At 70.9% G+C, this 57,671-nt stretch carries 46 protein-coding genes and 1 pseudogene (2 of these 47 cut by a window edge); 16 read left to right on the forward strand and 31 right to left on the reverse strand.

All coding sequences use genetic code 11. The annotated features are described in order from the left end of the window. The 8 genes from menC to H4W31_RS36235 all read right to left on the reverse strand — a co-directional run. Positions 1 to 112, reverse strand: partial view of an o-succinylbenzoate synthase gene (gene menC, locus H4W31_RS36200; RefSeq protein ID WP_192770716.1) — the 5' portion only. Its footprint begins 995 nt before the window's first position; 112 of the gene's 1,107 nt are visible here — the first part of the coding sequence; it begins with the start codon at positions 110 to 112; the stop codon falls past the left edge of the window. Beyond that, entirely contained in the window at positions 109 to 1,035 is a 927-nt protein-coding gene (locus H4W31_RS36205; protein ID WP_318783612.1) for a GNAT family N-acetyltransferase, read from the reverse strand. Before H4W31_RS36205 ends, menC begins: the two co-directional genes overlap by 4 nt. Positions 1,036 to 1,067: 32 nt before the next feature. Further along, positions 1,068 to 2,270 carry a M20 family metallopeptidase gene (locus H4W31_RS36210; RefSeq protein WP_225945867.1) on the reverse strand — a complete coding sequence of 401 codons (1,203 nt, stop codon included), beginning with the start codon at positions 2,268 to 2,270 and terminating at the stop codon, positions 1,068 to 1,070. A gap of 1 nt (position 2,271) precedes the next feature. Continuing rightward, the gene (locus tag H4W31_RS44015) at positions 2,272 to 5,631 is read right to left on the reverse strand and encodes a serine hydrolase (protein WP_192770717.1); all 3,360 of its coding nucleotides are present in this window, start codon (positions 5,629 to 5,631) and stop codon (positions 2,272 to 2,274) included. Positions 5,632 to 5,839: 208 nt separating this feature from the next. Beyond that, positions 5,840 to 6,745 (reverse strand): NAD-dependent epimerase/dehydratase family protein, encoded by a 906-nt coding sequence (locus tag H4W31_RS36220; RefSeq protein ID WP_192770718.1) that lies wholly within the window; start codon positions 6,743 to 6,745, stop codon positions 5,840 to 5,842. 34 nt (positions 6,746 to 6,779) lie between these two features. Beyond that, complete coding sequence (locus H4W31_RS36225; RefSeq protein WP_192770719.1) at positions 6,780 to 7,682, reverse strand: carbohydrate ABC transporter permease; 903 nt, start codon at positions 7,680 to 7,682, stop codon at positions 6,780 to 6,782. Beyond that, positions 7,682 to 8,656 (reverse strand): carbohydrate ABC transporter permease, encoded by a 975-nt coding sequence (locus H4W31_RS36230; RefSeq protein WP_192770720.1) that lies wholly within the window; start codon positions 8,654 to 8,656, stop codon positions 7,682 to 7,684. The genes H4W31_RS36225 and H4W31_RS36230 overlap by 1 nt, the downstream gene beginning before the upstream one ends. Continuing rightward, positions 8,653 to 10,026, reverse strand: a complete 1,374-nt coding sequence (locus tag H4W31_RS36235) for an ABC transporter substrate-binding protein (protein WP_192770721.1) — start codon at positions 10,024 to 10,026, stop codon at positions 8,653 to 8,655. Before H4W31_RS36235 ends, H4W31_RS36230 begins: the two co-directional genes overlap by 4 nt. 179 nt (positions 10,027 to 10,205) lie before the next feature. Here H4W31_RS36235 and H4W31_RS36240 point away from each other — a divergent pair, with 179 nt between their 5' ends. Beyond that, a complete protein-coding gene (locus H4W31_RS36240; protein WP_318783613.1) occupies positions 10,206 to 11,441 on the forward strand; it encodes an enolase C-terminal domain-like protein in 1,236 nt (411 codons plus the stop codon). A gap of 16 nt (positions 11,442 to 11,457) precedes the next feature. Here H4W31_RS36240 and H4W31_RS36245 read toward each other — a convergent pair whose 3' ends face one another. Further along, positions 11,458 to 12,654, reverse strand: coding sequence for an ROK family transcriptional regulator (locus tag H4W31_RS36245; protein WP_318783614.1), 1,197 nt, complete (start codon positions 12,652 to 12,654; stop codon positions 11,458 to 11,460). Between the two features lie 198 nt (positions 12,655 to 12,852). Continuing rightward, a complete protein-coding gene (locus H4W31_RS44590) occupies positions 12,853 to 13,299 on the reverse strand; it encodes an Lrp/AsnC family transcriptional regulator (protein WP_192770722.1) in 447 nt (148 codons plus the stop codon). Positions 13,300 to 13,393: 94 nt separating this feature from the next. On the opposite strand from H4W31_RS44590, the gene H4W31_RS36255 reads away from it, so the two are divergent. Beyond that, positions 13,394 to 14,266: an LLM class flavin-dependent oxidoreductase gene (locus tag H4W31_RS36255; protein WP_192770723.1), complete on the forward strand. Its 873-nt coding sequence runs from the start codon at positions 13,394 to 13,396 to the stop codon at positions 14,264 to 14,266. Then, entirely contained in the window at positions 14,263 to 14,688 is a 426-nt protein-coding gene (locus tag H4W31_RS36260) for a nucleoside deaminase (RefSeq protein WP_192770724.1), read from the forward strand. The genes H4W31_RS36255 and H4W31_RS36260 overlap by 4 nt, the downstream gene beginning before the upstream one ends. Here the strand turns inward: H4W31_RS36260 and H4W31_RS36265 are convergent. Continuing rightward, complete coding sequence (locus tag H4W31_RS36265; protein WP_192770725.1) at positions 14,679 to 15,389, reverse strand: pentapeptide repeat-containing protein; 711 nt, start codon at positions 15,387 to 15,389, stop codon at positions 14,679 to 14,681. The two genes, H4W31_RS36260 and H4W31_RS36265, sit on opposite strands and share 10 nt — an antisense overlap. A gap of 39 nt (positions 15,390 to 15,428) precedes the next feature. After that, positions 15,429 to 16,418, reverse strand: a complete 990-nt coding sequence (locus H4W31_RS36270; RefSeq protein ID WP_192770726.1) for a LacI family DNA-binding transcriptional regulator — start codon at positions 16,416 to 16,418, stop codon at positions 15,429 to 15,431. Between the two features lie 247 nt (positions 16,419 to 16,665). Between H4W31_RS36270 and H4W31_RS36275 the strand changes: the two genes are divergently transcribed. After that, positions 16,666 to 17,910: an MFS transporter gene (locus tag H4W31_RS36275; RefSeq protein ID WP_192770727.1), complete on the forward strand. Its 1,245-nt coding sequence runs from the start codon at positions 16,666 to 16,668 to the stop codon at positions 17,908 to 17,910. 41 nt (positions 17,911 to 17,951) lie between these two features. Here H4W31_RS36275 and H4W31_RS36280 read toward each other — a convergent pair whose 3' ends face one another. Then, positions 17,952 to 19,250 (reverse strand): glycoside hydrolase domain-containing protein, encoded by a 1,299-nt coding sequence (locus H4W31_RS36280; RefSeq protein ID WP_192770728.1) that lies wholly within the window; start codon positions 19,248 to 19,250, stop codon positions 17,952 to 17,954. A gap of 205 nt (positions 19,251 to 19,455) precedes the next feature. Here H4W31_RS36280 and H4W31_RS36285 point away from each other — a divergent pair, with 205 nt between their 5' ends. Next, positions 19,456 to 19,962: an AAA family ATPase gene (locus tag H4W31_RS36285; RefSeq protein ID WP_192770729.1), complete on the forward strand. Its 507-nt coding sequence runs from the start codon at positions 19,456 to 19,458 to the stop codon at positions 19,960 to 19,962. Here the strand turns inward: H4W31_RS36285 and H4W31_RS36290 are convergent. Continuing rightward, positions 19,959 to 20,246 (reverse strand): hypothetical protein, encoded by a 288-nt coding sequence (locus H4W31_RS36290; protein WP_318783615.1) that lies wholly within the window; start codon positions 20,244 to 20,246, stop codon positions 19,959 to 19,961. The genes H4W31_RS36285 and H4W31_RS36290 overlap by 4 nt on opposite strands. 248 nt (positions 20,247 to 20,494) lie before the next feature. Here H4W31_RS36290 and H4W31_RS36295 point away from each other — a divergent pair, with 248 nt between their 5' ends. Beyond that, entirely contained in the window at positions 20,495 to 20,896 is a 402-nt protein-coding gene (locus H4W31_RS36295) for a GntR family transcriptional regulator (RefSeq protein WP_192770730.1), read from the forward strand. 326 nt (positions 20,897 to 21,222) lie between these two features. Here H4W31_RS36295 and H4W31_RS36300 read toward each other — a convergent pair whose 3' ends face one another. From H4W31_RS36300 to H4W31_RS36330, 7 genes are all read right to left on the reverse strand, one after another. Continuing rightward, the gene (locus tag H4W31_RS36300) at positions 21,223 to 22,404 is read right to left on the reverse strand and encodes a Cmx/CmrA family chloramphenicol efflux MFS transporter (protein ID WP_192770731.1); all 1,182 of its coding nucleotides are present in this window, start codon (positions 22,402 to 22,404) and stop codon (positions 21,223 to 21,225) included. Positions 22,405 to 22,685: 281 nt separating this feature from the next. Then, entirely contained in the window at positions 22,686 to 23,180 is a 495-nt protein-coding gene (locus H4W31_RS36305; protein ID WP_192770732.1) for an anthrone oxygenase family protein, read from the reverse strand. A 151-nt stretch (positions 23,181 to 23,331) separates the two neighbouring features. Next, complete coding sequence (locus H4W31_RS36310) at positions 23,332 to 24,195, reverse strand: carbohydrate ABC transporter permease (protein ID WP_192770733.1); 864 nt, start codon at positions 24,193 to 24,195, stop codon at positions 23,332 to 23,334. A gap of 43 nt (positions 24,196 to 24,238) precedes the next feature. Beyond that, positions 24,239 to 25,171: a carbohydrate ABC transporter permease gene (locus H4W31_RS36315; protein ID WP_318783616.1), complete on the reverse strand. Its 933-nt coding sequence runs from the start codon at positions 25,169 to 25,171 to the stop codon at positions 24,239 to 24,241. Then, positions 25,168 to 26,490, reverse strand: a complete 1,323-nt coding sequence (locus tag H4W31_RS36320; protein ID WP_192770734.1) for an ABC transporter substrate-binding protein — start codon at positions 26,488 to 26,490, stop codon at positions 25,168 to 25,170. The genes H4W31_RS36315 and H4W31_RS36320 overlap by 4 nt, the downstream gene beginning before the upstream one ends. Before the next feature lie 11 nt (positions 26,491 to 26,501). Continuing rightward, the gene (locus H4W31_RS36325) at positions 26,502 to 27,956 is read right to left on the reverse strand and encodes an RICIN domain-containing protein (protein WP_225945869.1); all 1,455 of its coding nucleotides are present in this window, start codon (positions 27,954 to 27,956) and stop codon (positions 26,502 to 26,504) included. 33 nt (positions 27,957 to 27,989) lie between these two features. Beyond that, positions 27,990 to 29,387 (reverse strand): pectinesterase family protein, encoded by a 1,398-nt coding sequence (locus H4W31_RS36330; protein ID WP_192770735.1) that lies wholly within the window; start codon positions 29,385 to 29,387, stop codon positions 27,990 to 27,992. A 345-nt stretch (positions 29,388 to 29,732) separates the two neighbouring features. Between H4W31_RS36330 and H4W31_RS44595 the strand changes: the two genes are divergently transcribed. From H4W31_RS44595 to H4W31_RS36355, 5 genes are all read left to right on the forward strand, one after another. Then, positions 29,733 to 31,361 carry a glycoside hydrolase family 43 protein gene (locus H4W31_RS44595; protein WP_192770736.1) on the forward strand — a complete coding sequence of 543 codons (1,629 nt, stop codon included), beginning with the start codon at positions 29,733 to 29,735 and terminating at the stop codon, positions 31,359 to 31,361. A gap of 5 nt (positions 31,362 to 31,366) precedes the next feature. Then, positions 31,367 to 32,260: a DUF6807 domain-containing protein gene (locus H4W31_RS36340; protein ID WP_318783617.1), complete on the forward strand. Its 894-nt coding sequence runs from the start codon at positions 31,367 to 31,369 to the stop codon at positions 32,258 to 32,260. A 29-nt stretch (positions 32,261 to 32,289) separates the two neighbouring features. After that, positions 32,290 to 33,210, forward strand: a complete 921-nt coding sequence (locus tag H4W31_RS36345; RefSeq protein ID WP_192770737.1) for a DUF6807 domain-containing protein — start codon at positions 32,290 to 32,292, stop codon at positions 33,208 to 33,210. Continuing rightward, complete coding sequence (locus H4W31_RS36350) at positions 33,207 to 34,544, forward strand: ROK family protein (protein ID WP_192770738.1); 1,338 nt, start codon at positions 33,207 to 33,209, stop codon at positions 34,542 to 34,544. Before H4W31_RS36345 ends, H4W31_RS36350 begins: the two co-directional genes overlap by 4 nt. 303 nt (positions 34,545 to 34,847) lie before the next feature. Continuing rightward, a complete protein-coding gene (locus H4W31_RS36355; RefSeq protein WP_318783618.1) occupies positions 34,848 to 36,059 on the forward strand; it encodes a pectate lyase in 1,212 nt (403 codons plus the stop codon). Positions 36,060 to 36,310: 251 nt separating this feature from the next. Here H4W31_RS36355 and H4W31_RS36360 read toward each other — a convergent pair whose 3' ends face one another. Further along, positions 36,311 to 36,805: a winged helix-turn-helix transcriptional regulator gene (locus H4W31_RS36360; protein ID WP_192770739.1), complete on the reverse strand. Its 495-nt coding sequence runs from the start codon at positions 36,803 to 36,805 to the stop codon at positions 36,311 to 36,313. Positions 36,806 to 36,904: 99 nt separating this feature from the next. Between H4W31_RS36360 and H4W31_RS36365 the strand changes: the two genes are divergently transcribed. The 3 genes from H4W31_RS36365 to H4W31_RS36375 all read left to right on the forward strand — a co-directional run bounded on the left by H4W31_RS36365 (position 36,905) and on the right by H4W31_RS36375 (position 42,043). Continuing rightward, positions 36,905 to 38,350, forward strand: a complete 1,446-nt coding sequence (locus H4W31_RS36365; protein WP_225945870.1) for an MFS transporter — start codon at positions 36,905 to 36,907, stop codon at positions 38,348 to 38,350. 230 nt (positions 38,351 to 38,580) lie between these two features. Continuing rightward, positions 38,581 to 39,861 carry an MFS transporter gene (locus H4W31_RS36370; protein WP_192770740.1) on the forward strand — a complete coding sequence of 427 codons (1,281 nt, stop codon included), beginning with the start codon at positions 38,581 to 38,583 and terminating at the stop codon, positions 39,859 to 39,861. Positions 39,862 to 40,153: 292 nt separating this feature from the next. After that, on the forward strand, positions 40,154 to 42,043 hold the full coding sequence (locus H4W31_RS36375) for an adenylyl cyclase (RefSeq protein WP_192770741.1): 1,890 nt from the start codon (positions 40,154 to 40,156) through the stop codon (positions 42,041 to 42,043). 189 nt (positions 42,044 to 42,232) lie between these two features. Here the strand turns inward: H4W31_RS36375 and H4W31_RS36380 are convergent, their stop codons facing one another. The 8 genes and pseudogenes from H4W31_RS36380 to H4W31_RS36410 form a co-directional block, all read right to left on the reverse strand. Continuing rightward, positions 42,233 to 43,636, reverse strand: a complete 1,404-nt coding sequence (locus tag H4W31_RS36380) for an MFS transporter (RefSeq protein WP_192770742.1) — start codon at positions 43,634 to 43,636, stop codon at positions 42,233 to 42,235. Positions 43,637 to 43,739: 103 nt separating this feature from the next. Next, positions 43,740 to 46,181 (reverse strand): hypothetical protein, encoded by a 2,442-nt coding sequence (locus H4W31_RS36385; protein WP_192770743.1) that lies wholly within the window; start codon positions 46,179 to 46,181, stop codon positions 43,740 to 43,742. 266 nt (positions 46,182 to 46,447) lie between these two features. Continuing rightward, the gene (locus H4W31_RS36390; RefSeq protein WP_192770744.1) at positions 46,448 to 51,004 is read right to left on the reverse strand and encodes a glycoside hydrolase family 2 TIM barrel-domain containing protein; all 4,557 of its coding nucleotides are present in this window, start codon (positions 51,002 to 51,004) and stop codon (positions 46,448 to 46,450) included. 121 nt (positions 51,005 to 51,125) lie between these two features. Further along, positions 51,126 to 52,001, reverse strand: a complete 876-nt coding sequence (locus H4W31_RS36395) for an endonuclease/exonuclease/phosphatase family protein (RefSeq protein ID WP_318783619.1) — start codon at positions 51,999 to 52,001, stop codon at positions 51,126 to 51,128. Between the two features lie 104 nt (positions 52,002 to 52,105). Continuing rightward, positions 52,106 to 52,917, reverse strand: a pseudogene (locus H4W31_RS36400) (SAM-dependent methyltransferase). Positions 52,918 to 52,973: 56 nt separating this feature from the next. Beyond that, positions 52,974 to 53,099 (reverse strand): hypothetical protein, encoded by a 126-nt coding sequence (locus tag H4W31_RS44040; RefSeq protein WP_264084111.1) that lies wholly within the window; start codon positions 53,097 to 53,099, stop codon positions 52,974 to 52,976. Beyond that, positions 53,096 to 53,434 carry a DUF952 domain-containing protein gene (locus H4W31_RS36405; RefSeq protein WP_192770745.1) on the reverse strand — a complete coding sequence of 113 codons (339 nt, stop codon included), beginning with the start codon at positions 53,432 to 53,434 and terminating at the stop codon, positions 53,096 to 53,098. The genes H4W31_RS44040 and H4W31_RS36405 overlap by 4 nt, the downstream gene beginning before the upstream one ends. Then, a complete protein-coding gene (locus H4W31_RS36410; protein WP_318783620.1) occupies positions 53,431 to 54,300 on the reverse strand; it encodes an N-formylglutamate amidohydrolase in 870 nt (289 codons plus the stop codon). The genes H4W31_RS36405 and H4W31_RS36410 overlap by 4 nt, the downstream gene beginning before the upstream one ends. Before the next feature lie 100 nt (positions 54,301 to 54,400). Here H4W31_RS36410 and H4W31_RS36415 point away from each other — a divergent pair, with 100 nt between their 5' ends. Next, on the forward strand, positions 54,401 to 56,293 hold the full coding sequence (locus H4W31_RS36415) for a CocE/NonD family hydrolase (RefSeq protein WP_225945871.1): 1,893 nt from the start codon (positions 54,401 to 54,403) through the stop codon (positions 56,291 to 56,293). A gap of 37 nt (positions 56,294 to 56,330) precedes the next feature. Here H4W31_RS36415 and H4W31_RS36420 read toward each other — a convergent pair whose 3' ends face one another. Next, entirely contained in the window at positions 56,331 to 57,239 is a 909-nt protein-coding gene (locus H4W31_RS36420) for a dihydrodipicolinate synthase family protein (protein WP_192770746.1), read from the reverse strand. Between the two features lie 70 nt (positions 57,240 to 57,309). Here H4W31_RS36420 and H4W31_RS36425 point away from each other — a divergent pair, with 70 nt between their 5' ends. Continuing rightward, positions 57,310 to 57,671, forward strand: the 5' portion of a protein-coding gene (locus H4W31_RS36425; RefSeq protein ID WP_192770747.1) for a LysR family transcriptional regulator. It continues 541 nt past the right edge of the window; the window shows 362 of its 903 coding nt (coding positions 1–362); the start codon lies at positions 57,310 to 57,312; its stop codon lies off the right edge, out of view.

Here is a 57,671-nt window from a genome sequence, read left to right on the forward strand (position 1 = left end):
TCACCACCCGGAGCAGCAGGACGTCCCGGGACGTCTCCGTGCCGAAGGAGGTCCGGAACGGTGCCACCAACGGCATCCGGATCCGGCGCAGTTCCACTCCGGTGAGCTTCATCGGTCGTCTCTCCTCGTCTCCCGCGTCACCACGTACCACCCCGAACGATCGAAGCCGGTCACCCGGGCGCCCTCGGCCATCAGCGGCGCCAGCACCTCGCGGACCGCCACCCGCCACTCCTTCGCCACCCCCGGATCGGTCCGGCGCACCGCCGCGATGTCCGCCGGCACCGCCACCAGCAGGACGTTCCCATCGGTCGTACCGGTCACCGGCCGGTTCCGGGCGGACCGCCGCAACGCGACGACGGCCCCGCGCGCCCGCTCCGCCTCGACGTCGCTGGGGGCCAGCGACCGGGCGCACGCCGCCATCACGGCGGCCGTGGTCAGCTCCCAGTGCACCAGCAACCGGTCGGTGTCGTCGCTGCCGTTGATGCCGTCGTTCATCGCTCCGTAGAAGTTCGGCAGGTACTGCGCCGGCAGCGCCGCCAGCTTCGACAGGTTGAAGTACGCGTTGCGGCAGACCAACGGGTCGAACGTCCAGCCGATCGTGGACACCCCGCGATGCAGTGCCCAGGCCCGCTGGTGCAGCTTGAGGGCGAACCCGACACTGCGTCCGAGGGCCGCCCCGGAGACCCCGGCGATGTGGCTGTGCATCGACCGCTCCCCCGGCGGACCGAAGAAGGCCACACAGGCGCCCACCAGCAGCCCACCCTCGTACGCCCCGGCGACGTAGTTGCCCGTCTTCGCCAGCGCCCGCAACAGTTCCGTGGTCACCGGGGGATTCGTCGGATCGGGACGCCAGATCCCCTCGTAGAGCCGGTGCACCGCCCGGAGGTCGGTGAGGTCGTCGAGGTGGCGAACGGTGACCCCGGCCGCCCGGGCCGCCGTGTCGGCCGCACTGTCGGCCGTCGCCGCGAGGACCAGGTCGACGGCCGGACCGGCGAGGGGCGGCGCTGCCGGAGGAGAGGCATCGGGGTCGGTCACGCGCTCCATGCTGCCGCCCGGACCGGGCAACGTCATGCTCGGCGGAGACCGGAGCCGGCCGGCGGTTCAGTCGGGGTCGGCCGGTCTCCATCGCCGGGCCGCTCCCCGCCCCGACCGCGAAGGTGTTCGGTGAGTGCCGCCACCAGCGCCGCCCGGCCGGGCAGCTCCGCCACGAGCACGTGCTCGTGGTCGGCGTGCGCCCCACCACCGACCGCGCCGAGACCGTCCAGCGTCGGCGTGCCGACCCCCGCGGTGAAGTTGCCGTCCGAACCACCACCCACGGCGGCACCGCGCAGCGGCGGTAGCCCGAGTCGCGCGGCGAGCACCTCGGCGATCGCGAACAGCTCCGTCGACGCGCCCGCCGCCAGCGGTGGCCGATTCGGTCCGCCGGTCACCGTCAGCCGGGCCCCGGGCAGTACCGGTGTCAGCGCGCGCATCGCCGCGTCCACCCGGTGCTGCTCGGCGGCGTTCCGGGCCCGTACGTCGACGGCGAAGCCGCCCGCGTCCGGAACGGTGTTCGTGCTGGTGCCGGCCGCGACCAGCGTGGGCGTGACGGTCGTACCCCGGTCCGGGTCGCCGAGGGCGTTCACCGCGAGCACCTGGTGGGCCAGCTCCACCGTGGCGTTGACGCCGCGCTCCGGTTCCAGGCCGGCGTGCGCGGCCAGCCCGGTCACCTCCACCCGGTACCGCGACACGCCCTTGCGCTCGGTCTTGAGCGCGCCTCCGTCGGCCGCCGCCTCCAGCACCAGGGCGCCGGCGCAGCCCGCCGCCTCGGCCTCGACGAGCGTCCGCGAACTCGGCGATCCGAGTTCCTCGTCGCCGGTCACCAGGATCGTCACCCCGGACCGGTCGGTCAGCGCCGCCACCGCGTACAGCCCCAGCACCAGGCCGGCGACCATGTCGACGCAACCCGGTCCGCGCAGCACGCCGTCGGTCACGTCGAACGGATGGGTGGCCAGCGTTCCCAGCGGCCACACCGTGTCGTGGTGGCCGAGCAGCAGCACCCGGGCCGGCCCGTCCCCGAACCGCCAGCGCAGGTGCGGACAGCCGTCGAGGACGATCCGCTCCGGTGCCACCCCGAGCAGCCGGATGCCGATCCGGGTGACCGCGTCGGCGCTGGCCGCCAGCGCGGTGTGGTCCACCGACGGCGACTCGCAGGTCACCAGCGCCTCGATGTCGGCCAGCATCGCCGGCAGCGCCGCCCGGAACCGTTCCAGCAGCGCGTCGTCGGCCATCTCAGCCCACCTTCGGGGTCGCGCGGGCACCGAAGTGCAGATACCGCTCGCCCGTCGCGAGCCGGTAGAAGGTCACCGGCGTCCAGGTACGGGCGCCCGGCTGGCGTACCAGGAACAGGTTCTCGTCCAGCGGCACCATCGGATGGTCCCGGGTCGGCTCGGGCACCAGCGCGGCCAGCGGCCCGGTGACCGTGGTACGCAGCACCGGCCCGTCCTGTCCGGCCAGCACCTCCAGCCGGGCGCCGGCCCGCTCGTACGTCCCCAGGTGCGGGCCCACGTCCGCGGTCACCGGGTCGGCCGGCGGGGCGAGCGGGTGCGGCATCGTCACACCGGCCAGCTCGGCGAAGATCTCCCGGTACAGGTCCTCGTACAGGTCGCGGGTGTTCCCGCCGTTCGTCAGCAGGGTCACCGCCAGCTTGGCCCCGGGCAGGATCCGCAGGAACGCCGACTGCCCGATGGTGTTCCCGTCGTGGCCGATCACCCGGGACCCGTCCCAGGACATCCTGATCCAGCCCAGTCCCCACGAGTCGCCCAGCGTGTACCGGTCCGGCAGGTCGGCGTGCTTCGCCGCCATCGCCGTGACGCTCGCCTCGCTCAGCCACCGGGTGCCGTCCGGGGTCAGCCCGCCGGTCAGGTGCGCCCGGACGAAGCCGAGCACGTCCGCGACGGTCGAGGTGATCAGGCCGGCCGGTCCCAACGACCGGGGCAGTCCCCACACCGGTGCCCTGGTCGGTGCCGCCCCGCCCTCGCCGACGTGTCCGACCGCGGCCCGGTGCAGCAGCGCGTCCTCCGGCAGGGTTCCGGTACGCCGCAGCCCGAGCGGGATGACGATGCGCTCCCGCACGGCGGCGTCCCAGGTGCCGCCGGTCAGCTTCTCGATCACCCGTCCGGCGAGCGAGAATCCGGAGTTGCAGTACGACCAGGTGGCCCCGAGGGCGTGGTTCTGCGCCACCCCGGCCAGGCCGGCGACGTACCTCTCCAGGCAGTCGTCGCCCCGACCGGTGTCGGTGAACACGTCGCCGTCGATGCCGCTGGTGTGGGTCAGCAGGTGCCGCACCGTCACCTGCTTGGTCACCGTCTCCTCGGCCAGCCGCAGCTCCGGGAGCACCTCCACGACCGGGGCGTCCAGGTCGAGCAGCCCCTCGTCGACGAGTTGCAGCAGGACGGTCGCCGTCCACACCTTCGAGATGGAGCCGATCTGGAAAACCGAATCCGTGGTCGCCGGTACTCCGGTGTCCAGGTTCAACACCCCGTACGCCGCCTCGACCAGTTCGTCCTCGCCGTCCGGCCGCAACCGCAGGATGCCCAGCGCGGCACCCGGCACCCCGTGGCGCTCCGCCAGCGCGGTCAGTCGGCGCTGCCAGTGCGCGGTGTCGATCGGGACCGGTCCGGGGCCGGTGACGTCTCCGGCGTACCGCTGGACCCAGTCCACGATCCGCCGGTTGAAGTCGATCCGGTGCGACGGTGGACCGTCCAGGATGAACAGGTGCGCGCCCTCCGGGTAGAGCACCAGTTGGGTGGGCACGCCCCGCTCACGCAGCGCGGTGTGCCACTGCTGGGCCTGCCCGACCGGGCAGCGCAGGTCGGCGGCGCCCTGTAGGACCAGGGTCGGGGTGCGTACCTCGTCGACCCTGGTCAGCGGCGACATCGCGGCGTACCGGTCGCGGTCCGCCCAGGGCGGGCCGCCGAGTTCGTACCCGCTGAGGAAGTGCGCCGCGTCGGAGGTGCCGACCATGCTGGTCAGGTCGCTGACCACGCCGCCGGCCACCGCCGCCGCGAACCGGTCGTCGCGGCTGGTCAGGTAGCAGGTCAGGTAGCCGCCGTAGCTGTACCCGGTGACGGCCAGTCGGCGTGGATCGGCGACGCCCTCGGCGACCAGGGTGTCGACCGGCTCCAGGAAGTCCTTCGCGTCCGACATCCCCCAGGCTTCCTGGGCGGCGGTGAAGAACCGGGCGCCGTAGCCGTCGCTGCCCCGAGGATTGACCAGCAGCACCGCCCAGCCGCGCGCGGCCAGTTCCTGGTGGTAGAGGTGCACCTGGTCGGCCGCGCCGTTCCAGGCGTTGTGCGGTCCACCGTGGATGTCGAGCAGCAGCGGCAGCGGCCCGGCGGCGTCCGGGTCGCGCAGCAGCCAGGCGTGCACCACCGTGCCGTCCGAGACGACGAACTCCCGCTCCTCGTGCGGGAACAACTCGACCTCGCCCCGGTCCGCGCCGTGGTCGGTGCGGACCGACTCGGTGCCGGCCGCGATGTCGACCGTCACGATCTCGCCGAACGAGGTGGGCGTGCCGAGCAGGATCGCGGCGGTGTTCCCGGCGACCGAGAGCCCGGTGACGTTGCGCCCGGCGCCCGTGACGAGCGGACGCGGCGTACCGCCGTCGACCGGTACGGCGTACAGGTGGGTGCAGCCACGGTCGCGGACGCAGAACAGCACGGTGTCGCCGTCGCCGGTGAGCTGCGGTACCGCACCCGGGTACGCCGGACTGCCCGGCATCACGTTCCGGTCCAGCGGTGCGGCGAGGTCCCGTACCGGGCCGCCGTCGAGCGGTACCCGCAGCAGGCGGGCGTGCCCCACCGGGGCGCCGGTGGTGCCGACGACCAGCAGGGCGGACCCGTCGGCGGTCCACCGGACGTGATTGGCGACGCCGTCGCCCAGCCCGGCCGGTCGGGGCCCGGACCGGTCGTCCGCCACCTCGACGACGTGCACCGGCGCCCGGATCGTCAGGTCGGCGTCCGGCCCGGTCGCCGCGGCGAAGGCCAGCCGGCTGCCGTCCGGTGACCAGGCGGGCGTACCGGCGTGCCAGCCGCCCCGGGTCAGCTGGCGACAGTTCCCGGTGGCCAGGTCGAGCACGTGCAGATGCCGGCGGACGCCGCGCAGCAGGCCCGCACCGTCGGCCTGGTAGTCCAGCCGGTCCGCCACGATCGGACGGTTGGCGCGCCGTTTCCGGGCGTCGTCGGACTCGTCGGGCTCGGCGAGCGGGTCCACCCGGGCGGCGAACGCGATCGCCGTGCCGTCCGGGCTCCACATCGGCGCACCGGCGCCCAGCGGCAGCCTCGTCACCTGTTCGGGCTCGCCGCCGTCGGGCGGCAGCAGCCACACCTGTGCGGGGCCGTCCTCGGCACGCAGGAACGCGACCCGGCTGCCGTCCGGCGACCACGCGGGCGACGAGTCGTTCCGGCCCCTGGTCAGTCGCGTCGGCCGCCCGTCCCAGGCGCCGACGTGCCACAGCGACCGCACGGTACGGTCCGCGTCGGCGTCGCTGCCGCGCAGCACGTACACGATGCGGGTGCCGTCCGGCGACAGCGCGGGCTGTTCCGGCACGGTGAACAGGGTCAGGTCCTCGATGCGCTGGCGTCGGGTCACCGGCTTCTCCTCGCGGGGGTGGCGGCCACCCGGCCCATGGCGCGGCGTCGGATCCGGTCGTCGCGACGATGTGGCGGTCGGCCCGGTGGCGGGGTGGGACGGCGGCAGGTCTCCAGGACCAGGTTTAGCACGGTGACCTGAGTGCCGACCTCGGGCGCCGAGGCGGTCCCGTCCGCGAGCGTTACGGAACGCGAGCCCTCCGCGCCGGTCAGGGGGTGGTGGCCTCGTCGCGCCAGCCGTGCCGGGTCTCGAAACCGAACAGCCGACGCGCGGCGGAACTGTCCACCAGCGACTCGACGCCGCGCAGCGGTGCCCGGACCTGCGTGCTCGGGTGGAACCGGGCCAGCAGTTCGGCGGTCGGCACCGTGGTCGAGGTGTCGGGTGCGGCGATGTTCACGACGTGGTGACCGGTGAGACCGGAGGTCAGCACGGCGTGGACGGCACCGGCCGCGTCCCGGGTGTCCAGCCACGCCCACAGCTCCCGGCGGCTGCCGGCCACGTTCCGCCGGATCTGCGCCAGTTGGGCGGCCAGCCGGTCGCCGTCGCCGACGAACGGAAACCGCAGCAGGGTCGTCGGCATCCCCCAACGGCGGGTGGCGAACGCACCGACCTGCTCGGTCACCATCTTCGACAGCCCGTACGAGTCGATCGTCACCGGCGCCTGGTCCTCGTCGATCGGCGCGTACGGCGGGGACAGGTCCCGCCCCGCCCACGCGTACCCGTACGCCGAGACGCTGGACGCCGCGACCGCGCACCGTACGCCCGCCCGGCCGGCGCCGTCGAGGACGAGGTAGGCGCCCTGGACATTCTGCGTGAGGGTCTCGTCCTCGGGTACCTGGCCGGGAGAGGGGATCGCGGCGAGGTGCACGACGGCGTCGACCGGCCGGCCGAACGGACGCAGGCTCTCCTCGACGAACGCCGAATCCCGGACGTCGCCGACGAGCACCAGTTCCGCCTTGGGGCTGGCGAACGGCGACCGGTCGACGGCGACGACCCGCAGCCCCGCGTCGGCCAGGTGTGGCACGACGACCGCCCCGATGAGGCCGGCCGCGCCGGTGACCAGTACGACGTCGTCGGCGCCCAGCGCGGAGCCCCGGGTTTCCTGCTCGGACATGCTCTCTCCCCTACTACCCCGACCACTACCCCGGTCAGCCCTTGATCGCCCCGGTGAGCCCGTTGACGAAGTACCGCTGGGCGGCGAGGAATCCGATGACGACCGGGATGACCACGATCAGCGCGCCGGCCATCAGCGAGTTGTACTGCACCACCTGTGAGGACTTCAGCGCCTGGAGGGCGATCGGCAGGGTGTAGGTGGCGGGGTCGTTGAGCGAGACCCGGGTCAACAAGTACTCGTTCCAGGTCGGGATCGCGGTCAGCAGCGCGATCGTCACCAGGGCGGGACGGGCGAGCGGCAGGTACACCCGGGCGAAGATCCGCAGTTCGCCGGCGCCGTCCACCCGGGCCGAGTCGCGCAGTTCGGCCGGGATGGCCCGGAACGCGTTGGTCAGCAGGAGGATCGCGAACGGTGCGGTGCCGTTGATGAACGGCAGGACCAGCCCGAGGTGGGTACCGAGGATCGCCAGCCGGTTCTCCAGCAGCACGATGGGCAGCAGCGTGACGACACCGGGTACGAAGAGCAGGGCGACGAAGAGCCGGTAGAGCGCGACCCGGCCGGGAAAGTGCAGGACGGCGAAGGCGTACGAGGCGGCCGAGTAGATCACCACGACGCCGAGGGTGGTGGCCACGGTCACCTGGAGGCTGTTGACGAAGTAGTCGAAGAAGTGCAGCCGGTTCCAGGTATCGACCAGGGTGCTCAGGGTCGGGTCGCGCGGGATGAGGTGTCCCCCGGCGACGACCTCCTGCTGGGTCTTGAAGGCCGCCGAGACCATCCAGAGGAACGGGTAGAGGCTCACCACGGCGTACCCGGCGAGCAGCAGCGCGATGATCGTCCGGGCGAGAACGACCCGGGGCGGCCACCGGCGGGCCCGCTTCGGGGCCGGGGTGGGTTCGGTGCCGGGCCGGGTGGCGGCCGGTGCCGCACTGATTGCCATCACCGCTCCCTGGTGACGCGGAAGTTGACGACGGCGACCACGAGTGCGGCGACGAAGAGCATCCAGCCCAAGGCGCTGGCGAGCCCCAGCGTCGGGGCGAGCTCCGACTGGAACGCGAGCCGGTACGTCTGCAGGCCGAGCACGTTGGTGTGGTCGCCGGGACCGCCGTCGGTCATGATGAGGAAGATCTGGAAGCCCTGGAGCGCGTCGCGCAGGTTGAGCAGCACGATGACCGCCGTGATGCCGCGCAGCAGCGGCCAGACCACGCTGAGGTTGACCCGCCACCATCCCGCGCCGTCGATCTGGGCGGCCTCGGTCAGTGCCGGGTCGATGGTCTGCAGACCGGTCAGGTAGAGCAGGGTCGCGACCGGAACCGCGGACCAGACCATGATCATGATCAGCGTGGGCAGCGCGGTGTCGGGGTTGCCGAGCCAGCCCTGCGGCTGGGCCAGCGAGCCGAGTCCGAGCGCGCCGAGCAGGGTGTTGATCGCGCCGTTGGGCTCCAGGACGTACTGCCAGGCCAGGTAGACCGCGATGCCGGTGGTGATGTACGGGACGAAGTAGACCGAGCGGAGCAGCCCGACGAACCGGCGGGTCCGGTTCAGGGCCAGCGCCAGCGGAAAGGAGATCACGACGGTGAGCAGCGGCGCCGCGATCATCACCCAGACCGTGTTCGTCGCCGCCGCCCGCACCGGCGGGGAGAAGACCGGACTGGCCCAGAGCAGGTCGAGGTAGTTCTGCACGCCGACCCAGATCCAGGTCGGGGTCAGCCCGTTCCAGCGTACGAAGGAGAGTTGCAGGCCCCAGAACAGCGTGTAGACGCCCATGACGGCGAAGAGGATGATCGCCGGAGCCACGAAGGCGTACGCCCAGGCCACCTCCCGGCCCTGGTAACGCCGGCGTCCGGAGCCCCGCCCGGTGCGGCCACGGGTGACCGTGACCGCACCGAGCGACGAAGGAACGTCCGTGGTCATTTCCCTGCCCAGTAGCCGTCGATGATCTTTTGTAGTCCGGCTCCGGCGGTCGGCACGTCCGCCTTCTTCAGCGGGGTGAGTTCCATCAGCGACCGGGCCACCACCGCCGCGTCGTACGAGGGCGGCTGGTGGGTGGTGTCACCGGGGTTGTACGCCTGAGCACCCGACCCGAACGAGCCGATCATGGCCCCGAGCACCGGACCGAGCGTCGCCGTCGGATCACCGCCGAGGTCGACCGGGGGTACGTCCAGCGCGTCCTTGGCGAACTGGGCCGCGACCTCGGGCTGGGCCAGGTGGTCGAGCCACTTGACCGCACCGTCCTTGTTGCCGGTCGTGGCCGAGACCGACAGCCCGGTGAGGGCGAACGGGGCGAGGCTCAGGTCGGGCACCGCACCGCCGCTGGGCGACGGGACCGGGAAGGTGACGATGTTCTCGGCCTTCATTCCGTTCTGCACCAGAAACGCCAGGGTGAACGTGCCGCCGATGGCGAACGAGGACTTGCCCTGGGCGAACGCGATGTCGGCGTCGTCGATCGTCAGGGTCTGGGTCCCCGGCATCCAGTACGGCGTCACCTGGTCGTACGTCTCCAGCACGGCCCGGCCGCTCGGCGAGGTCCAGTTCTTCGCCGGATCCTTGGAGAAGAGCCCGGTGAAGCCCTCCTTGCCCAGCTTGCCGTAGGCCATCGGCTGCATCAGCCACTCCATGCCGGTGGTCGGCGCCTGGAAGCCGATGCTCATTCCGCCGTCGTCGGGCCGGACCTTGCGGACCGCCGCCAGCGCGGCGACGAACTCTTCCCAGGTCTTCGGCGACCCGGTGACGCCCGCCGCCGTCAGCCGTTCCTTGTTCGCGTAGACGATGCCGAAGGTCCCGATGGTCAGCGGCACGCTGAACCGCTGATTGAGTTTGATCCCGGCGGACTTGGCGCCCTTCTCCTGGGACTGCTTGTAGTACCGCTCGGTGACGGTCCCCTCGGCGGCGACCGAGGGCAGGTAGCGGCTGGTCCAGGTGGCCTCCTCGGTGAGGTCCTCCAGCAGTCCGGCCGCACCGAAGGTGAAGTCGTCGCCGTTGGTGTGCACCTCGAACACGTCGGGCAGGCTGCGGGTCTGGGCGGCGGCCTGGACCCGGGCCAGGAACGCGTCGTCCGGGGTGATCGCCTCGACGGTCACCCCGATCCCGGTCTTCTGCTTGAAGGTTTCGGCGGCCTTCTGTAGCGCCGCGACGTGGGACTGCTTGAACGTCCACATCGTCAGGTTGTCGCCGTTCGCCTGGTCGTCCCCGCCGGGACTACAGGCGGTGGCCGCGCTGGCGAGCGCGAGGATCGTGGCGATCGAGAGACAGGTACGGGCCGTTCGACGTAAGTATCGGTTCACGCTGCGCCTCTTCCATCCCTGCGGGCGGCTCCTGGTCAGGCCAAGGAAACAGAACGTAAATCAATTTGATATATAGTGTCAACAACGTCGACGAGTCCAGGAAGGGCACCGCGATGGCGCCGTCCCCCTCAGTGGAATCCCCCGGCCACACAGCGGTCCTGGCGCCCGCACCGTGGAGTGTGCCCGGCGTCGACGACACCCGGGTCACCCGGGTCCGGACGTTCCTGTGTGCCCCGCAGGGCTGCCCGTACGTCATCACCCGGGTCGAGACGAACCAGCCCGGCCTGTACGGGCTGGGCTGTGCCAGCGATCCGCAGCGGACCCTCGCGATCCGGTCCGTCGTGGACGACTATCTCGGGCCGATGCTGCTCGGCCGGGACCCGGCGGACATCGAGGACCTGCACCGGCTGCTGCTTCACAGCGGTTACTGGCGCGGTGGTTCGATCGCCAACAACGCCCTCGCCTCGATCGACGTCGCGCTCTGGGACATCAAGGGCAAGGTCGCCGGCCTTCCCCTGTACCAACTGCTCGGCGGCCGGGCCCGGGAGTACGCCGAGGCGTACACCCATGTGGACGGGGTGGACGTCGACGAGGTGGCGGACCTCGTCCTCGCCGCCCGGCAGCGGGGATACCGGCACGTCCGGGTCCAGTTGGCCGTACCCGGAACGGACACCTACGGCACGGCGCCGACCGACGAGCGGCAGGCCGAGCGCAGGCGTACCCGCCGGGAGTCCTGGGACAGCCTGGCCTACCTGCGGCACGTGCCCCGGGCCCTCGTCGAGGTACGCGACCGCGTCGGCCCCGACGTCGAGTTGCTGCACGACGCGCACGAGCGGCTGACGCCCGCCCAGGCCCGCCAGTTCGTCCGGGCGGTCGAGGACGCCGGACTGTACTTCCTCGAGGACGCCCTCGCACCGGAGGACGCCGCCCACTTCCCCGGGCTGCGTACGGCCGGCAGCACCCCGATCGCCGTCGGCGAACTCTACGCGGACGTCGCCCAGTACCTGCCGCTGCTGGAGCAGCGCGTGATCGACTACGCCCGGATCCGCATCCCCACGCTCGGCGGGCTGACCCCGACCCGCAAGCTGGTGGCCGCCTGTGAACTCTTCGGGGTGCGGACCGCTCCGCACGGCCCCGGCGACGTGAGCCCGGTCGGGCAGGCGGCCAACGTGGCGCTCGACATCTCCTCGCCCGCCTTCGGGGTGCAGGAGGCGGCGACCTTCCGGGACGCGACGCTGGAGGTCTTCCCGGGCGCGCCGGTGCCGGTCGCGGGCCGGTTCCGGCCGAGCCCGGCGCCGGGCCTGGGCGTCGACTTCGACGAGACGGCGGCCCGGCGGCACCCGGTCACCGCACCGCTGGACCACGACCGCTGGGCGCTGCTGCGGGCGACCGACGGCAGCGCGCACCGGCCGTGACCCGACCGGCGGCTTCCTAGGCGAGCAGCAGGGACTGCGGCCGGGCCGACAGGACCTGGTCCAGTACGAGGCAGGCGGCACCCAGGGCGCCGACGTCGTCGCCGAGGGCCGTTCCGGTCACGGTCGTCTCGTGCATCTTCCCGACGAACGGCGACGACGCGACGATCGAGTTGATCACCGGTAGGAACAGCCGGGACAGGTGCGGCCAGATCGGACCGCCGAAGACGATCAGCTCGGAGTCGACCAGGGTGGCCGCGGCGCTGACGCCGAGCCCCACCCGCCGGGCCCAGCCGTGGATGATGTTCTGCGCGGTGCTGTCCCCGGCCTCGGCGAGCGCCATCAGGGCGAGCAGGCTCCGCTCCGCCTCGCCGGGCCCGGCCGGGGTCTTCTCCGGCCCCAGGACCCGTCGCTCGATGGCCTCGTTGACCAGCGCGTACGTCGTGCAGTTCGCGTCCAGCCCACCGATCTCGCCCGCGTTGCCGGAGACACCGCGCAGGACGACGTCGTTGACCACCACGCCCATTCCCGAGCCGGTGCCGAGGTAGAAGAAGAGGAAGTTGCCGGAGTGCACGGCCGCGCCCGCCCACCGCTCGGCGATCGCCGCCGCGATGACGTCCTTGTCCATCACCACCGGCCACCCGGTGACCCGGGACAACTGGTCGCGCAGCGGCACCCGTTCCCAGCCCGCCAGTTGGGGTGGTTCGACGACCGCGCCGGCCACCGCGTCGATCGGCCCCGGAACCGCGACGCCCAGGCCCAGGATGCGGTCGCGGGGAATGCCCGAGTCCTCGACGAGCTGTTCGACGGCGGCGCTCATGTCGGCCAGCGTCTGTGCCTGGTCGACGACCTGCGGCGTCGGTTGCCGCATCCGGCGTACGACCGCACCGACCAGGTCGAGCACCACATAGGTCACCACGGCCGGATCGAGGTGTACGCCGATCGCGAAGCTCCCACCGGGGCTGACCTGGAGAACGGTCCGGGGCTTGCCGACCCGCCCGCCCTTCTTGCCCGCCTCGACGACGAGTCCCCGGTCGAGCAGGCGACGGCAGATGTTCGACACGGTCTGGGCCGACAGACCCGTCGCGGCGGCGAGTTCGACCCGGCTCAGCCCGTCGGGCGCTCGCCGGATCGCGTCGAGCACGACCGACTCGTTGAAGTCACCCATCCGGGGAAGGTTCGTCCCGCGCCGAACGGTCGGTTGGTCGATCGTCACGCCCGTACTCCCTGTTTCGGGTGCCCTGAGCGTAACCGCCCGGCCACCGGCCCGGATCAGACGCCGATCCGCGCCCGGAGTGCCGCCGGTCCGCCGCTGCCGCACGCCCCCGTGCGACCGGTCGCACCGCTGCGGATACAGAGGACGGTACCTTAAATCAATCCGATGTACTTATCACCATCCCCCGCGCCGCTCGTCCTATCCTCGGCTCGGCCCCCGGTACGGCAACGTCTGCCGGTACACGACGTTGGTGGTGGTGCTGCCCAGCGCGGCCAGTTCGTCGACGAGTTGTTCGAGGTGGGCCATGCTGTCGGCGGTCACCTTCAGCAGATAGCAGTCCTCCCCGGTGGTCCGCAGGCACTCCAGGATCTCCGGACGCTCGTCGAGGAGCCGGTGCAGCGGCTGGTGCCGGCTGCCCGGGTACTTCAGCCGGACCACGGCGAGCACCGGATAACCGACCTTCGTCAGGTCGACCTCGGCGCGGTAGCCGGTGATGACCCCGATCTGCTCCAGCCGCCGGACCCGCTCCGTGGCGGCGGAGGCGCTGAGGTTGACCCGGCGGCCGAGCTCGGTGAGCGGGACCCGACCGTCCCGTTGCAGCTCGGCCAGGATGGCCCAGTCGGTCGAATCAAGATCCTCGGCCACCGGGCCAGACTACCGGCAGATCCACGGCCCATTCCCGGGTACGCCGGCAGGACTCCCTTCCGACTCGGGAGCCCCGCTGACTAGCCTTCTCTGCGTGCAGATAGGCGTGAACGTACCGAACTTCGGGCCCGGAACCGATCCCGGCGTACTGCGGCAGTGGGCGCAGACCCTGGAGGGACTCGGCTTCGACCTGCTGATGGTCTCCGACCACGTGGCGGTGACCCCGGACGTCGCCGAGCAGTACCCGGCCCCGTTCTACGAACCGTTCACCACGCTCGCCTGGCTGGCAGGGATCACCTCCCGGGTCCGGCTCGGCACGACCGTGCTGATCGTGCCGTACCGGCATCCGCTGCTCGTCGCCCGGATGGCCGCCAACCTCAACCAGCTCAGCGGTGGACGACTGGTCCTCGGCGTCGGCGTCGGCTGGGCGCGACAGGAGTTCGCCGCCCTCGGCGTACCGTTCGCGCAGCGCGGCCGGCTCACCGACGAGCATCTCCAGGCGATCCGGGCTGCCTGGGCCGACGACGGCGACTACCAGGCCGGCGACATCCCGATCTGGGTCGGCGGCAACAGCGACGCCGGCCAGCGCCGGGCGGTACGCCTCGGCGACGCGTGGCATCCGCTGCGGTTCACCCTCGACTGGTACTCCGGCGCCCTGGACCGGTTGACGGAGGCGGCCGACGCGCAGGGCCGACCGGTGCCCGCGCTGGCGCCACGGATCATCCTGCGGATCACCGACGCACCACTTCCCGAGCCCGGCCGGCTGGCCGGCGAGGGCAGCCTCGACCAGGTGCTCGACGACATCGAGACGTTGCGCCGGCTCGGCGCCGACACCGTCGTGCTGGACCCGTTCGGCGGGGACCCGGCCGAGACCCGACATCCGCAGGTGGCGTGGCAGGCACTCGCCGCCATCGCGGCCAACCGGGGCCGGAACGCCGGACCCGGAACACGAACGGAGCGACCATGACATCCGACGACGAACGCCTGCTGCGCCGGGCCATCGCACTCGCCGCCGAGGCGCGGGCGGCCGGCAACCCGCCCTTCGGCTCACTGCTGGTCGGACCCGACGGTGCCGTACTGGCCGAGGAGCGCAACACCACCATCACCGACGCCGACATCTCGGCGCACCCCGAACAGAAGCTGGCCCGGTGGGCGGCCCGGGAACTCGACCCCGACACCGCGGCCGGCACCGTCATGTACACCAGTTGCCAGCCCTGCAACATGTGCACCGGGGCGATCGAGCGCTCCGGGCTCGGTCGGGTCGTGTTCGCGCTCTCCGGCGAGCAGTTGGCGACCCTGAAGCCCTCCGGCGGCTTTCCCCCGGTACCGCAGAGCGGTCCCGCGCTCTTCGACGAGGCCCGCGTACCGGTGGACGGCTACTACGACTGATCCTCGGCACCTTCGAGCTGGATTCCCAGTGCCCCGGCAAGGGTGTAGGAGAGGGCGACCAGGTCCTGCTCCGCGACCACCGCCCCGGCCATGCTCGTCACCCCGCCGATTCCGGCGAGTACGCAGTTGGCGAACCGGGTGCCGGCCATCTCCGCCTGCGAGAACTGTGCCCCGGTGAGGTCGCAGTTCGTGAACCGGACCCCGCTCAGGTCCGCGTTCTGAAAGTCCGCCCGGGCCAGGTTGCAGTCCTCGAACACGACGCGGTGGAAATCGGTGAACCGGAACGACGACAGGTCGAGCCGGCACTGCGAGATCGTCGTGTCCCGCACCGCCCCGTTGATCCAGTGCACGCCCGTCATCCGCACCGTCGCCAGCCGAGCCCGGATCAGGGACGACTTCTCCACCCGCAGGTTCGCCAGGTTCGTGCTCTCGAACAGGCAGTCGCTGAAGGTGGCCCCGTCCAGCCGCGTACCGCTCAGGTCGGCGCCCCGGAATCGGCACTGCGCGAACTCGACGCCGTCCGCGGCGCGTCCCGACAGATCGAGATCGAAGAACCCCAGTTGCCGGAACGTCGCCTCGTGGTCGAGGTCGTGATCCTCGGCGGTGGCCAGTTCCAACGACGACGGCGGCCGGGGCGGTACGGGGGCCCGCCACCGCACACCATCCCGACCCGCGGCACGACGCGACGAACGCACAGACATCCCGGCAGGTTAGCCCAGACCAGCGCCGGGCCGGCGCGGTCAGGCGCTCTCCCGGAGGATCAGTTCGGAGGGGTAGGCGGTGGCCGGTGGCACCCGGGCCCGGTCGAGCACGGCCGTCACGGCCGCCGTGGCGATCCGCTCGACCGGATGGCTCGCGGTGGTCAGGGCCGGCACGCTCAGCGCGGCGAACGGCACGTCGTCGAAGCCGGCGACGGCGATGTCGTCCGGCACCTCCACCCCGCGCCGACGCAGCGCCGCGAGCGCACCGAGGGCCATCGCGTCGCTGTTCGCGAAGACCGCGTCGGTGTCCGGCCAGCGGTCCAGGATCGCCAGCGTGCCGGCCTGGCCGCCGGCAGCGGTGAAATCGCCCGGTACCAGCCGGATCGGCAGCCCGGCCGTCCGCATCACCTGCTCGTACGCCGTGACGAGCCGCCGGGTGCAGGGCATCCACTCCGGGCCACTGATCATCGCGATCCGGCGCCGGCCGGACTCGTACAGGTGACCGACGATCGTCCTCGCCGCGCCACCGTTGTCGACGTCGAACGACGGCACGGCGGGGGAACCGATACCGATCGACACGGTCCGGCCGTCGAGGGCGGCCGGCATCGCCGCCAGGATCCGCTCGGTGGTGTTGAGGATGAGCACCCCCCGGACGCTGCGATCCTCGGCCAACCGGCGCAGTCGCTCCGGCGCGTGCAGCGGCAGCCACTCCAGGGACACCCCGACCTCCCGTAGCGCACAGACCTCGGCGGCGGCCCGCACCACCCGGTCGACGTACGGGTCGTGCAGCACGTCCGGTGCCGGGCCGGCGACCGCCACGACGAGCCGTACCCCGGCACCGGTCGCGAGCGCGCGGGCCGCCGGGTTCGGCGCGTAGCCCAGTTGCGCGGCGGCGGTGGCGACCCGGTCCCGGGCCGAAGGGGAGGCGGCCCCGTACCCGGCGAGGACCCGGGACGCCGTCGACCGGGAGACCCCGGCGGCGCGGGCGACGTCCTCGAGGGTGGTCTGCTGCGGAAGCGGCCTAGCCATGCCGGCCTCCGCGTGGGAACTGGTCCGGCCGCGGTGGCGGCGCAGTGGCACGATCACGGTGGCACATGGGGAAATGATGCACCCGTGGCCCGGGTCGCGGCGAGCCGGATCGCACAGGCCGGCGAACGGCGCCTTTCGCCGGTATCGCTTGCGTTGAGAGCGTTCTCAGGTGTGTGATCTTGTCACCGGCCTCCCGCCCGGGGAGAGTCGGAGAACGTCCAGCGAATCGGAAGCGGAGGCTGCACCGGTGACCCCTCCTCCCGGCGCCGCCGGCACGCTCCGGCCGCCGACCGTACCGGCGCGGGTTCTCGCGGCCCGGAACGGCGTCGCGGTCGTGTTCGGACTCAACGGGCTCGCACTCGCCTCGTGGTTCTCCCGGGTTCCGGCCGCCCGGGACGCGCTGGAACTCTCGCCGGGACGGCTGGGACTGCTGCTCCTGGCCATCTCCGCGGGCTCCCTGCTGGCGTTCCCGACCGCCGGGTCGGTGGCACACCGGCTGGGCCCGGCCCGGACGGTGGCCGGCGCGAGCGCGCTGGCCGCAGCGGGGGTGGCGCTGGCCGGCGTCGCCGCCGGCAGTTGGCACGCGGTACCGGTCGTCGCGGTCGGCCTCCTCGCTCTCGGCTACGGCTCGGGCACCTGCGAGGTCGCCATGAACGTCGAGGCGGCGGCGGTCGAGCGGCGGCTCGGGCGTACCGTCATGCCCCGGTTCCACGCGGCCTGGAGCCTGGGCACGGTGGTCGGGGCGATCGCCGGCGCCGGCAGCGCCCGGGTCGGGCTGTCGGTCGGGGTCCACCTCTGCCTGGCCGCCGCCGCGATGCTCGCCGGCACACTCGTCGCGGTCCGGTCGTTCCTGCCGGCCCCCACCGTCCCGCCGACGGGCGCCGGGTCCACCCCGGCCCGGGGCGGCGGCGCACTGGCCGCCTGGCGCGAGCCGCGCACCCTGCTGATCGGGCTGCTGGTCCTGGTGCTGGCCTTCACCGAGGGAACCGCGAACGACTGGCTGGCGCTGGCCTTCGTCGACGGGCACCAATTGACCGAGGCGCTGGGAGCGCTGGCCTTCGGCGTGTTCGTCGCGGCGATGACGGTGGGCCGAACCGTCGGCACCGTCGCGCTGGACCGCTGGGGCCGGGTGCCGGTACTGCTCGGCACCATGCTGCTGGCCGTGATCGGTGCGGCGACGGCGGTGCTGGCCAGCCCGTGGCCGGTGGCGATGGCCGGGGTGGTCCTCTGGGGACTCGGTGCCTCCCTCGGCTTCCCGGTGGGGATGAGCGCCGCGGCCGACCAGGAGGACCGGGCGGCGGCCCGGGTCAGTGTGGTGGCCGCGATCGGCTACACCTCGTTCCTGGCCGGGCCGCCCCTGGTCGGGCTGCTCGGTGACCGGGTCGGCATCCTCCGGGGCCTGCTGATCGTGCCGCTCCTGCTGCTACCGGCCCTGCTCCTGGTGCCGGCCGTCCGCCGGCCCACCGACCGGTCGGCCGGCCCCACGGGCTGACCGGGGCCGGCACCTGCCCCGGCCGCCCGCCTGACCGGAGATCAGACCCGGGTGACCCGTACCGCGTCGGCGATGACGTAGCCGGTGCCGGACGTCCACCGGCTCACCCCCACCTTGTCCCCGTCCCCGGCGGCCAGCGGAAAGACCCCGAGCGACACCCATTGGCCGCCGTTGGCGCGCTGGTTGACGCGTACGGTCTGATTGCCGGTGGTGGTGGCCACGATGTACGGGGCCGCGTCGTTGTAGCCCGCGTCGGTCGGGTACCAGACCGAGACCTCGTAGCTGGCGGTCGCCGGGATGTTCACCTTCCACCAGGCGACGTCGCTGGTCGAGACCGGTTCGGCGAACCGGTAGTCGGTGCCGTACCGCTGGCTGGAGTAGGTCGACGTACCCCAGTTCGCGCTCGCGGTGAACCGGCCGGCGGTGGTGTTGTCGACGGTGCTGCTCCACTCCGGCGGCTGCGGCTGGTCGCCGGCCGCGACGTCGAGGTAGTTGCGGTCGATGCGCATCTGCACACCGCCCCAGGTCTCGTAGACGTCGCCGGCGTACTGGTGCAGCCGCTGATGGTTGGCGTAGTACTCCGCCGGGCAGTACGGACCGGCGTCGGTGTCCGCCATGTTGTTCCACCAGGCGAACCAGAGGTGGTCGACCCGGGTGTAGGCAGGGTCGTTGTACGCGCTGCACAGGTCCCGGACCCCGGACGATCCGCTGGAGTACATGCCGGAGAGGTAGCCGAGCGTGTGCAGCCGCTCCGTCCAGCCGGACAGGTACGACAGCACGGCGGCCTTGCACGACGCGTTCGACGGGTACTGCTCGATGTCGTTGTAGATCGTGCTGCCGGCGGGGATGCCCAGCGCCCGCGCGGCGTTCACCGAGCTCGTCGCCCGGCTCGCGCCCTGGGAGCGCGCGGTGGTCGGATCGGCGGACATCTTGGGCTGCCTGGTCCCGCAGGGGGCCTGGTTGTCGAGTTCGATGGGGATCAGGCGCCAGCCGTTGTTGGTCTGGTTCGTCACCCAGGTCGCGGTCAGGTTCGGTTGGGCGCACGAGCGGCTGGCGCCGCTGATGTAGATGCCGACCGCCCGGTACGGCGAACTGGCCCGCCAGGTGTTCATGACCGACTGGGACGGGGCCGTGCAGGTGTCGAAGCCCCGTCCGGTGAAGGTGCCCGGCTGCGGGCCGGCCGCCGCCAGCGGCGCCGCCCCGGCCGTAAGCCGCGATGTCGAGCCGGCGCCGGTTGGCGCCGACGGCCCGGCGTCGACCGCCTGGGCCGGCGTGACGCCCACCGCCGCTCCGGCGACCGCGACCATGAGGCCGGCCAGACCCGCCATGATCCTTCTCATCCAGGTCTCCTTTGTAGGAATCTTTACATGTGGCATTGATGCTTGGAAAATTCCTACCACGTATCGACGCCTGCCGCTAGGAGAATCCGGGACAAGTCGGCGTGAATCTCCGGCGGTCGACCGACGATCCCGCCCTGCGGCGATCGAGAACGTCGTTCAGCGATCCTGGTGACCGCGAGTACACGCACAGATCGCGGAGGTACGGATGGACAAGCGGGCGCCGTTGGTCTTCCTGCTGGTGGGACTGACCGGCTCGGGCAAGACCACGTACGCGAAACGCGTTCTGGAGCCGGCCGGGGCCGTCCGGTTGTCGGTCGACGAGGAGGTCTTCGCCCGGCACGGCCGGTACGGGGTGGACTATCCGGAGCACGAGTACTTCGCGCGCGAGGCGCCGGTCGTGGCCGAGATCCGTGAGCGGCTGGTGGGGTTGATGGCCGAGGGCCGTGACGTGGTGCTCGACTACGGACTCTGGCGACGGCCGGAGCGCGACGCCTGGAAGACGCTGGTGGAGACGGCCGGCGGTCGGTGGCGGTTGCTCTACTTTCCCGTTCCCCGTACGGAACTGATGCGCCGCCTGGGACTCCGCAACCAGTTGACGGACGCGAACGCCCTTCGGGTGACGGAGCGGGAACTCGACGAGTTCTACGGCCGGTTCGACGTGCCGGTCGACGAGGGCGAAGAGACCATCCCGGCCACCTCGGTCCCGGACTAGCGTCGTGTCGGTCGACGCGCGTCCCGCAACAACACCAGCCCGGCGACCTGGACGTAGATCTCCCGCTTGTCGGTGGCCATGCCCTCCCGGTCGACCGTGTACCCGGTGATCCAGGCGAACCCGTAGTAGGTCGATCTGGCGTCCACCGCCACCACCCGCAGCATCAGCTTCCGACCGCCGCCGAACTGAACGCTCGCCGCAGTCCCGACGCTGATCACGTCGCCTGGTCGCGGAACCCGGTTCACCAGTGCCGCCCCTGGTTCCGCCTCTTGACCTGCCGACACGTCTCCCCGCACCGGCAGACCGTTCGGTGATGAAGGGTTGACCACACCAGCCCGTGGCGGGTTAGAAACCGTCGCCGGATCTCGTGTCGATACCACCTGATCAGGAACACGCCGCACCTCCCGTCGGTCGGAGCACGGTGGCCGGGCCTTCGGGTTGGTCATCCGACCACCGCACCCATAGCCAACATACCAACGTAGGAACGTAGATACAATGAAACGTAGATCGCTACTCACCTAGCGTAGTTTTCGTGATCGATCCGAACGCGGACCGCGCGGTGTTCCGGCAGCTTGCCGACCTGCTGCGCGATCGGATCTTGTCCGGAAAGCTGGCTCCAGGTGAGAAACTACCCAGCGAGCTACGACTTACCCAGGAGCACGGCCTCAGCCGGACCACGGTGCGTCAGGCAATGGCCATTCTTCGATCAGAAGGCTTGGTCGTCGTTGATCGTCCGCGCGGCACCAAGGTACGCACGACCGAACCAACCGAGACAGTGACGCTACGCAAGGGCGACACCGCCAGCACCCGGATGCCGAGCCCGGCCGAGCGCCGCGACCTGGATCTGGCCGAGGGCGTTCCGGTCGTGGTCATCACCCGGGCCGACGGCTCGACGGAGCTGTACCCGGGTGACCGAACCCGCGTGGGCCGATAGACGTTCGACCCTGCGGCTTGGCGCGCGTTCGTCGCTCTCGTCCCCCGCTGAGAACTCATCTCCGGCGCCTCCGGCCCAGGCTGAGCGGCAGCGACACGGAAGGTCTGTCGTCCGGTTCCGGATCGTCGCGTGTCGAGGCACTGGACGGACGGAAGCGCGCAAGACCGTCAAGGATTTCCCGACGTTGATCCGGCTGGGCGTCCCGCAACGCCAACTCGGCAAGGGACTGATCACGATTGGCACCCGGCCCGCGCAGGGCGGAGAACCCAGGGTGCCGATCGCCCCGATGACGGCGCTCAATGGAATCAACGGAGCATTCGCGTGGGTCATCGAATCGCCTGGCCGACGCGGGGTGCGATGAATCGCCGGAGGGGCAGGGCGATGAGCAGTGCGACCGTAACCAGGAGGCCGCTGACCCACACCGGGCCGAGGTCGTCGGCATTCGTCCCGAGGGTCGCTGCCGCAACGACGGGGCCACTAGCAGCACCGATGTTGAGCGCCGCGGTCGCATACGACCCTCCCATGGTGGGAGCGCCTGCTGCCTCGTAGAGCACCCTGGCGATCAGGGTGCTGCCCAACGCGAAGGAGAGCGTGCCCTGCACGAACACGAGGAGCAGAAGCGCCACCGGTTGGGCAGCCAGGGTCGCCAACGCGACCCAGCCGAGCAACAGCAAGGGGCCACCAACCGCGATCACGGTGCCGGGACGCTGATCGGAGAGCCGTCCCGCGAGGGTGACGCCGACGAAGGACCCGGCACCAAAGAGCACCAGCACGACCGAGACCCACAGCTCGCCCAGGCCGGCGGTGTCGGTCACGATCGGTGCCAGGAAGGTGAACGTGGCGAAGGTGGCAGCGTTGACCAGGGCACCGAGCAGCATGACCAGGACCAGCCTGGGCATCGCGAGCTGGGCGATCTCGTCCCGAAGAGACGAGTGGGCTGGAGTGTCCCGAGGGGTCTTTCCGACACGGGCCGGGATGCCCTTCACGACGCCGAAGGCAGCGGGAAGGCAGAGCAGTGCGATCGCCCAGAAGGTTGCCCGCCAGCCAAGCACCGTGCCGAGCACCGCACCGCCGGGAACTCCCGCGATGGTGGCCACCGTCGTACCCGAGAGCAGCACCGCCAGCGCGCGCCCTTTCTGATCAGATGCGACGAGCGTGGCCGCCGTGCTCAGTGCCACGGCCAGGAAGCCCGCGTTGGCCCCGGCGGCGACCACCCGGGTGACAAGCAGAACCGCGAAACTCGTCGTGAGGGCGCCCACGACGTGGACCACGGCGAAAACCAGCACGAAGCCCAGCAGGCTGGCCCGGGCGGGCCACCGGCGCGCGAGCGCCGCCATCAGCGGTGCGCCGACGATCATCCCGACAGCGAACGCCGAGGTCAGAAGCCCGGCGGCCCCGACCGACACATCGAGGCTTGCGGCGATGTCCGGTACCAGGCCGGCGAGCATGAACTCCGAGGTGCCCATGGCGAAGACCGCCACGGCAAGCAGGTAGAGCGGCAGAGGCATCAAGAGCTCCGAGGTGAGAGAGAACAAGGAGACGTCTCGTCACCGCGGCCAGCGCCCAAGGGTGCGCGCAACTGCCCATGCAGCGAAGGCTGCTGGGGAGCGGACTATGAACTCAGTGGTTCAGGGGGCTGACGGCGTGACCGAAAGCCCCCACCTTGGATGCCTCAGGGCTCGACATGGCGCAAACACTACTCACACCCACCGGTCATTACGCACCCAGGTACCGCCGGAGAACCGGCCGAGGGCAGCCCGGGAGTTCGATGGGCTGGCGGTAGCGGCACTCAGGCCGGCAGGCGTCCGGTCAGCAGCAGCGCCCAGGTGAGGCAGCCGAAGGCGGCGGTGGAGACCACGGCCCGGACCAGGTTCCAACCGACCCAGGTCGCCTCGAAGCGCTGTCGTACCGCCGCGAGGTCGGCGATGTGCTCGACATTCCCGGCCGCCGCGAGCTTGTCGTTGAGTGGCACGTTGACGGCGATGGTGATGACCAGCACCGCCGCGTACAACACCAGCGCCGCGACGAGCCACGGCGTTGCGGGACGACGCAGGTGCAGCAGCACCGCCACGGCGGTCAGCACCAGCGCGCCGAAGAAGCAGGTGAAGAACCAGCCGTTCAGGATCGCCTCGTTGATCCGCTGCATGGCGCTGACGAACGTACGGTCGTCCGTGCTGCCCAGGCCCGGCATGATCGAGTAGGAGAAGGCGGCGAACAGGCCGGCCATCAGGCCCGTGCTCAGGGTCGCACCGGTCAGGACCAGGCTGCGCAGTGGGCTGCTCATCGGGTCCCGCCCGCACCGGCCGACGCCATCTGCCTCGGGTACGCGTTCTCTGTCATGCCTCGATTCAAGCCGGCAGCGCCTGGACCTCCCATAGCTGAAACTCGCAGCCTCATGTCTCAGCGTCCAGGACGCCCGGACCGAGCCAGGTCGACTACTTCAGGCCGGTGGTGGCGATCCCCCGGACCAGGTACTTCTGACCGGCGATGAAGAAGCCGATCACCGGCGCCAGCGACACCGCCGACATGGCGAACATCTGACTCCACTGGCTCTGCCCCTCGGAGTCGACGAACTGCCGCAGCGCGAGCGGCACCGTGTACAGCTCCGAGTCGGTGAGGTAGAGCAGGGGGCCGAAGAACTCGTTCCAGACCGAGATGAAGGTGAAGATCGCCGTGGTGGCGAACGCCGGCATGCTCAACGGCATGATGACCTTCCAGAAGACCCGGAACGGCCCGCAGCCGTCGATCCGGGCGGCGTCGTCCAGCTCGGTCGGCAGGGCCCGCATGAACTGCACCATCAGGAAGATGTAGAACGCGTTGGTCGCCAGGAAGTTCGGCACCAGCAACGGATAGTACGTGTTGATCCAGTCGAGCTTGGCGAAGACGACGTACTGCGGGACCAGCAGCACGTGGCCGGGCAGCATCATCGTGCCGAGCATCAGTACGAAGAAGAGCCGGCGGCCGGTGAAGCGCAACCGGGCGAACCCGTACGCCGCGAGCGAGCAGGAGAGCAGGTTGCCCACGATGCTCAGTACGACGATCACCAGCGAGTTGACCAGGTAGAGGCTGAACGGGTGCTCCAGCGCCGACCAGCCCTCCGGATAGTTGGTCAGGTCCCACTCGGTCGGCCACAGCCCGAGGTCGGTGAAGACGATCCGGCTCGGCTTGAACGAGCTGGAGACCAGCCACGCCAGCGGGTACATCATGACCGCGCCGATCAGGCAGAGCGTCACGTGCCGGATGAACCGAGACCGGCGGGTGCTGCCGATCCGCTCGACGCGGCTGTCGGTGTCCGACATGCTGACGCGATCCTCTCCGTCCGGGGCGTTCCCGAAGCAGGGCTCAGTTGTCGTAGAAGACCCAGTAGCGGGCGGCCAGGAAGTTGATCGCGGTGAGGACCGCGATGAGCACGAGCAGCACCCAGGCCATCGCCGAGGCGTAGCCCATGTCGAACTGGGTGAATCCGCGCAGGTACAGGTACACGTTGTAGAACAGGGTCGACTCCGCCGGGCCACCCGTACCGCCGCTGAGCACGAAGCCCTGGGTGAAGGTCTGGAACGAGGCGATCAGCGACTGGACCAGGTTGAAGAAGATGATCGGGCTGAGCAGCGGGATCGTGATCGAGCGGAACTGGCGGAACCGGGAGGCGCCGTCGACGGCGGCGGCCTCGTAGTAGGCGACCGGGATCTGCCGCAACCCGGCCAGGAAGATCACCATGGGCGAACCGAAGGTCCAGACGTGCAGGATGATCAACGTGGTGAGGGCGTGGTCGGGATCGGTCGTCCAGGCCGGCCCCCGCACCCCGAACCAGCCGAGGAAGTCGTTGACGATGCCCTCGGCGCCGAAGATGTAGCGCCAGAGCAGCACGACCGCGACGCTGCCGCCCAGCAGCGACGGCAGGTAGAAGACCGCCCGGTAGACCGGCAGGCCCCGGATGCCCCGGTGCAGCACCATCGCCACCAGCAGGGCCGCCGCCAGCGACAGCGGCACCGAGACGAACGTGTAGACGAAGGTCACCTGGAGCGACTGGCGCAGCCGGGCGTCGCCGAGCATCTCCCGGAAGTTCTCCAGGCCGATCCACCGGGGCGCGGTGAGCAGGTCGTAGTCGGTGAAGGCCAGGTAGAGCGAGGCGAAGAACGGGATGACCGTGAAGAGCATCCCGACGAACCAGGGCAGCAGGAACAGGTAGCCGGCCCGGTCCCGGCGGCCCCGGCTGCGACGTGGTGGTGCCGGGGCCGCCGCCGTTGCGGCGGCGACCCCGGTGGGTACGGTCACTTCGTGAGCGCCTTGCGGGCCTCGGCGACGAACGCGCGGGCACCCTCGGCCGCGCTCCGCCGCTTGAACTCGACCTCGGTGGCGATGGTCTCCAGGCTCGCCGCGATCGCGCTGCCACCCGGTGGATAGGTGTACGACCTCGGCAGTTGCTCCCCCTGGAGTCCGATCAGATACTCGGTGGCGGTCTGGTCGTCGGGTTCCAGGGTCGGCTTGACCGTCTCGGCGATCCGCTGGTTCGCCGGTACGCCCCGGGTGGTACCGGTGGCCTTGGCCGCCTCGGCGTCGTTGACGAGGAAGTCGAGCAGCTTGAGCGCCTCGTCCCGATGCTTGGACGCCGACGCGATCGACCACAGCGCCGGGGTGTCGATCGACTGCCCACGCCGCCGGCCCTGGACCTCGCCGGGTATCCGCAACAGTGCGAGGTTGCCGCCGGCCGCCTCGTTGTAGGAGAGGAAGTTGTTCGTCGGGATGATCTGGGACGCCAGCGTGCCCTTCGCCAGGTACGACTGCGCGGCCGAGGCCCCGCTCTCCTCGAAGAAACCGGCCGGTGGAAAGCCGCCCTCGTCCCGCATCCGCTGCACCATCTCGAACCAGGCCGTGACGGTGCCCTCGCTGACCCCGAGCGCCCCGTCAACGGTGAAGAAGTCCTCCCCGCGCTGCCGGCTGAAGACGAGGAGGTTCGCCATGGTCTGCGGCTCGAATCCGGTGCCGTACACCTTCCGGCCGCTCTTCGCGGTGACCTGCCGGGCGAACCCGGCCAGGTCCTCCCAGCTCCAGGTGTCGCCGTTCGGCACCTGGACGCCGTACCGGTCGGTGAGGGTTCGGTTGACGACGAACCCGATGCTGTTCAGTCCGGACGGCACGCCGAAGGTCTTGTCGCCCACGGTCGCCAGCGTGCGGGCGCTCTCGCTCAACCCGGTCAGGTCGAGCGCGCCCGAGTGCGCGCCGAGGTCGAGCAGGCTGCCCCGGTCGGCGTACTCGCGCAGGCTGTCCACCCGCATCGCCATCAGGTCCGGCGGGTCGCCGGCGGCGAACCGGGTGGCCAGTTTGTCCTTGTAGGGGGCGCTGTCCTGGTACTCGACCCGGACGGTGACGCCCGGATGCTTGCGCTGGAAGAGGTCGAGCGCGGCCTGGGTCTTCTGGGCGCGCTTCGCGTCGCCCCACCAGACCATGTTCAGGGTGACGCTGCCCTGGTCGGCATCGTCGCCGCCGCCGAAGCCCCGGCCGCAGGCGGAAAGACCGAGGGCCAGACCGGCCAGGCCGGTGGCCTTCAGCGCCGCGCGGCGGCCGAGCACGGCAGTGTGGGTGTCGGGCGGCATGCGTGCTCCCCTCAGTTTCCGATGCTGGCCTGCGGGCCGGTGTGGGTCCGCAGCATGGCCGGGATGTCCGCGGCCGGGTGCAGGGTGTACGGGTAGAAGCTGCTGGGGTTGAACGCCGACCCCTTCGAGGTGACCTTCCCGGAGTCCCAGGGGCTGTTGACGGTGATGTTGCCCCGGTTCACCAGCTCGCCGGCCTCGACGTAGTACGGGTTACGGACGTTCTCGAAGTAGCTGTTCTCGATGACTGCCTTGGTCAGCCCGCGTACGTAGTTGCCGTACGAGGTCGAGTTCTGCAGGTAGTTGTTGTACATGTGGCAGTAGGCGATGTTGTCCGCGCTCGGGTTACGGGTCCGGGTGTTCTGGAACCAGTTGTGGTGGATCGTGATCCGGGCGGTGACGTTCTCGGTCCAGCCGATCCCGAACGTCTTGTTGTTGTCGACGAGGTGGTTCCAGGAGACGGTCAGGTTGGTGGTGTCCTTGCGACTGTCGATCAGACCGTCGTTCATCCGGGACAGCCGGTTGTGGTCGATCCAGATCCGGTTGGCGGTGTCGAGCTGGATCGCGTCGTAGTCGTAGGCGTCGTCGTCCGGGTCGTCGTCGGCCATCGTGGTGTCGCGGATGGTCAGGTTCCGGATGATGACGTTGCTGACCCCGGTGTTGAGGAAGAACCCGCCGCCGACGATCTGCCCACTGGTCCCCACCCCGATGATCGTCTTGTTCGACGCCACCCGCAGCTCGGTGCCCTTCGGACTGATGTTGATCGTTCCGGCGACCCGGATGACGTACGGGGTGCTGGCCGTGACGTACTGGTTGAGTTGGGCCTGGGTGGTGACCGTGACCGTCTGGCCACCCGCACCACCGGTGGTGCCCTGGGCGAACCCGTCCGGCACCGACGAGTACGGCACCTGCGGCCCCGACGACCCACCGATCCTGACCATCTGCCACTGCTGGTTGGTGCCGCCGAGGTCGGCGAACTGGGAGATCCGGCCGCCGTCGGTGCTGGACCACTCCCACACGTCGAGGGCCTTGCCGCTGAGCCGGTTGACCAACCGCACGTACCCGTCCGGGGAGTCGACGACCCGGAAGTGCTGCCGGGTGTCACCGCTGGGCGCCTGCTGGGTCAACTCGGCGCCGTCGGCGGCCGACGCGATCTGGAGTGCCTTGCCACTGAGCCGGGACCTGAGCTGGTAGTAGCCGCTGCCGACGTCGAGGAACTGCCACTGCTGCTGGTTGCCGTCGTTACGGGCCCACTGCACGATCGGCGCGCCGTCGGTCGTGGCGAGGTTGTACACGTCGATCGCCTTGCCACTGTGCCGCGACGCGAGCACGTAGTAGGCGCCGGTGTCGACGTTGGCGGCCTGGGACGGCGTCGGGGAGACGACCAACGCGACCGGTACGGCCAGCGCCGCCACCATCATCGCGGCGATGGTCGGTGGGCGCCGACGTCTGAGAATCCTGGGAAGCATCTGGATGTCCTTCTGTGTGGTGGTGTCGAGGAGTCAGGAGACGGGGTTCCAGCCGTCCGAGCCGGCCAGATAGCGCTGCGGGGTGTAGGTCGGGGCCTGTGCGTCGCTGAGCTGCGGACGGTTGCCGTTCACACCGGCACCGGCGCCGTTGTTCCGGTACTCGGAGAAGCGGGCGTTCTGCCAGGTGTTGCTGGACATGTTGGTCCACGGCTGTGCGGTGTTGATGTGCGCGCCGAGGGTCGACTCGCGGTAGAGCACCTGGGCGTCGGGCCCCCACGGTCGGCCGAGGCTGCTGGAGCCCGCCGCCGCCGAACTGGTCAGGTTGCAGCGGTAGAACAGGAAGCCGTACGCCCGGCTGGCCGGGGTGCGGGCTGCGGTGACCGGGCCGCCGGTGGACCGCTTCTCGTGGACCTGGGTGCTGTGCAGCACCGCGATGCCGTCGCCGAAGATGAAGTCGACGGTCCCCTCGACGTACGAGTTCCGCAGGTAGGAACGGGCGGTGGCACCGATCAGGAAGGTGTCCTGGTCGCCGAGGAGCCGTACGTTGGTCAGCACCGAGCGGTCGGAGTTGAGGTACAGCGCCACGGCCTGGTGCCCGGCCTGGCCGGCGTTGGCCACCTCGTCGAAGTCGTTCGAGATGGTCAGGTTCGTGGCGCTGAAGCCCCGGCCGGTCACCGTGGCCGTCGCGCTGCCGTTCGTCCCGTAGGTGCTGCCGTCGGGCCGCTGTGTTCCGGCGGAGTGGTTCTCGACGATGACCACGTTGCCCGGAGCGGTGCCGAGGCCGAGCAGGTGCAGGTTCGTCTTGTTCGAAGGCACCGAGACCACCCCACGGTAGGTGCCCGGCCGGATCGCGATCGTCACCACGCTGGCACTGTTGGCCGGCGCCGCGTCGATCGCCGACTGCACCGTACGGTGCTGACCGCTGCCGTCGGCGGCCACCACGATCGAGCCGGCGGGCGGACCGCCGGTGTTCCCGATCTGGACCAGTTGCCACTGCTGGTTCGTGCCACCGAGGTCGGCGAACTGGGAGATCCGGCCGCCGTCGGTGGTGGACCACTCCCAGACGTCCAGCGCCTTGCCACTGAGCCGGTTCACCAGTCGGACGTAGCCGTCCGGCGAGTCCGCCAGCGCGAAGTGCTGCCGGGTGTCCGAACTCGACGCCTGCTGGGTCAGTTCCGCGCCGTCCGCCGCCGAGGCGATCTGGAGGACCTTCCCCGAGTGCCGGGACCGTACCTGGTAGTAGCCGCTTCCGACGGCGACGAACTGCCACTGCTGCTGGTTGCCGTCGTTACGGGCCCACTGCACGATCGGCGCGCCGTCGGTCGTGGCGAGGTTGTACACGTCGACGGCCTTTCCGCTGTGCCGCGACGTCAACACGTAGTACGCGGCGGGGTCGACCGTCGCCGCCTGCGCGGGTCCGGTCGGCACCATCACTCCGGTCGACAGGCCGTCGCCGCCACCGTGGCGGCGAGGACCGTCCGACGCCGGAACCGCTTGCGGATGGGAATGGGCATGACGAGGTTGTCCCTTCGCGGGGGTGGCACGACTCGGGTGGGACGGTCCGCGCCAGGGATGTGCGCACGCTGCCCGGCGGCGCACCCGACTCCGCTGACGAGGTCCGCGGCTCCCTTGTGAACCCCGGCAGGGATAGTCAGGCGACAATAAGTTTCTCCGTGAAACTTTGTCAAGACTGTGGTCATCATCGATGCCGAGGTCGCCTGGATCGATTAGTTACAGAAGTTGACGTAATCAAAACAGTCGATTTAAGGTGGCGACGTGACGCAGCGCCTCTACCAGAACCCGGTGCTGGCGGCCGACTGGTCCGATCCGGACGCGATCCGGGTGGGCGATGACTTCTACCTGGTGGCATCGAGCTTCCACCGGGTTCCGGGCCTACCGATCCTGCACTCCCGGAACCTGGTCGACTGGACGGTCGTGGGGCACGCGCTGGACCGGCTGGAGCCGGCCGCCGAGTTCGCCACGCCCCAGCACGGCCGGGGGATCTGGGCCCCCGCCATCCGGCACCACGCCGGCCTGTTCTGGATCTTCTATCCCGACCCCGACCGGGGCATCTTCGTCACCACCGCTCCGGCGGTCACCGGTCCCTGGCGCCGGCCCCGTCCGCTCAAGACCGGCCGAGGGCTGATCGACCCGTGTCCGCTCTGGGACACCGACGGTACGGCGTACCTGGTGCACGCCTGGGCCCGCAGCCGGGCCGGGTTCAACAACCGGATCACCTGTCACCGGATGAGCCCGGACGCGACCCGACTGCTCGACGACGGACGGACCATCATCGACGGCGACCTGATCCCCGGCTGCCGGACCCTGGAAGGACCGAAGGCCTACCGCCGGGGCGACTGGTACTGGATCTTCGCCCCGGCCGGTGGCGTCGCCGACGGCTGGCAGACCGCCTTCCGGGCCCGACACATCGCCGGCCCGTACGCGCACCGGATCGTGCTGGCCCGGGGCGACACCGAGGTCAACGGGCCCCATCAGGGCGCCTGGCTGGACACCCCCGCCGGGCAGCACTGGTTCCTGCACTTCCAGGACCGGGGCGCGCACGGTCGGGTGGTGCACCTCCAGCCGATGCGCTGGGCCGACGACGGCTGGCCCCGGATCGGCGACAACGCCGGGACCGGGCCGGGGACACCGGTTCGCAGTCATCCCGTACCGGTGGTCGGGTCCGGCGGCAGCGCGGCCGACGTACCGGCGAATGGGCCGGCACCGGCGGATGTGCCGGCACCGCCGTCGCCCGCGACCGGCGACGACCTCGCGACCGGGCAGCCCGGCCCGCACTGGTACTGGCCGGCCAATCCCCGGTCGTCCTGGTGGAGTCCGGGCCGGCCGGAGGGGCTGCGGTTGACCTGCGTCCGCTCAACGGCAATGGCCGACCTGCGCGAACTGCCGAACGTCCTCGGGCAGCGGCTGCCGGCCGCTCCCGCCACGGTCAGCACGACGATGACCCTGCACAGCGACCTGCCCGGGGCCCGGGCCGGCCTGACCATTCTCGGTCGCGGCTACGCCTGGCTCGGCCAGGAACGGACCGCGACGGGCATCGCCCTGGTCCACCGCACCGCCGTCGCCCCCGGCGCGGGCGGCAGTGCGGGTGTCGGCGGATTCGAACCCTCGGCTGGGCCCGCCCCGGCCGAGACCGACCTGGCCCGACCGGTGCCGCTGCCGGCCGGCCAACGGACCGCCGTCCTGCGGGTCCACCTCGGACCCGGCGCGGTGTGCCGGTTCGCCGCCGCACCGGGCCAGGACCCACCGGTCCCGCTCGGCATCCCGTTCGTGGCATCGCCCGGGCACTGGGTCGGGGCCACCCTCGGGCTGTTCGCGACCGCCCCACCCGGCGAGGGCCCGGCCGGCCACGCCGAGATCACCCGGTTCACCGTGGTCGGGGGCTGAGGTCCGTGTCGCAGGAGCAGACCCGTCCCGTCGGCGCCGTCGGGCTCCGGCACGTCGACCTGGACGTCGCCGAGTACGTCTGGCAGCCCGTCGACCTGCCCCGGCACGTCTCCCCCCGCCCCTTCCTGCATCCCGTACGCACCCTCGACGGGGTGGCGGTGACGGACTTGATGCCCGGCGACCACCCGCACCACCTCGGGGTCAGCATCGCCGTACCGGACCTCGCCGGGCACAACTTCTGGGGTGGCCGCACGTTCGTCCGCGCCCACGGACCGACCCGACTGGACAACCACGGCACGCAGCGGCACGAGGGCTGGGTCAGCCGCACGCCGGAGTCGATAGTCGCCGCGCTGGCCTGGGCCGCGCCGGACGGGACGGTGCTGCTGCGGGAACGGCGCGGGATGGCCGCCGTACCGCTCGACCCGGAGTGCTGGGCACTGGACCTGAGCTTCGAGTTGACCAACGTCACCGCCGAGCCGCTGTCGTTCGCCAGCCCGGCGACCAACGGCCGGCCGGATGCCGGATACGGCGGCTTCTTCTGGCGCGCTCCCCTCGGCACGGCCACCACGGCGGCGTTCGGCCCGCGCCGACGGGGCGTACGACACCTGCACGGGCGCCGGGGCGACTGGCTCGCCCTCACCGGCGCCAGCAGCCCGGCCGCCCGCTGGACCCTGGTGTTCGTACCGGTGGACGAGCAGGCGCGGGCCGATCCCTGGTTCGTCCGCACCGGCGACTACCCCGGCGTCGGCTCCTGCCTGGCCTGGGAACGCCCGCTGGTCGTCCAGACCGGGGACACGCTGCGGCGCCGTATCATCACCATCGTCGCCGACGGCACCCTGACCGCCGGCCGGGCCGCCCGGCTCGCGGCGGCCGCCACCGCACACGCCACGGACCGATGAGGACATCGACGGACGAGAGGGGCGATGGCATGGGAGGCCGATCGCCCGACCGGCACCGGCGGCATCCCGCCCCCACCGGGAAGTCCACTCCGGAGACGGCCACCCTCGCGCTCTTCCCGGACCAGCCGCCCGTCGCGCACTACGGCACCGGCACCGGCCTCGCGGTCGCGCTGGCACCCCGGCCGTACCTGCATCCGGTACGCACCATCGGCGGTACCCCGGTCACCGAACTGATGCCCGCCTCCCACCGGCACCACCTGGGCGCCGGACTGGCCGTACCCGACGTCGGCGGCGCGAACTTCTGGGGCGGCCGTACCTTCGTGCCCGGGCACGGGCCGATGTGGCTGGACAACCACGGCACCCAACGGCACCGGGAGTGGCTGCGACGCGAGCCGGCGACGCTCTCCCACGCGCTGCACTGGGCCGCCATCGGCGGAGAGGTCCTGCTCGCCGAGCGACGTACCCTGGCCTGCCGTCCGGTGAGCGACGACGCCTGGGCCCTCGACGTCGACTTCACCCTCACCAACCTGACCGGCCGGCCGCTCGCCATCCGCAGTCCGGCGACGCAGGGCCGGGTCGGAGCCGGGTACGGCGGCTTCTTCTGGCGTGCCCCGACCGGAGCCCATCCGGCCCGGGCGATCGGTCCGGGCGGTGCCGACCTGGCGGACCTGCACGGTGCCACCGCCGACTGGCTGGCCCTGACCGGCAGTACCGGCGACCGCGACTGGACGCTGATCTTCGCGGGTGCCACCGAGCGGACCCGACGGGACCGGTGGTTCGTCCGGATCCGCGACTACATCGGAGTGGGATCCTCGCTGGCCTGGGACCGGCCGTTGGTACTGGCCCCGGCCGAGGTGACGACGCGGCGGATAGTCACGGTCATCGCGGACGGCATCCTCCGTCCGGCGCAGATCCGCGACCTCGCGACCGGCTTGGGATCCGGTCCGTGACCCGGCACGTACGCCGTACCGGGCCGGCACCGACCACCGACGCGCCCGTCCGGCAGGGCAGCCTCCGGGCGCACAACCTGGCGCTGGTGTTCCGGCAGATCGTCGCCGCCGACGGCCGTCCCATCTCCCGGATCGAGCTGGCCCACCAGACCGGGCTGACCCGGCCGACCATCTCCCGGATCGTCGACGAGCTGCTGGCCGGCCGACTGGTCACCGAGGCCGGCCCGGCGCCGTACGGCGGAGCCGGCCGACCCCGGGTCGGCCTGGTGCTCTCCCGGCAGGGCCCGGCGGGGCTGGGCCTCGACATCCGGGCCGACTGCCTGGCGGCCTGCGTGGTCGACCTCACCGGCACGGTCCGGCACCTCGCGTTCGTACCGAATCCGGGGCTGGACCGGCCGGCCGACGACGTACTGGCCGACCTGGCCGCGATGGCCTGGTCGGCGATCCGGGCGGCGACCATCGAGAATCTCACCGTCGTCGGCGCCACCCTCGCGGTCCCCGGCGCGGTGCAGGCCAACACCCTGGTCCGGTTCGCGCCGCCGCTCGGCTGGCGGGACGTCGACGTCGGGGCGCTGCTCGGCCACGGCATCGGCGCGACCGCCAGCGCGCGACCGGTACGGACACCACCGGGGGCAGCAGCGTCGACAGCGGTACTGCCGGTCACGGTCGAGAACGAGGCGAACCTCGCGGCGCTCGGCGAGCTGTACGCGGGCGGCGAGGAACTCACCGACTTCGCGTACGTCTCCGGCGCGCTCGGGCTCGGCGCCGGCATCGTGCTGGACGGTCGGCTGCTGCGCGGCGCCCGGGGCTGGAGCGGCGAACTCGGGCACGTCACCGTCTTCCCCGACGGCGCCCCGTGCCCGTGCGGGGCGCGCGGTTGCCTCCAGGCGTACGCCGGAATCGAGGCGATTCTCGCGACCGCCGGAGGACCTCCGGGCGGCTCGCCGGTCGCGGACGCCCTGGCTCTCGCCGACGCCGGCTCGCCCGAGACCCTGGCGGCGCTGGACCGGGCCGGCACCGCCCTCGGTATCGCGCTGGCCGGCCTGGTGAACCTCGTCGACGTCGGCACCATCCTCCTCGGTGGCAGTTACTCGGTGCTGGCGTCCTGGCTGACCGACCGGATCCGGACCGAACTGTCGCAGCGGGCGCTGAGCACCCGGTGGGCGCCGGTCGAGGTGCGTCCGGCGCTGCTCGGACCGGACGCGGCGGTGATCGGCGGCGCGCTCACCTCGATCGACCGGGTACGGCACAACCCCTCGTCCTGGCTGCTGCACCGGGCCGCGGCGGATGACCGGAACGCCGGGCGCCCCCGGACCGGCGTGGTCGCCGGCTGAACTGGGCGCCACTGGTTTGTCGTGCTTGTAAACGAAGTATCCCCACTTCCTGGATTGATAGATCGTTCCTGTCGCGCGACTTCCCGAAACATTCCATTGACGATCGCCACAGTCTGAACCTACCCTGAGATCGGAAAGCGCTTTCCGGGCGCTGGCCGGGTGACGCGCGCATCGGCGGGTCATCCGTGGTTTTCGGCCGGTCTGCCGTCGCGGACCAGCCCGATCGGGAGGTTCGATCACATGGCGGTTCTCGGTAGGACGCTACGCGGCCCCACTGCTCGCCGAGCCAGATGGCGGGCAGCCGTGGTGGTCGCCAGTTCGATGGTGCTGATCGGCGCGGCGGCGGTCGTCACGCTGCCCGCCGCCCAGGCGGCCACCATCACCCCTGGCGCCTGGTACAACATCATCAACGTGCACAGCGGCAAGGCCATCGAGGTGTCCGGCGGCTCGACCGCCGACGCCGCCACCGTCGTGCAGCAGACGGTGGGCAGCGGGCAGAACCAGCAGTTCCGGTTCGAGTCCGCCGGCACCGGCTGGTGGCGGATCGTCGCCCGGCACAGCGGCAAGGCGATCGACCTGTGGGAGTGGAACACCGCCGGCGGCGCCGAGTTCCGGCAGTGGCCGATCACCAGCGGAGTCAACCAGCAGTTCTCGGTGCAGAACATCGGCGACAACATCCAGCTGATCAACCGGCACAGTGGGCTGGCCCTGGAGGTCTGGGAGTGGTCGACCGCCAACGGCGCCCGGATCTCCCAGTTCGACGACCTCGACGGCGCCAACCAGCAGTGGCGGATCGTCCAGGTCGGCAGCGGAGGCGGCCCCACGACACCGCCGCCCACCGGCAACCCGCCGAGCACCAGCTTCCCGACGCCGACCGGCAACTCCCCGGTCAACAACGGCACCATCCAGGTGTCCGGCACGTTCGACGGCGGCATGCGTCGCTACTGCTGCATCGGCGACGGTGGGCAGGGCGAGAGCCAGGATCCGGTCTTCGAGATCGCGGCCGGCGGAACGCTGCAGAATGTCATCCTCGGCGCGCCCGCCGGTGACGGCGTCCACTGCGAGGGCAACTGCACCCTGCGCAACGTGTGGTGGGAGGACGTGGGCGAGGACGCGGCCACCTTCCGGGGCGGCAGCAACTACTACGTCATCGGTGGCGGCGCCCGGTCCGCGTCCGACAAGGTGTTCCAGCACAACGGCTCGGGCACCGTACACATCAACGGGTTCTACGCCGAGAACGTGGGCAAGCTGTACCGGGCCTGCGGCAACTGCAGCAGCTCGTACCAGCGTCACGTGGTGATGGACAACGTGACCGTACGCTCCACCAAGGTCCTCGCCGGGATCAACACGAACTGGGGCGACACGGCCCGGTTCACCCGGATCACCGTGTACGGCTCGGCGGTCATCTGCGAGAAGTACCGGGGTGTCTCCAGCGGCAACGAGCCGGAGAAGATCGGTGAGGGTGCCGACGGCGTCAACTGTTTCTACAGTTCGTCCGACATCACGATCCGCTGACCGGTACGAGCGGCTGAGGTAGCGGGGTCGGCACACACCAGTGCCGGCCCCGTCGCCGTACCCGGGTGGGCATTCCAGATGTCGCTGGCCGGCTCTCAACCGGGACGGACGCGCTTGCGGCCGAGCCCGATCTTCCGACCGTTCCGGGTGCTCACCTTGGGGCGCTCCGCACAGATGGCTTCATCTCGGCAGGAACGGAATGGACCGCCCATTGCTCGGTAATCGCAGCCGCGGGCTTCCCAACAGCCGTTTCACCCTCTGCTGGCCGACACCCTCCGGCCCATGGTTTCGCGGCGTTCGGCCTCCCGCTCGGCCTGCCGCTGTTCGTCCGCTATCCGGACGTCGTACGCGGAACGCGCGGTGGCGATCTCGTTCTGGTGCGTCTCGGTCCAGCTGACCAGGGCGCGGATCGTCTCGTGCAGGGTCGCGCCCAGCGGGGTGAGTTCGTAGTCGACCCGGGGCGGCACCGTCGGATACACGGTGCGGGTGACCAGCCCGTCGCGTTCGAGGTGCCGCAGCGTACGGGCGAGCATCCGCTGGCTGATCCCGTCGACCTCGCGGCGCAACTCCGTGAAGCGGAGGCTCCGGCGGTCGAGCAGGGCGATGACGAGCAGGGACCACTTGTCCGCGATGCGGTCGAGGATCTGCCGGACCTCGCAGTCCTCCCGGGTGTCCCACTGGCGCGCGTCGTAGTCGGCGTCGGTATCCACGCAGTAACCGAGGGACCGCGAAGTTCCGTCTTCCATGGCTACCGATGGTGCCTGACGATGCTGCTGGTTACAAGAAGGAACCGGCATGCACTGGAGGAACCATGCCATCGCCGGTTCCCCCGAGAGGAGTCGATCATGACTGCGTCGAGCGGCCGCATGGACGGACGGGCGTGGGGTGTGTTGTTCGTACTGTGCGGAGCGATCTTCCTGGAGGGGATCGACGTGGCGATGCTGAACGTGGCACTGCCCGCGATCCGGGCCGATCTCGGCCTCTCCACCGGGACCCTCAGCGGCGTGGTGAGTGCGTACGTCCTCGGCTACGGCGGCTTCATGCTGCTGGGTGGTCGGGTCGCCGATCTGCTCGGTCGCCGCCGGATGTTCCTGTTCTGGCTCACCGTCTTCCTGGTCTTCTCCGGCCTGGGCGGCTTCGCCACCGAGGGCTGGATGTTGCTGGTGGCCAGGTTCGTCACCGGCGTCGCCGCCGCCTTCATGGCGCCGGCCGGGCTGGCGCTGCTCACCAGCACCTTCCCGGAGGGCCCGCAGCGGACGAGGGCGCTCGGCGTCTACGCCGGGACCGCGGCGGGCGGCTTCTCGCTCGGCCTCGTCGCCGGCGGCCTGCTGGCGGCGATCGGTTGGCGGTGGGTGTTCTTCGCTCCGGTGGTCCTCTCCGCGCTCATCCTGCTGGCGGCCATCCCCCTGCTCACCGAGCGGGACGAGCCGACGCCACGGTCCGGCGGCTTCGATCTGGCCGGTGCGTTCAGCATCACCGGTGCGATGCTGCTGCTCGCCTACGGGGTGGTCCGGCTGGAGCACGCCGGCGACGGCCTGGCCGCCACGATCGGGGTGTTCGGCGCGGGTGCGACGCTGGTGGCCGTCTTCGTCGTGATCGAGCGGCGGTCGGCCAACCCGCTGGTGCGGTTGGGCATCCTCCGCTCCGGGTCCCTGGTCCGGGCCAACCTGGGCGCGCTGCTGTTCCTGGGTTCGTTCGCCGGTTTCCAACTCCTGGCCACCCTGTACCTCCAGGAGCTACGGGGTTGGAGCGCCCTGCAGACCGGCCTGGCGATGCTGATCATCGGCATCGACACGGTGCTGGCCCCGACCCTGACGACACGGCTGGTGAACCGCTTCGGCAACGTCCGGGTCCTGTTCGGTGGGTTGGCGTCGGCGGCACTGGGCTACGCGCTGTTCCTGCCGGTCGCGTCGGACTGGACGTACGCCGCCATGCTGCCGACCATGCTGCTGCTGGGCCTGGCCTTCTCCCTGACCTACGGCCCGCTGACCATGGCCGCCACCGACGGCATCGACGAGCGGGAGCACGGCCTGGCCGCCGGTCTGCTGTACACGTCGATGCAGTTCGGCACGGCCCTCGGCATCTCCGCGGTGACCGCCGTCAGCGTCGCCGCGATCCCGGACGGAAACCCGGCCGGGGTCGAACTGGAGGCGATCAGGACCGCGCTGCTCGTCCCGGTCGTCGCCGCCGCCCTGGCCGCCGTCATCACCGCCTTCGGCCTCGGTCGCCGGAGGTCGGTCGGCGATGCCGACGCCGTACCCGTGCGGGCGCCCGCCGAGATCTCGGCCTGACCGGTACGGAGGAGGCCACGCCGTCCGGGGACGATCGTCGATCGGCCCCGGACGGTGCGTCCGGGTCGACGAGTCGGCGGGGAATCGCCGGCACGACCGCGATGACCGCACTCCCCACGTATGTAGGAGAGCTTAACGCCGCGTGCAGATCTTTTCGCTTGTCTTACGACAGCTCTCGGGACACCGTAAGGGTCCGGCCCGATGCTCTCCACCCACCAAGTGAACGGATCATGGCACCTGACTCCCCGTGGCGGATCTCCGACTTCCGCATCCTGTTCACCGCGAGCATCCTCAGCCAACTCGGCACGAACATCGGCTACGTCGCCGTACCGCTGATCGCGGTGTCCGTGCTCGACGCGGGTCCCGGACAGGTCGGCGCGCTCGCCACGCTGAGCACGGTCGCCTTCCTCCTCATCGGTCTGCCCGCCGGGGCGTGGCTGGACCGGATGCGCCATCGGCAGGTGCTGATCGCCGCGGATCTGGCCCGAGCGGCCCTGTTCGCCGCCATCCCGCTGGCCTGGTGGCTCGACGTCCTCACCCTCGGCCAGCTCTACGTCGTCGTCCTGCTGCACGGCTGCGCCACCGTCTTCTTCGACGTCGGCTCGCAGAGCGTGCTGCCACGACTGGTCGGCCGGGACGGCCTGGTCCCGGCGAACGCCGCGATCGTGAGCCTGATCGCCGCAAGCAACGTCGCCGGCCGGGGCGCGGGCGGGGGACTGGTCCAGTTGCTCACGGCACCGCTGGCCATCGCGTGCGCGGCCGTGGGCTATCTCGGCTCGGCCCTTCGGCTCACCGCCATCCGCCGTACGCCCGCACCGGCCCGAACCGACGTCACCACGCGACTGACAACGCAGATCGGGGAGGGGCTGCGGCACGTCTTCGGCAACCCGGAACTACGGCCCCTCGCGCTCACCGCGGCCCTGAACAACGTCGGGTCGCAGATCGTCAACACAATGCTTCCGGTGGTCTTCATCCGCGAACTCGGCTTCCCGGCCGGCGCGCTCGGGCTGTTCTGGGCGGCGGGCGGCGCCGGCCTCCTCCTCGGAGCCCGCTGCGCGCGCCCCGTCGCCGGCCGGCTCGGCTATGGCCGGACGCTCGGTCTCGCCGGCCTGTGCCTGGCGCCAGCGGGACTGCTGGTACCACTTCTCGACCGGGGCCCGTGGATGTGGCTGGCCGGTACGGGCTGGATGCTGGCCATGTTCAAGACGGGCATGGACAACGTCCTCGGCGTGAGCCTGCGACAGCGGATGACCTCCGACTCCATGCTCGGCCGGATGAACGCCACCTTCCGGTTCCTGCTCACCGGCGCGCTCGCGGTCGGCGCCGCGATCGCGGGCCTGGTCGGCGAGCTGACCAGCGTGCGGAACACGCTCTGGCTGGGTGCGGCCTTTCTCGCGACGGCCTTCCTGCCGGTCTTTTTCTCTCCGCTCCGCAGCCGACGCGGGCTGCCCCGAGAGCAGGACGGACCTCGGGCCGCCCCGGCGGTCGCCGTCCTACCCCGACGGTCGTGAAGCCGCCCGGAACGTAGTCCGGCCGGACCGGATCTTCCGGGCCCATGGCGTACCGCCGACTTACAGGGTAGAAACATCTGACCCCTTCTTTCCTGGCGTGGCACTGGCCCGGCGGACGAGAGAGCGCTCTCAGCGGCCTTCGGTGTTCCGCCACCGTCCGAAGAGGCAGATCGACGACGATCGCGAACACCCCCGACGCACGGGCCCGCTCGTGCGCGCAGTCGGAGCATTCCGTACATCCCCACGTCGCTGCGTCCGGAGCATGTTCCGGCCAGCGGAGAGGACGGACCGTATGACGACCCACTCCCCTGGCCTACGGCGGCACCCCGTTCGCCGAGGACTCGGCCGGGCGCTCGCGCTCGGTCTCGTGCTGACGACCGCCGCCACCGCGACGGGCACGCCCGTCGTCGCGAGTCCGCCCCGGCACGGTACGCCGGACCTCGGACGCAACGTCACGATCTTCGACCCGAGCATGCCGGTCGGCGAGATCCAGGCGACGCTCGACGCGACCCACGCCAGGCAGGTCGGCAACGAGATGGGCACCGACCGGTACGCCTACCTGTTCAAGCCGGGCACCTACGGCACCGCCGAGCAGCCGCTACAGATCAAGGTCGGCTACTACACCGAGATCTCCGGTCTGGGCGCTTCCCCCACCGACGTCGTGATCAACGGCAAGGTCGAGGCCTACAACCGCTGCCTCGAAGGCGGCGGCACGAGCAACTGCCTCGCACTGGTCAACTTCTGGCGTACCCTCTCCAACCTGTCGATCAACATCAACGCGGCGGGCCAGGACAGTTGCCGGGCGTCGGCGAACTTCTGGGCCGTCTCCCAGGCGGTGTCGTTGCGTCGCCTCGACATCAGCGGCGGCGGACTGTCCCTGATGGACTACTGCACCGCCGGCCCCCAGTACGCCAGCGGAGGATTCATCGCCGATTCGCGGCTGCCCGCCACCACCAACGGCTCGCAGCAGCAGTGGCTGACCCGGAACAGCGAGGTCGAGAGCTGGTCCAACGCGGTGTGGAACCAGGTCTTCACCGGCGTGGTCGGCGCTCCGGACGACGCCGGCTTCCCCGACCCGCCGTACACCACGCTCGACACCACGCCGCTGAGCCGGGAGAAGCCGTACCTGTTCCTCGACGGGCAGGGCAGGTACAACGTCCGGGTACCCGCCGTACAGCGAGGGAGCCGGGGCATCTCCTGGGGCGAGGGCATGACACCGGGCCGGACCATCCCGATCCGGGACTTCTTCGTCGCGAAGCCGTCCGATCCGGTGCACGTCATCAACGGCCAGCTCGCCCGCGGCAAGCACCTGCTGCTCACCCCCGGCGTCTACGACATCGCCCGCAGCATCGAGATCAGGCGCGCCAACACGGTGGTCCTCGGTATCGGGCACGCCACCCTCACCGCGGTGAACGGGTCCATCCCGCTCGACGTCGCCGGCGTCCCCGGTGTCGTGGTGGCCGGCGTGACGATCGACGCCGGTCTCAGGGAGTCGCCGGTGCTGCTCCGGGTGGGCAGCCGGCACGGCCGGAACGTCGGCACTCCGGCCAACCCGACGACGTTGTCCGACGTCTACTTCCGGGTCGGTGGCCCGCACATCGGCAGGACCAACATCGCGCTCGAGGTCAACAGCGACCACGTCCTCGTCGACCACACCTGGGTCTGGCGCGGCGACCACGGGGTCGAGGGCTTCACCAACGGCGTCAACGGCGACACCGATCGCTGGAACACCAACACCGGCCGGTACGGCGCCGTCATCAACGGCGACCACGTGACGGCGACCGGCCTGTTCGTCGAGCACTTCCAGCGGTACAACACGGTCTGGAACGGTGAGCACGGCACGACGATCCTGTACCAGAACGAGCTGCCGTACGACCCGCCGACCCAGGCGGACTGGATGAACGGCGACGTCGAGGGCTGGGCCGGCTACAAGGTCGGCGAGCGGGTGAAGCACCACACGCTGTACGGCGGTGGCGTCTACGTCTTCAACCAGAACAACCCGTCGATCCACACCGAGAACGGCTTCGAGGTGCCGGTGACCCCGGGCGTCCGACTGCACCACATCATGACCGTGAACCTCAGCGCGGGCACCATCGACCACGTGGTCAACGGCCTCGGTGAACCGGCGGACATGACCCGGGTCGGTGCGCCGGTCTACGTCGTACAGTATCCGGCCCCGTAATCGGCGGGCCCACACCATCGTGCCGGGCCGGAGCTTCGCGCAAGCTCCGGCCCGGCGCGGTCGTTCCCGGCCGGCGGCGGCGACGCTGCGCCTGTCGACCGGGCTCAGCCGTCGACCGGACTCAGCCGTCGACCGGACTCAGCCGTCGACCGGACTCAGCTGTCGACCGGACTCAGCCGTCGACCGGACTCAGCCGTCGACTGGACTCAGTTCCGGCTGGCTCGGCTCGGGCGGGGCGGTGGCGGGGCCGGCCGTGTACCGGTGACTCAACCGCCGGTACGGCCGGCTGCGCAGCGCCAGGATCGTGGCGATCAGGCCGAGGATGCCGGTCAGCACGAACACGAGCGCGAGGCCACGGTCGGGGCCGGTGCCGAACCAGCCGCCGATCGTCCGGGCGCCCGCACCGTCGGTCATGAACGGGATGAACACGAACTGGGCGATCGGCGAGATCAGGAACGCGGTCAGCGGTGAGGCGGCCTGCTCGACGCTCTGCGCGAAGCCGAAGACCCGGCCCTGCCGCTCGTACGGCACGACCTTCTGCAGGATCGTCTGCTCGGCCGCCTCCGCGTACGGCACGAGCAGCATGTACGCGTACATGCCCACGGCGAGCAGGATGATCGAGGCTCGCAGCGGGAACAGCATGGTGACCGTCCACAGCACGACGTTGATCAGCAACAGCAGCCGGACCGGGTTCCTGCTCAGGCCGGTCCGGGCGATAAGCAGTCCACCGACGATGAAGCCGGTGCTCAGCAGCCCCCAGAGCAGTCCCCACGTCTGGACCGACACCAGCGACAGCCCGTACGCGTCCATCAGGGCCATGAACGCGCCGCCCAGGAAGTTGTTGAACGCGGAGAAGAGGATCAGTGCGCTCAGCCCCGGCACCTCGCCGATAACCCGGAGGGTGCCGCGCAGGTCCACCCGGCGCTTCGAGTCCACCGCCGTCGTGCCGTCCTGCGGGTCCAGCACTCCGTCCGCCGGAGCCGCCGCGCGGTGCGGCACCGGGACGACCGCCAGGTGCAGCACGGCGGCGACGAGTACCACCAGCGCCAGGACCAGCACCCAGAACATGCCGTCGATCGCCACGAGCACGCCGCTGATCACCGACGTCACCAGGAACGACACGCCCGACGTGGTGCCGACCAGCCCGTTGGCCCGGTCCCTGGTCTCCTCCGCGATCAGCGCGGTCACCAGCGTGGGCAGTGCGATGGTCCGGACGTTGCCCGCGATGACGCCGAACATCAGCAGCACGATGAGCGTCCAGAGTGTGCCGCTCGTCGGATCGGTGAACGAACCCGCCGGGGCGGCCTGGTAGACGACGAAGGCCACGGCGTACAGCGCGAACGACGTCGCCGCCGACACCTGCATGACCGTCTTTTTCGGATAGTGGTCGACCAGACTGCCGAACCAGATGCCGGTCAGCGCCGTCATCACCAGGAAGATCCCGGCGACGACACCGGTGGCGAAGACCGAACGGGTCTCGACGTACACGTAGAAGGTGATCGCGAACCAGACGGTGTAGTTGATGACCGACACCAGCAGGGTGTTGACCAACAGTTGGTAGAAAGTTTTTCGATCTCCCTGGATGACGGCCATGGAGCAGAGAGTAGAACCTCAGGCACGGTTGACGTCCAGACGGGTACGGCCGGAAGGTGCGTGCCGCCGCGTCGCTGCGACACGCACCGGACCGCCGCAGCGGTCAGGAGTCCCAGTTGACGAGGAAGGTGTACTCGCGCCAGCCGGACAGGGTGCCGTCGGCACTCCGACTCCGGATCTTCAGGGTGTGGTATCCGGACTGGGTCGGGGTGTAGCGCAACGAGAGCGTTCCGTCGGCCCCGGCCGCGACCGTCGTCTCGGGCGTCTCGTCGAACGACACCCGAAACTGGTACACGTACTCGGTGACGTTCGGCATCTCCGGCTCCACTCCGAAGGTGCCCTCGACACCGACTCCGCCGCCGTACGTCCACGGGGGGTAGACCGCCGAGTACACCTGCGGCGCGCTGGAAACCTGGAAACTGAGCCCCGACCCGCCGGACAGCGCACCGGTGGCGTTGCGGGCCTGCACGCCGAGGTAGTGGTAACCGTCCTCGGTCGGGGTCCAGGTGAGCCGACCGACCCCGTCCGGTCCGGCCGGCAGGACGTGCTCCTCCTCACCCGGGGAGAGTGACCAGACGTACTCGGTCACCCCCGGCATCCGGGAGGTGAAGGTGAAGGTCATCGGCTGTCCGGGCTTGCCGAGCTCGGGCCCGGTGATCTCCGGACTCACCGCGTCGACCGAGATGTACGGATCCGCGACCGCCGATACCGCGCCGCCGGTGGTACGACTACGGATCTTGAGATCCAGCGGCCACTTCGCCATCGACGGCACCCAGGTGAAGCTCGCCGTGCCGTCGGTGGCCGCCGGCACCGTCGTCTTCTCCGACTCGTCGTCGTTCAGCCAGTACTCGTACTCGGCTACCTCCGGCATGCCCGGGCTCAGGAGGACGGTGCTGACCTTGCCCATCACCAGATCCCCGTCGAACTCCACCTTCGGCGCGGTGTCGACGACGAAGGTGTAGACCCGCCAGGCGCCGAGCGCACCGCTCGAGTCACGGGTGCGTACCCGCAGGGTGTTGAGGCCACCCACGGTCGGTGTGATGGTCACCGTGGTCGGACCCTCCGGGGCGACCCGGGCGGTCTGGTTCGACCCCTCGTTGACCTGGTAGACGAACGTGGTTGCCCCCTCCTGGCTGCTGGTGAAGCGGAACTCCCCCGGTACCCCGATGCCGCCACCCGGGCCCCACGGGGTGTAGAGCGAGGACTCGACCGTGGGCCGGCTCTCCCGTACCCAGTAGTTGTGGTACTTGACCTCGGAGGTGTTGCCCGCCCGGTCGACGCCCTGCACCGTCAGGTACTGCTGGCCGGCTTCCTCCGGCCTGATGGTGATCGTCGCCGTTCCACCCGGCTGGTCGGCCTTGACGTCGGTGCCCGGCCAGCGCGGACCCCAGCGGAAGGCCACCACGTCGGCGTCGCCGTCGGCGGAGAAGGTGAACTTCCCGGGGGTGCCGACGTCGCCGGTCGGCTGGTCGGCGTTCGGGTATTCCGGCGAGGTCACCGTGGGCATGCCCGGCGGCGCGGTGTCGACGGTGAAGTAACACGTCCTCGACCATGGGGACCGGGCATCGCCGTCGTCGGCCTGGAGTTGCCAGGCGTACGTCCGACCGTGCTCGAAGTGCAGGTCGAGGTAGTAGGTGGAGAAGCTGACGTTGGACCAGTGCGAGTACGTCCGGTTGACCCGCTCCTGGCGCTGGCTCTCGTCGTCGACCGGCCAGACCGCCAGCCGTCCGAGCTTGTCCTCCTGCGGGCCGTCGGCGTCCTCCGGCAGGGTGGCGTAGATGTCGGTGCTGGTCGTCGGCATCCAGGTACCGGGCGCCGATGTCGCGCAGGGGCGGCCGTAGAGGAACATGTCGGTCGGTCGGGGCGGCGGAGTGTTGTAGTGGACGGTCAGAGTGGGGGCGCTGGCGTACCGCCGACCGTACCGCTCGTCGGTCTCCTTGTTCCCGGCCACCCGTAGGGCCAGGGTGAGGGTCTCCTGGTCGTTGTTCGCCGCCCAGGTGAGCGCCCGCGCGACGTCGAACCGGGCGTCGGTCACCGCGCAACCCGACTCGGGTACGCCGGCGGCGGCCACCCGGAACTTCTGGGCGGGTTGGTAGTCCCAGCGCGAGCCCTCGGTGTAGCGATCGGTGACCCACACCTCGACCGCGCGGTGCGCGCAGTCGTTCGCCTGCGTCTCCACGGCGGCGAGCGCGGCGCTGACGATCTTCTTGCCGTGCACTGCGGCGACGTCGAAGGTGAAGTAGGCGCGGGTCACGTGCTTCCCGGCGGGATCGACGCTCGTGCCGACCGGAAGGTCACCGGACGGATTCGCGTACGCCTCGTCCGGGGTGGCCCGGTCGACGTAGCCCCGCAACTGCGCTTCGAGAATGGCCGTGGGCTGATAGGTGTTCTCCTCGGCCGCCCAGGCCGGCTGGGCCGGAAGCAGCAGCCCTGCGGCAAGGCTGCCGGCGACCGCGACGCTGAGCGTGGCCCGCCAGGCCCGGATGGCATTCCGGCTCCCCGTGACCGGTGTGTCGTACCACCGGCGCCGGTGATGCTGAGTCAAGGTGTCCTCCTCTTCGGTGTCACCCCGCGCGGGGCGGCTGTCAGATCATCGCCAGGGTTGGATGTGCACACCTCGCATTAAAGCGAGTGGAGGGAGCACTCCGATCGGGCGCAATCAGCACAATGGACACGATGGACGGCACGACAAAGGGCTGAAGGGACGGGCTGAACAAGCCGCCTGGGCAGTGGAGGGTGCCCGATCGACGCCGGAGTAAGGGACAGGCTGGGCTCAGGGACAGGCGCCGGCGTCAGGGACGGGCGCCGGGGTCAGGGGCAGGTCAGCCGGGCGCCGGCCCAGTCGCCGTGGTCGGCGCCGTTGCCGTTGCCGGCGTCGGTGATCCGCAGCTCCAACCGCTGGCCGCCGGTGACGTCGGCGGAGATCCGCTCGGGGCCGGCGGCGCCGGTCAGCACGCCGCTCGCACCGCGCCGCTCGCCGTCGACCCAGACCTCGAAGCCGACCGAACCGCTCGCACCCGTCTCGTCGTCAACGCCGACATCGGCCCGGAACGAGGTGCACCGACCGGCCAGGTCGACCACGATCCGCGACGCGGCGTGCGCGCCGATCCCCTTGTCGTACGTCGTGCCGCCGATGCTGAGCCGCCGCCCGTCCCCGGCCGCCTGCTCGCCGTTGCTGAGATCCCGTTCGACCGGCCCCCAGCCGTTCTCGGCGACGAGGAACGGCAGGTCGCTCACCCAGCGGTCGGCCGGGGGCAGCGGGGCCCGTACCGTCGTGGTCGCCTCGACGGTCGTCGGGAACCCGTTGCCCACCGCGCTCACCGTCGCGGTCAGGTCGTAGCCGCCGTAGTCCGTCCCCGGCGGCGCGGTGACGGTGAAGACCGCCTCCTCGGGGGCGCCGAACCGCACCGTGTCCAGTGCGGCCGTGGCCGGGGTGACCGTCCAGCCCTCCGGCGCGGCCAGCCCGGCGACGGCGTTCCGGAGCCCGTCGGCACAGCGGGACGTCACCGTGACCGTGACGGGCTGCGGTTCGCCGGGGCGGATCTCCGCGCCGGTGGTGACCGCGACGTCCGCCGGGCAGGGCGCCGGCGCGCGGGAGTCGGGCACCCCACCGGCCCGGATCTCCCGCCCGGTCAGCGGCCGCAGGGTCAGGGTGTACTCGTGCGAACGGTTCGCCGGCACCCGGTACTCGTCCAGCACGGAGTTGGGCGTCTCGCCCATTCCGGTCTCGCCGGCCGCCGCGTGCAGGGTGACCCAGCCCCGGTTGCGGACCAGCGGTAGCTGGAAGTCGTACTCGGCGCGGGCCAGTTCGTCGTACGGGGTGACGCTGACGTCGAGGTCGGCGTTGGTGGAACTGCCGACCAGCAGGCCCTGCCGGCCGTCGCTCAGAGTCGCCCACCGGGTGCTGGTGTGGTTCCCGTACGCCTGCGGACGCGAGTAACGCACGTACTCCTCGTCGACGCTGCTCCGCCACACGTCGGTGAACGCGCCACTGTTCCGGTCGTTGTACGTCTCGTGCGGCCCCCGGCCGTACCAGGCGAACCGTCGCATCTCCTCGGGCACCTTGACCTGCACGCCCACCCGGGGCAGGTACGGCAGTTGGCTGACGCCGGAGCCGCGCGGGGTGACCCGGTGGTCCAGGGTGATGGTGCCGCCCCCGTCGACCCGGTAGCGCATGGTCTGGTCGATCTCGAAGGACGCCGAGCCCCGGGCGACGCTGCGTACCTCGACGACCGCCGAATTCTGCTCCACACTGGACGACACGCCCGTCACCTCGGTACGCAGCCGGTCCAGGCCCAGGGCGTGCCAGATCTCCCGGTCGGCGGTACCCCAGCCGTAGGTCTCGTTGCTGGTCGGCGGACGGTAGACGTCGAGTTCGGGACCGGTGCGCAGCAGTTCCCGACCGCTGGCGGACATCGAGCGGAGCGTGCCGGTGGTGGTGTCGAACCGGTACCGCCAGCCGGGGCCGGAGACCACGATGGCCTCGCCGTCGCGGGTCAGCGCGGGAGCGGTGCCGCCCGGGACCGCCGGCAGCACGCCGGGCACCACCCGACCTCCGGCGGCGAACTCGTCCCAGCCGTACCGGGAGCCGTCGGCGCCCACCGCCTCCAGCCGGAGCCGGCGCTGCCGGTCCTGCGGGTTCGCCGGCCCGGCCCCGAGGTCGACGTCGACGGTCTGCCCCGGACCGAGTCGCAGCGGACGGGTACCGGACCGGAGCGTGCGGTCCAGTTCGAGCAGCGACCAGCGCAACCGGACGTCGAGGGCACCGGCCGGCTGCTCGTTCCGGATCCGGACCCGGCCGGTCGCCGCGTCGTCGGTGCTGAACCGGACCGGTGCGTGCGCCCAGGCCACCTCCGTGGTCTCCGGTTGGAGGTACCGGTCGGTGCCGACCAGACCGTCGGTGCCGGAGAGACTGATGCCGAGGCTGTCGAACTCGCCGCGCCGCTGGGTACGGTCGAAGTCCAGGGCCAGCGCGGCCCGTTGGACCGGGTCGGCGGCCAACTCCTCGCCGGACAGGGCCGCGCCGTAGACCCGGACGTCGTCGACCAGGCCCCGGGCCAACCGGGTACGCAGGTCGTCCTGCTGGGTGGCGGCGTTGCGGCCGACGTTCACCTCGTACAGGCCCGGGTCGAGGGCGCCGGAGCGGGCGGCGGTGGCAACCTCGACGCCGTCGATCTGGAGCCGGAGCGCGGTGCCGTCGTAGATCCCGGTGACCCGGTGCCAGGCGTCGTACCAGTCGGCCGGTACGGCGGCGGCCACGGCGGCCCAGCCGGAACCGGTGGTGACGCCGAACTCCAGCGTCGTACGGTCCCGCATCTGGAGCGCGTACGCCCGGCCCTTGGTGACCACCGGGAAGCTGCCGGCCCACTCGCCGGGGCGTACCCAGGCGTCCAGGGTCACCGCCGCACCGGTGAAGTCGAGTCGGGGATCGCGGAACACGTCGACGAAGTCGTCCAGGCTGGACAGGGCGACCGCCTGGCCTCGACGGCCGGCGACCAGGCTCGGCTTGCCGACGAAGAAGGCCTGGATCCGGTGCGGCGACGAGTCCGGCGTCAACACCAGCGGCTGGCGCAGGTTCGCCTCGGCCCAGTCCCAGATGAAGCCGCCCTGCAACGACGGGTACCGGCGGACGAGGTCCCAGAACCGGTCGAAGTTGCCGACGCTGTTGCCCATGGCGTGGGCGTACTCGCCGAAGACCACCGGCCGGGTGGTGGTGCGGGCGATGGACTCGACGTAGCCGGGCGTCGGATAACGCGGCCCCCACACGTCGGCGTACGGCGCGTCGCCGTTCGGGCTGTTCGACTGGTGGTACAGCAGCCGGGTGGGTTCGTTCGCGTCCGCCCACTCCGCCATCGCGTAGTGCGCCGTGCCCAGCCCGGCCTCGTTGCCGGTGTCCCAGATGATCACGCTGGGATGGTTCTTGTCGCGGTGCACCATCGCCTGGAACCGGTCCGCGAACGCCGCCTGCCACTCCGGCCGGGAGGCGAGGCAGTTGGTGGGACAGTTCTCGTGGGAGTGCGTCTCGATGTCCACCTCGTCGGCGATCCAGAGGCCGTGCCGGTTCGCCAGGTCGTAGAGGTACGGATCCGAGGGGTAGTGCGAGGTGCGGACCGCGTTGATGTGCAGGCTCTTCATCAGCTCGACGTCTCGGCGCTGCGCCGTCCGGCTGACGTGCCGGCCGGTCTCCGGGTCGGTCTCCGCGCGGTTCGTGCCCTTGATCAGTATCCGCTCGCCGTTGACCAGCAGTTGCGCGTTCCGCACCTCGACCTCGCGGAAGCCGACCGCCTGCGCGCTGGTGTGCACGACCCGCCCGTCCGGATCGAGCAGTTCCAGCACCAGCGCGTAGAGCCGGGGCGCGTCCGCGCTCCACTTGGCCGGGTTCCGCACCGTGGCGGTGAGCGTGCTCTGGCCGGTCGGCGTGCTCTGGCCGGTCATCGTGGCGACCCGCCGGCCGTCGGCGCCCAGCAGGGTGCCCCGGACGGTGTGCCCGTCGGCCGCGCCGCCCAGCCCGATCCGGGCGGTGAGGGTGGCGTCGGTGTACCGGTCGTCCAGGTCGGTCGTGATGTACGCGTCGCGCAGGTAGGTTCGCGGTGTCGCGTACAGCCAGACGTCGCGGAAGATTCCGCTGTAGCGCCACTGGTCGACGTCCTCCAGGTACGCCCCCGAACCCCACCGGTGCACCTGCACCGCGACCCGGTTGGTCCCCGGGCGCAGTGAATCGGTGACGTCGAACTCGGCCGGCGTGTACCCACCCTGGTCGTAGCCGACGTAGCGGCCGTTGACCCAGACGAAGTAGCCGCTGGTGACGCCCTCGAAGCGGAGCACCGTACGCCGGTCGGACCAGGCCGTCGAGACCTCGAACGAGCGCACGTACGCCCCGGTGGGGTTGACGTCCCGGGGCACCCGGGGCGGGTCGTCGGGCCAGATCTCCTCGGGGATGTTCCGGAACATCGGGTGGTCGACGAAGTCGGACTGCCAGGTGTGCGGCACGGTGGCGGTCGGCCAGCCCGAGACATCGAAGTCCTCGGCGTGGAAGCCGGCCGGCACCAGGTCGGGCCGGGCGGCGATGGCCAGTCGCCAGCCGCCGTTGAGTGAGGCGGTCCACGGCGAACGGGCACTGTGCTCGGTGATGTCGGCCGCGGCGGTACGGGCGTCCGGGTACGGGCGGAGCAGCGCGTGCGGCGGCTCCTGCCCCTCGCCGGTCATCCCTGGATCCTCGAGGTAGCGGTGCACGTCGTCGGCGGTGACCGGACCACCGCCCGGCGACGCGCCGCCCCCTTCCCGTCCGGGTGCCGCCGTAGCGGGCACGCCACCGGGCGCCAGCAGCACGGCGATGGTGAACGCAGCGAGGAGTCCACGTCCCGGCATCGACACCCTCCCATCGGATCTCAACAGATCCGCACAGGGAACGATATGTATGAACTCTTCCTAACATCCAGAGCTGCCGATATTCAAGGGATCAACGGAAGCGGGTTCCGGATGTTCGTCGTCAGGCGACGCTGACGCTCTCGACCAGGACGTGGTGGTCCGAGTATGCGGAGTTCCCCAGCGCACACCAGCGCCGAGGTTCACTGCTGAAGACGTAGTCGATCTTCCAGCCACCGTCGTGGGTCGGGCGGCCCGTTCGGGTCGCGCCCTCCTGGTCGCACTCCTGGTAGCCGGCGGTTCCCGCACCGGTGGAGTACAGGCCGGCCGGCCAGAGCCAGGCCCTGGCGTTGCCGGGCGAGTCCGGCGGCGTGACGTTGAAGTCGCCGCCGAAGACGACCCGGGGAAAGGCCGAGGTGATGCTCCTGATCTCGGCGAGCTGGTCGTCCCCGTACTCCCAGTCGGGGTGGTCCGGGTTGCTGGCCTGCGTCGACAGGTGCACGTTGCAGAGCCTGACGTTCCAGTACGTCGCCGTCGCGCACTGGAAGGGGCGGTTCTGTCCCGTCCATGGCTGGGTCGTCGGATAGAGCTGGGCGGAGGACATCCCCGCCTTGATCACGATCGCGGTGCCGATCCGGTCGCTGCGGCCATTGTCGTTGCCGCACCGGCTGTTCGACCGCACCCCGTCCTGCGACCACTGGTACGGAAAGAAGCTCCTGCTCCAGCCCACGCCGAGTTGGCCCATCAGCAGGGTGAGATCGTTCTCGCAGACCTCCTGCAGCAGCGCGGCATGCACGAAGTTGTGCTGAACGTGGTACATGACCACGTCGATCTTCTGCTGCGGAGTTCCGGTGCCGGCGCACCCCCATGTCGACCGCTGCGAGCCGCACATGTTCCACGACATGACCTGGAGGTTCTTCGGCTCGGCCGCCACGGCTGCCATCGCGGGCGTGGCGACCACCAGCAGCAGGGCGCCGAGCAGTCGGGTCAGAGTCTTCACAATGCTTCCCCCCAGGGGGCGGGCGGACCCGCGCCAAGCGCTGATCTTGATCCGGAAGTATAGACGATCGCCTGTTCGTCGCCGGGTGTTTCCCGGCCGCTGTACTACGGCTTGCGGGCGACGCCACATCGCACCGGCAGCTCGGCCGGCACCCCGGACTCGGGCCGCCACCTCGGGGTGGAGACCAGGCCGGGTTCCACCAGCTCGAGGCCGTCGAAGAAGCGGGCGATCTGGTCGGGGCTGCGCAGGTGGTACGGATGCCCGGCCTCGTTCGCCGCCCGCTGGGCCTCGACGTGTTCCGCGCTGGTGTTGGCGCCGTCGTTGAGCACGAGATAGCTGCCGGGGGAAACCGCGGCCAGCAGCCGGGAGGAGATCGACCGGGCCTCGTCGTGGTCCGCGACGTTGCCGAGGATGCCGAGCATGATCAGTGCGACCGGTTGACCGAGATCCAGGGTCCGCGCCGCGGCCCGGACGATCGTGTTCGGGTCCCGCACATCCGCCTCGACGTAGTCGGTGGCCCCCTCCGGGTGCTGGTGAGCAGTGCCCGCGCGTGTACCAGCACCAGCGGATCGTTGTCGACGTAGACGATCCGGGACTGCGGCGCGATCCGCTGGGCGACCTCGTGGGTGTTGTCGGCGGTGGGCAGGCCGGTGCCGACGTCGAGGAACTGCCGGATCCCCGCCTCGCCGGCCAGGTACCGCACCGCCCGGCCGAGAAACGCCCGGGACGCCCGCGCGACCTCGACGATGTTCGGGAACACCGCGCGGACCTGGTCACCGAGTACGCGGTCGGCGGCGAAGTTGTCCGTGCCGCCCAGCCAGTAGTTCCACACCCGGGCCGAATGCGGCACCGTGCCGTCGACCTGCTTCCCGAGCATCTGCGGTCGCAGGCCTGACGAGGACGAACTGTCCGTCATGGGGGGACCTTCCGGTGGCGTTGGTACACGGCATCCGACGCCATCAATCTAATGCCCTACCCGCCGGCACCATCCCGCACGCACTCGATGACGACACAGAGTGGCTGGTCGAGGAACTCCTGCCAGTGCCGGCGATCGGGCCCCCGAGCGGCCTGCGGCGACAGCTCCGGCATGATCGTCACGAGGGCAGGATGAACCTGCCGTCGGCTTCCCGCCGCAGTGGGGCCGCCGCCACCACCGCGTCGAGGTTGATCGGGCCGTAGATGTGCGGAAAGACGATTCCGGGGGCCACCTCGTCGTCCCGTACCGGCGAGGAGAGCCGGTCCGGGTCGATGCTGAGCAGCAGCAGCGGACCGGCGTCGGCGTAGAAGGCCTGGGCGACCCCGAGGACCTGGCCGCGTCGCGCCGCGTGGATGAACCCCTCGTCGGCCAGGGACCGGCCCCGGGTCGACACCCGGTAGTCCCCGGACACCTGTGCGGCCTGCCAGTCGGACACCTCGGCGATGTGGAAGATCACTCTCGGACGATACCGGATCCGGTGGGGCCCGGCCCCGCGTCGACCGATCCGCCCGGTCCGGCGTCCGTCGCGTCGACCAGCGTCGCCATGGCGCCACCCAGGGCGGCGAGCCCCCCGGTGGGTGGCCCGTCGGGTTCCACCAGGTAACGGTCCCGACGGATCTCCACCATCAGGGCGTGTACCCGACGGTCCCGCCGGTAGTGTCGCAGCGGCACGTAGCAGCCCGCGAACGGCGTGTCGACGTCGATGTCACCGTGGCCGGCGAAGGCTCCCCGCGCGGCGGACAGCAGCCAGCCGGGTGTGTGGTCCGGGTCGGTTCCCAGGCAGATCGCCGGGCGTACGGCGCCACCGGTCTCGTACGGCAACCGCACGCTCGGGTACGAGTGGACGTCGACGACGGTCACCCGCCCCGCCGCTGCCAACCGGGCGTCCACGAGGTCCGTCATCGCCCTGCCGTACGGCCGGTACCAGCGGTCCAGCAGTTCCTCCTCGGCGACCGGATCGTCCTCGCGGAGCCGGCGCCCGTCACTGGTCCGGGTGTACACCGCGCCCATCCCCACCGCCCGCATCGACTCCCTGTCGTCGGGGAAGCGCTCGGGGTCGACGACCAACCGGGACAGCAGGTTCACGAACGTCCACGGCGTACGCCCGGCGGTCGTCGCCGCGCGGGCCGCGACGAGGTCGGTGTGCGCGTCGGTCATCCGGGCCAGTTCGGCCGCCAGTTCCGGGTCGTCGAGCAGCAGCCGTCGCCGTACGGTCGGTGGGATCAGCCGCCCGGCGTGCGGGACATGCAGGATGACGCCGCTGTCGGCGGCACCCGGCAGGATCCGGAAGCCCGCGTGCATCATCGCCTCCCGGCTGCGCACGGCGTCGAATCGGAGCGGGCCGGCTTCCGACAGGTGCACATTGTCCGATCGCGGCGCTCTGCGTAGCCTACCCAGACCCCTGGCCTAACAAGGAGGGTAAATGGGTGGGTTCAGCAGGATGTGGCGGGTCGGAATAGCGGTACTCCCGGTGGTGGCGGTGGCCGTCCTGGGCGTTACGCCACCGGCGAGCGCCGAGCAGGCACCGGAGATCGTGGTCTCCGACGGCGTGACGCAGCCGGTGTTCGGCTACGCCGACGCCATCCGGGAACGGCTGTTCATCGACTCGACGTTCGACAGCGATCTCGACGGGCTGCGCGACATCATCGCGTTCGACCTGATGCGGCCGAAGGCGACCGCCGACGGGCTCAAGGTGCCGGTCGTCATGGACGCCAGTCCGTACTACTCGACCGTCTGTCGGGGCAACGAGTCCGAGTGCAAGGCCGACCTCGACGGTGACGGCCTGCTCGACCGCTGGCCGCTGTTCTACGACAACTACTTCGTACCACGCGGCTACGCGGTCATCCTGCTGGACATGGTCGGCACCAACAACTCCACCGGCTGCCCGACCACCAACGCCAACCAGGACAACCTGAGCGCCAAGCAGGCGATCAACTGGCTGAACGGTCGGGCCACCGCCCGGAACGCCGCCGGACAGATCGTCGAGGCGGACTGGCACAACGGCCGGACCGGCATGATCGGCAAGTCGTACGACGGATCACTGGCCATAGCGACGGCGGTGACCGGCGTCAAGGGCCTGACCACGGTGGTGCCGATCAGCGGCCCGACCGAGTACTACGACTACGTACGCAGCAACGGGGTGGTCACCCGGGGCAACAGTTACGTGGCGTCGCTGGCGAACACGGTGACCAATCCGGAACGCCGGGACTACTGCAAACCGGTCCGGGACGCGATGGCGGCCGCCGACGGTGACGAGACCGGCGACTACTCGCCGTTCTGGGGTGAGCGCAGCTACGTCAAGCGGGCCGACCGGGTCAAGGCCAGCGTGCTGCTCTACCACGGGCTCAACGACGACAACGTCCGGCCGGACCACTTCAGCAAGTTCTGGTACGAGCTGGCCGCGAACGACGTGCCGCGCAAGCTGTGGCTCTCCCAGGAGGGCCACGTCGACCCGTTCGACTCGCGTCGGGCGGTCTGGGTGAACACCCTGCACCGCTGGTTCGACTTCTGGCTGCACCAGGTGCCGAACGGGATCATGGACGAGCCCCGGGTCGACCTGGAGCGCTCGGCCGACGTCTGGGAGACGCACGCCGACTGGCCGATCCCGGGGATGACCGAGACCGAGATCTTCCTCCAACCGGGCACCGGCGGTGCGGGCGGCCTGAAGCTGGTGCCGTGGCAGAAGGCGGCCACCCAGACCTTCGCGGACGATCCGGCGCAGAGTCAGAACACCATGATTCTCAACCCGGACGCGGTCCAGCCGAGCCGGCTGGCGTTCCTGTCGGCGCCGCTACGCGCGCCGCTGCACGTCTCCGGTACGCCGGTGGTGAAGTTGCGGGCCAGCGCGGACAAGACCGACACGAACTTCGGGGCGATCCTGGTCGACTACGGCACCGCCGAGCGGGTGGCGCACCGGATGTCCGGCGAGGGCATCATCACGCTGGAGAGCCAGGACTGTTGGGGGCAGACCAGCCCGACCGACGACGGCTGCTACAAGCAGACCCAGAAGCGGGTGGCCACCGCCGACCTCGAACTGGTCACCAAGGGCATCCTGGACGCCCAGAACCGCAAGTCGATCCGTACGGCCGAACCGCTGGTTCCGGGTCAGCTGTACAACTTCGACTTCCCGCTGCTGCCCGAGGACTACGTCTTCCAGCCCGGTCACCGGATCGGCGTGATCATCGTCGGCAGCTACCCGCAGTACTCCAGCCAGACCGACCCGAACCGGGCCACCATCGATGTGGCGCTGAAGACCAGCCACATCGTGTTGCCGATCGTCGGCGGCACCCCCGCGGCGCACGCCGCCGGGCTCTGAGCCCAGCCGTGGCCGGGTGAGGATCCGACTCACCCGGTCACGGCCGGCTCCCGGGATCCGCCGCAACACCAGAACCGACCGACGCCAGCGCGTCGAGGTGGCCGTACGCCGTCGCGGTGCTCTCCGGCCGGGCCGGCAGCAGCGGCAACCGGACCGCCGCGCTCGGAATGCGACCCTGGGCGTGCAGCACCGCCTTGACCACCGTCGGGTTCGGTTCGGCGAACAGGGCCGTCGACAGGAGGCTGAGCCGCCCGCCCAGGGTTCGGGCGGCGGCAACGTCGCCGGCCTGCCACAGCGTGATCAACCGGGCGTAGTCGGCGGTGGCCAGATGCGCCGACGCCATGATGGCGCCGTGCGCGCCGAGGGCGAGCACCGCCGAAACGAACGCGTCGTCACCGCCGAGGATCGCCAGGCCGGCGGGCGGGTCGGCGAACAGCGCCACGGTGTCGGCGTTGATGCCGTCCGGGGCGTACTTCAGGCCCAGCACCCCGGGCAACCCGGCCAGTTGGCGGAGCGTCTCCACCGGCAGGTACTGGCCGGTCCGGCGCGGGACGTCGTAGACGACCAGCGGCACCGGGCTGGTCGCGGCGAGGTGGGTGAAGTGGGCGAGCACCCCGGCCGCACCGGGACGGACGAACGGCGGCACCGAGGTCAACGCCGCCACCACCTCCGGCCGACCGGCCAGCCCGCGCAACGCCTGCGGATCGTGGGCGCCGACCAGCAACTGCGCGCCGCGTTCACGGCAGGCCCGGGCGGCCACCTCGACCACCGCGTCCTGCTCGGCCGTGCTGAGCGAGCCGGGCTCGGCGGTGGTGCCGAGCGCCACCAGGCCGCTGGCGCCGGACTCCAGCACCTGGTGCGCGAGTCCCTCCAGCACGTCGAGCGCCACCGCCCCGGAGTCGTCGAACGGGGTGATCAATGGAACGTACAGGCCGGTCAGTGTCATGGCTCCAGCCTCCCCTGGAAGAAAGGAAAGAACCAGTTCACGTTCCTTCAGCGAAGCGTAAGCTGAACTGATGCTCGACGTCCGCCGGCTCCGGCTGCTACGCGACCTGGCCCATCTCGGCACCATCGCCGCGGTCGCCCAGGCCCACGCGTACACCCCGTCCGCCGTGTCCCAGCAACTCGCCGCGCTGCAACGCGAGGCGGGCGTACCGCTGCTGGAACACACCGGTCGCACCGTCCGGCTCACCCCCGCCGGAACGGCGCTCGCGCAGCACACCGAGACCGTGCTCGCCGCCCTCGAAGCCGCGACCGCCACCCTGGCCGCCGCCCAGGCCGAGCTCTCCGGAACCGTCCACATCGGCGCCTTTCCGAGCGCCGTACGCACGCTGCTGCCCCCGGCCCTGGTCGCGCTGGGCCGCGACCATCCCGGCCT

Source organism: Plantactinospora soyae (assembly GCF_014874095.1).
In the GTDB taxonomy this organism is placed as follows: Bacteria; Actinomycetota; Actinomycetes; order Mycobacteriales; family Micromonosporaceae; genus Plantactinospora; species Plantactinospora soyae.

What these genes read in the sequence shown, in the direction of transcription:
- H4W31_RS36380 (WP_192770742.1), bottom strand. Translation starts at nt 43,636, where the DNA reads ATGGCCGTCATCCAGGGAGATCGAAAAACTTTCTACCAACTGTTGGTC.
- H4W31_RS36330 (WP_192770735.1), bottom strand. Translation starts at nt 29,387, where the DNA reads ATGGTGCCGACCGGACCCGCGCAGGCGGCGACGGTCGACCCCGCCGCG.
- H4W31_RS36300 (WP_192770731.1), bottom strand. Translation starts at nt 22,404, where the DNA reads ATGCCTCTGCCGCTCTACCTGCTTGCCGTGGCGGTCTTCGCCATGGGC.
- H4W31_RS36320 (WP_192770734.1), bottom strand. Translation starts at nt 26,490, where the DNA reads ATGCCGCCCGACACCCACACTGCCGTGCTCGGCCGCCGCGCGGCGCTG.
- H4W31_RS36360 (WP_192770739.1), bottom strand. Translation starts at nt 36,805, where the DNA reads ATGGAAGACGGAACTTCGCGGTCCCTCGGTTACTGCGTGGATACCGAC.
- H4W31_RS36220 (WP_192770718.1), bottom strand. Translation starts at nt 6,745, where the DNA reads ATGTCCGAGCAGGAAACCCGGGGCTCCGCGCTGGGCGCCGACGACGTC.
- H4W31_RS36420 (WP_192770746.1), bottom strand. Translation starts at nt 57,239, where the DNA reads ATGACACTGACCGGCCTGTACGTTCCATTGATCACCCCGTTCGACGAC.
- H4W31_RS36370 (WP_192770740.1), top strand. Translation starts at nt 38,581, where the DNA reads ATGGCACCTGACTCCCCGTGGCGGATCTCCGACTTCCGCATCCTGTTC.
- H4W31_RS36305 (WP_192770732.1), bottom strand. Translation starts at nt 23,180, where the DNA reads ATGAGCAGCCCACTGCGCAGCCTGGTCCTGACCGGTGCGACCCTGAGC.
- H4W31_RS36265 (WP_192770725.1), bottom strand. Translation starts at nt 15,389, where the DNA reads ATGTCTGTGCGTTCGTCGCGTCGTGCCGCGGGTCGGGATGGTGTGCGG.
- H4W31_RS36310 (WP_192770733.1), bottom strand. Translation starts at nt 24,195, where the DNA reads ATGTCGGACACCGACAGCCGCGTCGAGCGGATCGGCAGCACCCGCCGG.
- H4W31_RS36230 (WP_192770720.1), bottom strand. Translation starts at nt 8,656, where the DNA reads ATGACCACGGACGTTCCTTCGTCGCTCGGTGCGGTCACGGTCACCCGT.
- H4W31_RS36210 (WP_225945867.1), bottom strand. Translation starts at nt 2,270, where the DNA reads ATGGCCGACGACGCGCTGCTGGAACGGTTCCGGGCGGCGCTGCCGGCG.
- H4W31_RS36415 (WP_225945871.1), top strand. Translation starts at nt 54,401, where the DNA reads ATGGGTGGGTTCAGCAGGATGTGGCGGGTCGGAATAGCGGTACTCCCG.
- H4W31_RS36390 (WP_192770744.1), bottom strand. Translation starts at nt 51,004, where the DNA reads ATGCCGGGACGTGGACTCCTCGCTGCGTTCACCATCGCCGTGCTGCTG.
- H4W31_RS36285 (WP_192770729.1), top strand. Translation starts at nt 19,456, where the DNA reads ATGGACAAGCGGGCGCCGTTGGTCTTCCTGCTGGTGGGACTGACCGGC.
- H4W31_RS36325 (WP_225945869.1), bottom strand. Translation starts at nt 27,956, where the DNA reads ATGCTTCCCAGGATTCTCAGACGTCGGCGCCCACCGACCATCGCCGCG.
- H4W31_RS36365 (WP_225945870.1), top strand. Translation starts at nt 36,905, where the DNA reads ATGACTGCGTCGAGCGGCCGCATGGACGGACGGGCGTGGGGTGTGTTG.
- H4W31_RS36270 (WP_192770726.1), bottom strand. Translation starts at nt 16,418, where the DNA reads ATGGCTAGGCCGCTTCCGCAGCAGACCACCCTCGAGGACGTCGCCCGC.
- H4W31_RS36280 (WP_192770728.1), bottom strand. Translation starts at nt 19,250, where the DNA reads ATGAGAAGGATCATGGCGGGTCTGGCCGGCCTCATGGTCGCGGTCGCC.
- H4W31_RS36345 (WP_192770737.1), top strand. Translation starts at nt 32,290, where the DNA reads ATGGGAGGCCGATCGCCCGACCGGCACCGGCGGCATCCCGCCCCCACC.
- H4W31_RS36225 (WP_192770719.1), bottom strand. Translation starts at nt 7,682, where the DNA reads ATGGCAATCAGTGCGGCACCGGCCGCCACCCGGCCCGGCACCGAACCC.
- H4W31_RS36260 (WP_192770724.1), top strand. Translation starts at nt 14,263, where the DNA reads ATGACATCCGACGACGAACGCCTGCTGCGCCGGGCCATCGCACTCGCC.
- H4W31_RS36375 (WP_192770741.1), top strand. Translation starts at nt 40,154, where the DNA reads ATGACGACCCACTCCCCTGGCCTACGGCGGCACCCCGTTCGCCGAGGA.